A 56,707-nucleotide genomic window follows, 5' to 3' on the forward strand; every position below is an offset into this window, starting at 1 on the left:
TCGACGTCGAGATCAACGATTTCCAGGGCGGCGCCAAGTCGCTGGAAGCGTTGATGGGCGGCAGCGCCGACGTGGTGGCGGGCGCCTACGAGCATACGATCCGCATGCAGCAGCGCGGCCAGGCGATCAAGGGCTTCGCCTTGATCGGGCGCGGCATGCAGCTCGCCATCGGCGTGCGCAACGATCTCGCCGACAAGGTGAAGGGCCCGGGCGACATCAAGGGCATGAAGTTCGGCGTCACCGCACCCGGCTCGCAGACCCAGATGCTGGTCACCTACTGGGCCGCCAAGGGCGGGCTCAAACCAACCGACATCGCGGCGATCGGCGTCGGCGCCGGTGCGTCCGTCGTGGCGGCGATCGAGAACAAGTCGGTCGACGGCATCTCGCAGTCCGATCCGGCGCTGACGATCCTGCAGGAAAAGAAGCTCATAAAGATCATGGTCGATACGCGGACCATGAAGGGCAACCAGGAGCTGTTCGGCGGATCGATGCCGGCCGCCTGCCTCTATGCCCAGCCGGCGCTGCTCACCAAGACGCCCAACACGGCGCAGGCCCTAGCGACAGCCATCGTCCGTGCCGACGAATGGCTGCAGACGGCAGCGCCGGTGGACGTCGCGGCCGCCGTGCCGACCGGTTACCTGCTGGGCGACAAGGCGATCTACGAGCGGGCCTTCGCCAGCGTGCGCGAGACCATCTCGCCCGACGGCGTAATGCCGGCCGATGGTCCGGCCAACTGCCTGAAGTTCCTGGCTGACGGCGATCCCAAGATCGAGCCGGCCAAGATCAAGCTGGCCGAGACCTGGACCAACGAGTTCGCCGAACGCGCCAGGAAGCGCAGCTAGCCGCTTCGAGTTCGCGTCGCCGCCGTGCTACGCGCGCTGCTCCGTCACAGCTGGACGGGGCTACTCACGGCGCGTCAAGCTCCGTGGGCGCGACCTGCCGGCTTCGCACGCCGCGACGGCGGCGCAATGCAGGCGCTCGACCTAGCGAGGACGTTGGAATCGATGATCAGGTCGTCATGAATCCAACCGTTGGCTCGTCGGAGCACGCAGCAAAGGCATCGGTCCTTCCCGCGCCGGCCGACGATTCCCAACCAGTGCTAGCCGTCAGCGGGCCCGTCGCGCCTTGGCCGCTCCGGTGGGTGGGGGCACGCGCTTGGAGCCGCCTGTGGATCGGTGCTTCGCGCTGGGTAGACGCGCTCTGGGGCTACGACGTCTTCATCACGCACCGGCGCGCCGATGCCGCCGCCTATGCCCAGAGCCTGCACGCGCGATTGAAGGCCGAGAACATCTCAAGCTTCATTGATCGCGTGTTCTACGTGCCTGGTAATTCGCTGCTGGTGGCGACCGAACGGCATATCGGCCGGTCGAGCATGCTGCTGCTGCTCGGTTCGCCCGAGCTGATGGTCCGGCGTCAACCGACGGACTGGGTGGAACGGGAAATCGCGGCCTATCTCAAGCGGCACCCCGAGGGTGCCGCGACAGGAGAGGAGTCGACGCCGCTCAGCGCCCCGAACCTGCTAGTAGTGGATTTCGGCAACGTGGTCGCGGCGGCGCGGCCAGGACCAGGCATGCCCGACTTCGTCGAGCGGCTGGCCAATTTCGTGCGGGTGGAGGAACCAGCGTCCGCGCTTGGTGCCCCGCCCTCGGATGACGTCGTGGCCGCGATCCGCGCCAATCTTGGCTCCCGCCGCCGCGACGTCTCGCGATTGCGATTGTTCCAGGGTATCGCACTGGGCCTCTTGTTGTTGCTGGTGATGGCAGGATTGGGCGGCATTTTTGCGCTCACCAACGGCATTTCAGCGGCGCGTGCTGCGGCCTCGTCGGATCTGCGCGCGAGCGTTGAACGCGCAGTCGATCGCCCGGATGAGGCAGCGCTGTTGGCCGCTCGGGCCCTCGGCACGGTGACCGGGCAATGGTTGCTGGCGCCGTTTCTTGGTCGTGATCAGCGGCGGGCGCGCGAAGTGTTGGGCGCCATCCGGCTGCCCGACAGCGAGATTTATTGGACCGGCGGCCGCGTCGCTGCGATGCAACTGTCGCCCGATGGGAAGGATCTCGTCGTATGGACCGAGCGGTCACGACTGATTTGCTTCGACAGTGCGACGATGACGGAACGGTTTTCCCTCGACTTGCCCGGAGTCGGCTCATTGGCGACGCTCGCGGTCCTGGACGGGGCGATAATGCTGTCGGACGGCAATCCTCTGCGTATGTTGGTGTTGGATAGGGCGGGATCGATCCAACTCGACTGGACGTTCGACGAAGAAGAGGACGTCTACCCGGTCTCCGGCGCGACGATGCTGCTGCGGCGCGATCGGGTGACTGGTCTCCAACTGCTAGACCTCGCGGTCGGGACGGTGCGCCGGCTCGCATCCGGCAAGACCGGGAGCCTTCAGAACGCGGAATGGCTGCCGGCACTTGACCGACTAGTCGTGCACACAGCAACGAGTGAGATAGGTGCTTTGGAGGAACGGATATTCAGCGTCTCTTCCGGATCGCTAGTCGGTCCGGTTCGGGTGACACATCCGATCGGTGTGGCCGCCTCCATCGACGCGGTGGGCGCCCGTGTCTACCGGATCACTGCCGAACGGCACGTCGAAGTGATTGACCTCCGATCGGGACAATCAAGAAACGATCTTCCTAGCTCTTACGGGCTGCCGGCGTTGAACGTTTGGCCGTCGCCGAATGGCGTGTGGTTCGTCGTCTCGAGCGGTCTAGGAACGAACGTGATCGAAGCCCGCGATAGCGCGACCAACCGGTTGATCGCCCCGCCGCTCTCGTTTCCCGTCGAGGAGGAACCGGTATTCAGCCCCTCGGGCGATCTGCTTGCGCTGCCCGGCGGCCGGGAGGCGGTGGTGATAGATCGCAGGAGACCGGAGGAGGTTCGTCGGCTGCCACTCGATGCGCCGGGCAAGGCTGTCCGGTTCCTTGATGATCGCACGGTGGCAATCGCCACGACTGAAGGGCGTGTCACCATCTGGGACCTCGAGATGGGGCAGCCACGCGAACGGGGCATCCGGCATCTGGGCGGGTATGTGCTGCTTGCCGCGCTACCGGATGGGCGGCTGGTGACGGCGGGTTGGGACGGAACGGTGCGGGCGACGCGAATTGCGGCCGGTAGTCCTGCCTGGAGTCATGCCTGGCCCACCAGCGCGCCCTCGCAGGCCATCATGGGCTTGGACGCGCATCCGGCCGAGGTCGCTTTCGCCGTCGCCATCAGCGACGGCCGTGGCGCTGTTTGCCGGGTTGGCGAGACGACCTGCACATGGGACCTCGACCTTGGGCATAAACTACTCGACGTAGCTTTCCTCGATGGTGGCCGGAAGGTGCTGTTCAGCCAAGAGGGTGGCGGTTTCAGCGTCCGCGATGCCGCGACCGGAGCAGTGGTAACCTCGGCGGATGTTGGTTTGGCGGTTGGCGATCGCGCGCGGGCGGTCATCGCGCACGCCCGGGACGGCGGACCCCTGGAACTGCGCCGGGTCGATGCGGACCAGCCGGTGCTGTGCGCCTCCAGCCATGCGCTAACGGGCCCTTCCGCCCTCGCAATGTCGGATGACGGCGCGTATGTGCTCGTGGTGACTGCGGGGACCGCCAAGCTGCGCCGTCTGATCGCTTTCGATGCCCGCTCCTGTGTCCAGAGCTGGTCGCGGGACATCGATACCAACGTCAATGTGCTGGCAGCGTCGGCTCGGCTTGGGCTGGTCGCGGCGGGCGGGGAGAGCGGTGCCGCGCTCTATGGCCTGACCGACGGTATGCCGCGCGGCCGCCCGCTCGAGGACCGCAACATGGCCCGGAGCCTGGCATTCCATCCGGAGCAGCCCTTGCTGCTCGTGGCTAACGTTTCGCGCTGGATTGCTGGCTACGACGTCCGGCGGGAGCAACCGCGCTTCTCGCCGTTCGAGGCCGGTGCCATCCCATGGGCCACGGCTTTCAGCCAAGACGGAGAGACATTCGTCGTGGCCTTCATCACCGGCGACCGTGCGGGGCAATTCACCGCTCGGCGATACGACGTTGAGCTTGGTCTGCCCATCGCGCCGCCGATGCTGCATCCGAAGGACGTCATCTGCGTGGCAGCGATGGCGAGCGGCGCCTGGATTGTGACCGGAGGCGCTGACGGGGTTGTCCGCGCCTGGCCGGCCCGATCGGAACGGCGCTCGGCTGCGGACGTCCTGGCCGCCATCGCACGTGTGACGGGTGCGACGATCGACGAAGCCTCGGGCGCAATTCACGCTGCTGCGCCGGCCGATCCCGCCGTGGCGGCACGCTTTCGCTGACAAGGCGTATCGCCGCGGTAACTTCTAGCAACCGCGCCGAATTTGGCCCTACAAGCTAGCAGCGAAGATCAAGCAGACTTTCGACGAGCTCAAGCGCATTGACGGGTCGCCACGTGGTGCGAGAAAACCGCAAGATCACTTGCCGTCATCGTTGGGTTCCGCCTGTTCGACGATCATCATTGGGGTGTGCCGTGGCGTTCGGGCGGTGGAACCAAATTGCTTTGTGAAGCAGAGTTCGGAGTTGGTGGCCCTGGCATCAGATGGTTCGGCGTCTTCGGTCGCAAGGCTCCCGCCGGCGCGGGCTTTCATGTGGGGCGAGCAACTTACCAAGCCATCAACGACTTCATCGGGCCCTACCGCGGGCACGGTGCTCCCTTCGCCTGTGCAAATGCGAATTCAAGAGGTCGCAGTTCAGAAATGCTATCGTTTCTCTTCGCAACTAGACGCTAGACGTGTCCCCCTCCGAAGTACCAGCGCTGGCGCTGGCCGACATCACCTGCCGCTTCGCCTCGCGTGACGGTGGCGGCGAGGCCTACACCGCGGTCGCCAACGCGACGCTCACCGTGGCGCGCGGCGAGTTCGTCTCGGTGGTCGGCCCGACCGGCTGCGGCAAGTCGACCTTGCTGAATGTCGCCGCCGGCCTGCTCGAGCCATCGTCCGGCACGGTCGAGGTATTCGGCGAGCGCCTGAACGTCGCCGACGGCGTCAACCGGCGTGCCGGCTACATGTTCCAGGCCGATGCGCTGATGCCCTGGCGCACCGGCATCGGCAACGTGATGGCCGGGTTGGAATTTCGCGGCATCGCCGCCGGCGAGGCGAGGGCGCGGGGCGAGGAATGGTTGCGCCGGGTCGGGCTGGCCGGTTTCGGTGATCGCTATCCGCACCAGATGTCGGGCGGCATGCGCAAGCGGCTGGCGCTGGCGCAGACGCTGATCCTGAGCCCCGACATCCTTCTGATGGACGAGCCGTTCTCGGCGCTCGACGTGCAGACACGGCAGCTGATGGAGAACGAGCTGCTGGCGCTGTGGGCAGAGGACCGGAAATCGGTGCTGTTCATCACCCACGACCTCGAGGAGGCGATCGCGCTCTCGGATCGCGTCGTCGTGCTGTCGGCCGGCCCGGCGACCCATCCGATCGGCGACTTCAAGGTCGACCTCGCGCGCCCGCGCGACGTCTCGGAGATCCGCATGACGCCGGCCTTCCTCGATCTCCATCGCGAGATCTGGGGAGTCATGAAAGCCGAGGTCCTCAAGGCCTACGAACGAGCCGCAGAAGGTGTTCTGGGTCGTCGTCGACTGGTTCGTGACCGGCGACATCTTCATCCATCTCGGCGTCACGCTGCTCGAGACGGCGCTGGGCTTCGTCATCGGCTCGGCCTTCGGGCTGGGGATCGGCCTGTGGCTGGCGCTCTCGCCCACGGCGTCTGCCGTGATGGATCCCTACATCAAGGGCCTGAACTCGATGCCCAGAGTCGTGCTGGCGCCGATCTTCGCCGTGTGGTTCGGGCTCGGCATCTGGTCGAAGGTGGCGCTGGGCGTCACGCTCGTGTTCTTCGTGGTGTTCTTCAACGTCTACCAGGGCGTGCGCGAGGTCAGCCCCAACCTGATCGCCAATGCGCGCATGCTGGGCGCCTCGCGGCGCCAGCTGCTGCGCTCGATCTACCTGCCGTCGGCGATGAGCTGGGTATTCGCCAGCCTGCACAATGCCGTCGGCCTCGCCTTCGTCGGCGCCGTGGTCGGTGAGTATCTCGGCTCGGCGCGCGGCGTCGGCTACCTGATCCTGCAGGCCGAAGGCACGTTCGACATCAACACCGTGTTCGCCGGCATCCTGGTGCTGACCGCCTTCGCCCTGGTGCTCGATGCCCTGGTCGGGCGCGTCGAGCGCCGCCTGATGACCTGGCAGCCGCGCGCCGGCGAGACCGAGAAGATCTGAGGCTTTCGCTTCTCCTCCCCAGCGAAGCTGGGGAGGAGAAAATGAAGCGCCATCGGAGTGGCGCGCTCCCAGCGCATGAGGCTCTCCGTGCACTACCGTCCCGTGAAGCGCGCGGCGCGCTTCTCGAGGAAGTGGGCGACGCCTTCCTTGAAATCGGCGGTTTGGAACGAGAGCTCCATCTCGTGGTTGGCCTGGGTCGTGGCCTCGGCCAGGCTCTGGAACGCCGCCTCCCAGACCTGCCGCTTCATCACCGCGACCGAACGCGGCGACACCGTGTCGGCCATCAGCCGGGCGTAGGCGCGGGTCTCGGCCATCAGCTTGTCGTCGGGGATGACGCGGCTGACGAGGCCCAGCGAGAGCGCCTCAGGGGCACGGATCTTGCGCGCCGAGCAGAGCAGGTCGAGGGCGGCCGACTGGCCGACCAGGCGGGGCAGCAGCCAGCTCACGCCATGCTCGGCGATCAGGCCGCGCTGAGCGAACGAGGTGGTGAAGACTGCCGATTCGGCCGCGAACCGAAGATCGGTGTAGAGTGGAATGATGAACCCCAGGCCGGCGGCCGGGCCGTTGATCGCAGAGATGATGAATTTCGGGATTGCCGGAAAGTAGGAGTAGGGCATGCGGAACTCGGCCAGCGTGCTGCCGCCCGGCAGGCCGGCCTGGGTCTTGGTCTTGCGGTCCGGGCTGGCGCCGCCGCCGATTGCCTGCAGGCCGCCCATGTCGGCGCCGGCGCAGAAGCCGCGGCCGGCCCCGGTCAGGATGATAACGCGGACGTCCGGATCGGCGCCGGCCTGGTACAGGGCGTCCTTGAGTTCGCTGTGCATTTCGGCGGTCCAGGCATTGAGCCTGTCAGGCCGGTTGAGGGTAAGAGTGCAAATTCCCTCGCCAATGTCACAGAGAACGGTCTGGTTCGCCATTTTGGGGTCTCCACATGTGCATTCTTGTTGATGGCATGATGGTTAAAAGCAGGCGACGATACAAATCGAGTGATCCGCCAAGCTGGGGGTGCCGAATATAGTCTGCAGGAAGACCATTTTTGCGATAAGATTGCAGTCTTAGAGCAGAAACAACACCCCGAGGTAGGAATGGCAAAGCGGGAGTTCGCCCACCCCAACGAGATGCACAAGCACGTGGGCCAGGAAATCGGTGTCAGTGACTGGGTCGAGGTGAGCCAGGACCGCATCAACCAGTTTGCCGACGCGACCGGCGACCACCAGTGGATTCATGTCGACGTCGAGCGCGCGAAGAAGGAGATGCCGGGTGGCAAGACGATCGCCCACGGCTTCCTGACGCTGTCGCTGATCCCCATGCTCAACCAGCAGATCTCGCACATCAACAACGTCAAGCGCGGCATCAACTACGGCTGCAACAAGGTGCGCTTCACCAGCCCGGTTCCGGCCGGCGCCAAGGTGCGGGCGCGCGCCAAGCTGATTGCCGCGGATCCGATGGATGGCGGCGGGGTCCGCCTGACCAACCAGGTCACCGTCGAGATCGAAGGCCAGGAGCGGCCGGCCTGCGTGGCGGAAACCATGTCCATCGTCTACGGCGCCTGAGAGAGGTCCGGCTTTGTTGACACGTGAGGATCTGAGCAGCGAGCGTGTCGACCAGATCGTCGCCGACGCCCGCAAGGCCGGTTACCATTTCTTCCTGTCGGGCGAGCAGCGCGCGGCCAGCCTGAACGAGGCGATGACACGCTACCCGCCAGGCGAGGAAGCGTGGGTCTTCGCCTACGGATCGTTGATGTGGAATCCGGCGATCGAGGTCAGCGAAGCCCAGGCTTGCACGGTCGAGGGATGGCGCCGCTCGTTCTGCTTCTGGATGCCGATGGGGCGCGGCACGCCTGAGCTGCCCGGCCTGATGCTGGCGCTCGAGGAGGGCGGAACCTGCGAAGGCATCGCCTACCGCCTGTCCCCCGACCAAGTGCGCAGCGAGCTCGGCCTGCTGTGGAACCGCGAGATGTTGGCCGGCGTCTACCGGCCGTGCTGGGTGCCGACCAGGCTGCGGGACGGTCGTACCGTCACCGCCGTCACCTTCGCCATCGACACCAGCCATTGCCAGTATTGCGGCGACCTGTCGATGGACCGTACAGCCCATCACATTGCCTATGCCGAAGGCCGGCGCGGCGCCTGCCGCGACTACCTTGCCAACACCGCCGCGCATGCGCGGGCGCTCGGCATCCACGACCCCTACATCGAAGACCTGGTTCGGCGGGTGACCACGTTGCGCAGTGAGTACATCGTGCCGACGGTCCGCCTGAACGGTGACGGAGTCGGCGAAGCCTGATCTTCGCCTCCGCGGACTCATTCCCATCCACAGGCGTGCGGAACTTCACTCGGCATGACATAGTGCCGGGGTGACTTTCTTCGTCGACCGCTGGCTTGCGCTGACGCCAAACCTGCGGGGCATTCTCTGGGTCGCCATATCGGGGGTGCTGTTCGCCCTGCTGAACGTGTTCACGCTGATCCCGGCGGAACACCTCAATTCCTATGTCATGGCGTTCCTGCGCTACCTTTTCGGGGCGCTGTTCCTGCTGCCCATCATCCTGCGCCTGGGCATCTACCGGTCGTTCCATTCGCGGCGCATGCCGCTGCATATCTTCCGCGGTGCCCTGCACACGGCGGGCATGATGCTGTGGTTCATCGGCCTGCCGCTCACCACCCTGGCGGAGATCACCGCGCTCGGCTTCACCGGACCGATCTTCGTCACCATCGGCGCCGCCCTGTTTCTCGGCGAGGACGTCCGCCTGCGCCGCTGGATCGCCGTCGCCGTCGGCTTTGCCGGCGCCATGATCATCATCCGGCCGGGCTTCGGCGAGATCGGCATCGGCGCGCTCTGCGTGCTCGCCAGCACGCCGATCTTCTCGGCCTCCAACCTGATGTCGAAGGCGCTGGCCCGCACTGACTCGGCCAACACGATCGTGATCTGGCAGAACATGGTGATCGTGGTCTGCGCCGCACCCTTCGCCGTCGCCTTCTGGCAGACGCCCCTGTGGACCGATCTGCTGTGGTTCATGGCGGCGGGCCTGTGTGGCACGCTGGGCCACATCTGCCAGCAGCGCGGTTACCAGCTCGCGGACATCACGCTGCTGCAGCCGATCGGCTTCCTGTCGCTGATCTGGAACACCGTGCTGGGCTTCTTCCTGTTCACCCAGAAGCCCGACGTCTGGACCTTCGTCGGCGCCGCGGTGATCTTCAGCAGCGCGATGTACATCTCCCACCGCGAAGCCGTCCGCCGCGCCCAGGCGCGGTCGGCGAAATCGCAGGATGGTCCGTCGTCGTGATTCAGGCTCCTCCCCGGCTTCGCCGGGGAGGCGTCGCGTCATACGCGACGGAGGGGTCATGAGCAGCGGGACTGGGGCCTATGACCCCTCCGTCCGCGATGACCCTTCGGCTTCGCTCAGGGCAGGCGCGGACACCTCGCCAGCGAAGCTGGGGAGGAGAATGAAGGGCGCGCGGCCTCAGCCGCCGGTGACGCTCATGTGGCGCGGCACCGCCGGCTTGCTGTGGCGGCGGTCGATGATGAAATCATGCCCTTTGGGCTTGCGCGCGATCGCCTCGGTAATGGCCTGGTCGAGCACCTCGTCGCTCTCCGAGGCGCGCAGCGGCGCGCGCAGGTCGGCGGCGTCCTCCTGGCCGAGGCACATGTAGAGCGTGCCGGTGCAGGTCAGCCGGACGCGATTGCAGCTTTCACAGAAATTGTGGGTGAGCGGCGTGATGAAGCCCAGGCGTCCACCGGTCTCCTCGACCCGGAAGTAGCGCGCCGGGCCGCCGGTGCGGTAGTCGGTCTCGCTGAGGGTGAAGTGCTTGGCGATGCTGGCGCGCGCCAGCGATAGCGGCAGGTACTGGTCGAGCCGCGCTTCCTCGCCGATCTCGCCCATCGGCATGACCTCGATCAGCACCAGATCCATGCCGCGGCCGTGGCTCCAGCGGATCAGCTCGTCGAACTCCGTGTCGTTGACGCCGCGCAGCGCCACCGCGTTGATCTTGATGTGCAGCCCCGCCCGCTGCGCGGCGTCGAGGCCGCGCATCACCTGGTCGAGATCGCCCCAGCGCGTGAGCTCGCGAAACTTGTTCTTGTCGAGCGTATCCATCGACACGTTGAGGCGGCGCACGCCGATCGCGGCCAGGTCCTGGGCGTACTTGGCGAGCTGGCTGCCGTTGGTCGTGAGCGTGAGCTCGTCGAGCGCGCCGCTGTCGAGATGCCGGCCGAGGCTGCGGATCAGCGTCATCACGTTCTTGCGCACCAGCGGCTCGCCGCCGGTTAGCCGCAGCTTGCGCACGCCACGCCGCACGAAGGCGGTGCACAGCCGCTCCAGCTCCTCGAGCGACAGCACTTCCGCCTTGGGCAGGAACGTCATGTCCTCGGCCATGCAGTACACGCAGCGGAAGTCGCAGCGGTCCGTCACCGAGACGCGTAGGTAGGTGATATGCCTGCCGAACGGATCGATCATGCCCGGTAATCTAGGGCGCCTTGCTCACTTTTTCGACCCCAATCGGGGTCGCAGGGGAGGGGATGACCGTTGAGGGTGTAGGGATATAACGTCCAACAGCTCCCGACTCAGGCGAGTTCCAGCCAGAGCGCCAGGGAGCGCCCAACACGGGCCATGGTTTCGCGATCGAGAGCGCCAATTCTGGCGCCAAGCCGCTCGCGGCGAACGCTGACAATCTTGTCTGTCATGATCTGCGAGATGCTTCGCAGCCCGTTCGCGGCTGATGGCTCCACAGTGATGCGAAAGACGGGCGCAGACATGATCGTGCTCGTGATCGGAAGGACCGAGATCGTCGCGTGTGTATCGTTGAAGGTGTCGGACTGGACGATCACAGCGGGGCGGGGCTTCCCGAAGTCGCCTTGGAGGGCGACTGTTACGACATCACCGCGATTCAAGCCGTCCAACCATCGATTTCGCCGAGGCTTTCATCTAGCAGTCGCTCGAGATCCGCTGTTGCATGCGGCTTCGAAACCAGGAGCGACTGGCGGCGACATTCACGGACAAAAGCCGGGGAACTGCGGTCGTAGACCCACAGGCTGACCTGACGCAGTCCCTCCGATCGCATGCGCTCGCGATAGCGTCGGGCGCTGGCTCGATGGCTGGACGATGCTCCCTTCATCGTAGGCTTCATGTCACTAGTGATATGTTCGGTCACCGACGATTTCAAGGCTCAATGGCTGCTGGCGCCGCCAATTTCAACAGGCTGTCCACCGTGTCGGCCTCGGCAGCGGGCTTGTCGGTGCGGATGCGGTTGATGCGCGGGAAGCGCATCGCCACCCCAGACTTGTGCCGGGTCGAGCGGGCGATGCCGTCGAAGGCGATCTCGAGGACCAGCTCGGGCGAGACCTCGCGGACCGGGCCGAAGCGGTTGGTCGTATGGTCGCGCACCCATTTGTCGAGCCAGCGCAGCTCCTCGTCGGTGAAGCCGAAATAGGCCTTGCCGACCGGCGCCAGCTCGCGCTGCCCCGCGACCTCGCGCCAGCAGCCGAAGGTGAAGTCGGAATAGAACGAGCTGCGCTTGCCGTGGCCGCGCTGGGCGTACATCAGCACGCAGTCGACCAGCATGGGGTCGCGCTTCCATTTGAACCACGGCCCCTTGGGCCGGCCGGCGAGATAGGCGCTGTCGGCCCGCTTCAGCATCAGGCCCTCGATGCCGTCGCTGGTCATGCCCTGGCGCAGCTCGGCGAGATGGGCCCAGTCGCGGAAGGTCACGAGCGGCGAAACGTCGAAGCGCTGACGCGGCTTCAGCGCCATCCAGGCTTCGAGCCGGGCACGGCGCTGGTCGAAGGGCAGGCCGCGCAAATCCACGCCGTCGAGCCACAGCACGTCGTAGAGCCGCACGTGTGCCGGGTGGTCGGCCAGCATGCGGGGCGTCACGGTCTTGCGATTGAGGCGCTGCTGCAGGTCGTTGAACGGCGCCACGGTCTCTTCGCGGCGGACCAGCAGCTCGCCGTCGAACACGCCGTCGAAATCGATTGCCTCGATGATATCGGGAAAGGCGCCCGACACGTCCTCGCCGGCGCGGCTGTAGAGGCGCTTCACGCCGCCCGACGCGGCGACCTGCACGCGGATGCCGTCCCACTTCCATTCGGCGCGGAAATGCGCCGGATCGAGCGCCTCGAGCTCGCTCTGCTCGATCGGGTTGGCCAGCATCGGCGGCAGGAAGGCGCCGCCGGCATTGCTGCTGGGCTTGGGGGCGTCGTGCAGCAGCCAGTCGAATAGCGGCCGGTAGGGCGGCGTGAGGCCGTGCCAGATCTCCTCCACGGCATCGACCGGCTGGTTGCCGATGTTGGCCGCGGCCTGCTTGGCGAGCCGAGCCGACACGCCGACACGCAGCGCGCCGGTCAGGAGCTTGAGCAGGGCCCAGCGGCCGGTCGCGTCCAGCGCGTCGAGCCAGCGCTTCAGGATGCCGGGCGTCTCGCTGCGGCTGGCGTGCTGCAGGGTGTCGACCACCTCGCCGAGGGTCGGCGGCGGCCCGGCCGTGGCGTCGGTCTCCCAGATCAGCGCCAGCGTCTCGGCAAGATCGCCGACATAATCGTAGGAGAGATGGAACAGCTCGGGGCCGATCTTGTCCTCGCCGAAGCCGCGCAGCAGGGCGGGCTTGGCCGCCGGAAAATCGAGCCCGCCGGTCAGCGCCGCCAAGCCCCAGCCGCGGTCGGGATCGGGCACCTCGCGCAGGTAGGTCTCGATCAGGCGGAGCTTGGCGTTGCGCGCCGGCTGGAAGGACAGCGCGTCGAGCAGGGCGGCGAAGGCCTGCACTCAGCCATCCTCCTCGTCGCGGCCGCCGAGATGCAGCGCCTCGGCCTCGATGCCGAGCGAGCGGGCGTGCAAGACGAGCGCTTCCTCGCGGCCATGCGTGACCCAGACCTTGGGCGCGCCGACGTCCTTCAAGGTCCGGCTGAGCTCCGGCCAGTCGGCATGGTCGGAGATCACCAGGGGCAGCTCGGCGCCGCGCTGGCGGGCTCGCGCGCGCACGCCCATCCAGCCCGAGCACACTGCCGAGATCGGCTCGGCGAAGCGCCGCGACCAGCGGTCGGCGATGGCGCCGGGCGGGCACAGCACGATGGCGCCGCGGAACGTCTCGAGGATCGCCTCCGACGCCGGCGCCACGTCGCCGAGATCGACGCCGTGCTCCTGGTAGAGCCTGCACAGGGAGAGGAGCGCGCCGTGCAGCCAGATGCGCTTGTCGTAGCCCGCCGCGCGCAGCAGGCTGATCACGCGCTGGCACTTGCCCAGCGCGTAGACGCCCACCAGATGGGAGCGTTCGGGAAAGGTGGCGACGGAGCGCAGCAGCTTGCCGATCTCGCCTGAATCGGAAGGATGATGGAACACCGGCAACGCAAAGGTCGCCTCGGTGATGAAGACGTCGCACGGCACCGGCTCGAAGGGCGGGCAGGTCGGATCGGCGCGGCGCTTGAAGTCACCTGATACGACGATGCGCTGGCCCCGCCAGGTCAGCACGGCCTGGGCGGAGCCGAGGATGTGGCCGGCCGGGGCGAGCCGCACCTCGACCTCGCCGAGGCGGACCGTCTCGCCGTATCTCAGGGATTGCTGCGCCGTGTCGGGCATGCTCTCGAAGCGGGCGCGCATGATCGCCAGGGTCTCGGGCGTGGCGAGCGCGGCGCGATGGCCGGGCCGGGCATGATCGCCATGGCCATGCGTGATCACCGCGCGGTCGACCGCCACGGCCGGGTCGACATGGAAGCCACCCGGCTCGCAGTAGAGGCCGCGCGGCGTCGGGTAGAGCCAGGATCGGGGGTTCAGGGAGCCGGTTGCCATTGAGCGTGCTGCATCCTACCCGAGGGATATGGGGCTGCCCGGCCCATCGGTTCAATGACTGACAATCCCTTGTGCGCACATGAGCGCTCAGTGGCCCCTCAGGCGCTTGCCGACTTCCGAGGAAGCAGCATCGACCTTTGCAGAGCCTCGGCGGGCGCCGCGTTCGGCCCTCCGATTCGGGCGTGCAACGGCCGGAGCGGCGGTGAGCTTGATGCCCAGCGCCTTCGCGACGCCGAGCAAGGTCGTGAGTTTCGGATCGCCCTCCGGGCCGAGAGCCTTGTAGAGCGCTTCGCGGGTCACGCCGGCCTGCTTGGCGACGGTTGTCATTCCGACGGATCGGGCGATGTCGCCCAGGGCAACGGTGATGAAAGCCGGATCACCCTCCTCAAAGGCGGCGTCGAGATACGCGATGCGTTCCTCGGGCGTCTTCAGGTGGTCGAGTATGTCGAAACGGGTGGTCTTGAGGGGCATGTCAAAACTCCTTTGCCATCTGCTTTGCCAGGGATATGTCGCGATCCTGTGAGGACTTGTCGCCGCCACACAGGAGAACGACCACTGTCCTGCCCTTGGACACGAAGTAGAGGCGGTAGCCCGGACCGTACGCGATCCGCATCTCGCTGACGCCGCCGCCAACCGGCTCTACGTCGCCGGGGTTGCCCAGCTCCATCCTGCGGATACGAGTGGCGATGCGAAGCCGAGCCTGCTGGTCGCGCAAATTTCCCAGCCAGCGGGCGAAGCGGGTAGTTTGGCGGATCTCGACTATGTGTGAACTATGGTTCACGAATGACCGAGCGTCAACCTTGGTTCACAGATAGGCCGACACTCTTGTGTTCAGCAGAGACCCCGGCGTGCAAGACTGATGCTTAGCCCGTAGGTTATCGATTGATCAATGTGGCGCTCGGTGCCAACTCAGTGCCAAAAACGGGCCGAAATGCCCGAAAACACTGGCTCGCACATGGCGCTGCCCGACCTCTTTTCACGCTGGTTCGAAAGCCGGGGCTGGCAGCCGCGGCCGCACCAGCTCGAGCTGGTCGGGCTGGCGCTGCAGGGCAAGAGCGCGCTGCTGATCGCGCCGACCGGCGGCGGCAAGACGCTGGCGGGTTTCCTGCCGTCGCTGATCGAGCTCACGCTGCGCCGCCAGAACGGCGAGGACCTGGCGCACGCGAAGGGCAAGGGCGAGCTGCATACGCTCTACATCTCGCCGCTGAAGGCGCTGGCCACCGACATCCGGCGCAATCTCGAGATACCGATCGCCGAGATGGCCCTGCCGGTGCGGGCGGAGAGCCGCACCGGCGACACGCCGCAAAGCCGCCGCCAGCGCCAGCGCGAGCGGCCACCCGACCTGCTGATGACCACGCCGGAATCGATGGCGCTGCTGCTGAGCTATCCCGACGCCGCGCAGTTCTTCGCGACGCTGAAGTGCGTCATCGTCGACGAGCTGCACGCCTTCGCCACCAGCAAGCGGGGTCATCACCTGGCGCTCTGCCTGGCCCGCGTCGCCACCCTGGCGCCGCACGTGCGCTTCGTCGGGCTGTCGGCCACCGTGGCCGATCCGCCGGTGCTGGCCGAGTTCCTGGCGGTCAAGGACGAGGTCGAGATCGTGCAGGGCGAGCCGGGCGCCGCGCCCGACGTGACGATCATCGACGCCCACGAGCGGCTGCCGTGGGGCGGCCACATGGGCCGGCACGCTCTGCCCGAGATCTACAACATCATCCGCCAGCACAAGACCTCGATCGTGTTCGTCAACACGCGCGCCCAGGCCGAGCTGGCGTTCGACGGCCTGTGGCGCATCAACGAGGACAACCTGGCGATCGGCCTGCATCACGGCTCGCTGGCGGTCGAGCAGCGGCGCAAGGTCGAGGCGGCGATGGCCGCCGGCCGGCTGCGCGCCGTGGTGGCGACCTCCTCGCTCGATCTCGGCATCGACTGGGGCGATGTCGACCTGGTGATCCAGGTCGGCGCACCCAAGGGCGTGAGCCGCCTGATGCAGCGCATCGGCCGCGCCAATCACCGGCTCGACGAGCCGAGCCGCGCCATGATCGCGCCGGCCAACCGCTTCGAGGTGCTGGAATCGCTGGCCGCGCTGGAAGCCGTCGAGGCGCACGAGCTCGACGGCGACCCGCCGCGGCCGGCCTGTCTCGACGTGCTGGCCCAGCACATCGTCGGCACCGCCTGCGCCCAGCCGATCGATCGCGAAGCCTTCTACGAGGAGGTGCGCACCGCACTGCCCTATCGCGACCTGTCGCGCAAGGATTTCGACGACACCTTCGATTTCGTCGCGACCGGCGGCTATGCGCTGGCCGCCTACGATCAGTGGCATCGCCTGAAGCAGCTGCCCGACGGCCGCTGGATGCTGGCCTCGCCGCTGGTGGCGCGGCAGTACCGCATGAATGTCGGCACCATCGTCGAGCTGCCGCTGATCAAGGTGAAGCTGCGGCGCGGCCCGGTGCTGGGCGAGGTCGAGGAGTCGTTCATCCAGGGACTCGTGCCGGGCGACACCTTCGTCTTCGCCGGGCGGCTGCTGCGCTTCGAGGGCGTCAAGGAGCTGGTGGCCCAGTGCTCGTCGGCCAGCGGCGGCGATCCCAAGGTGCCGGCCTATGGCGGCGGTCGCCTGCCGCTCTCGACCTTCCTGGCCGACCGCGTGCGCGGCATCCTGCAGGACCCGTCGCGCCATCCCAAGCTGCCGCACGAGGTGCGCGAATGGCTGCGCCTGCAGCGCATCCGCTCGACCCTGCCGCACGGCGACCGGCTGCTGATCGAGGGCTTCCCGCGCGGCGGCAAGCAGTTCATCGTCGCCTACTGCTTCGAGGGCCGGAACGCCCATCAGACGCTGGGCATGCTGCTGACGCGTCGCATGGAGCGCATGGAGCTGAAACCGCTGGGCTTCGTCGCCACCGACTACGTGCTCGGCCTGTGGGGGCTCAGGCCGCCGACCAGGCGCCAGCTCGAGCTGCTGTTCGACGAGGACATGCTGGGCGACGACCTCGAGGCGTGGATGGACGAATCGACCATGCTGCGGCGCTCGTTCCGCAACGTCGCGGTGATCGCCGGCCTGATAGAGCGGCGCTTTCCCGGCGAGGAGAAATCGCGACGCCAGGTCACCTTCAGCTCCGACCTGATCTACGACACGCTGCGCAAGCACGAGCCCAGCCACATCCTGCTGCGCGCCACGCGCCAGGACGCCGCCTGGCAGCTCGCCGACTTGAAGCGCCTGGGCGACCTGCTGCGCCGCGCCCGCGGCCGCATCGACTACCGCCGCCTCGAGCGCATCTCGCCGCTCGCCGTGCCGGTGCTGCTCGAGATCGGCCGCGAACGCGTGCTCGACGGCACCGCCGTGGACGAGCTGCTCGACATCGCGGCGCAAGAGCTGATCGAGGAAGCGACGTCGCTACCGTAGGGCAGGGCCGGGTTGACTTATTGCCTTTGATCATTAGATCATTACGCATGTCATTATGGAGGGCCCGTGGCCAGAGTCGTGACCATCAATCGCCCCGATGTCGTCGCCCTCATTGAAAAGGCCGCCGACCAGATCACGGGCGGGAACAAGACCGAGTTGGTGGCGACGGCTGTGCGACGTCTTCTCTCCGAAACTGCCCGTAGTGGATCTCTGTTCGGTGCCCATCCCGGCTCTGTTCGCATAAAGCGCGGGGTGGATCTCACAAAACCGATCTTGGAGGATGAAACAGACGCGGAGACTGGGCGCGAGATTGACCGGTGACCGATCTGCTGCTCGATACCCACATCGCGCTGTGGCTGGACAGCGAAGACGATCGTTTGGGAGCGAGCACGCGGCGTACGATCGACAATGCCTGGCAGGATGGTGGCCAGATATTCCTGAGTGCGATCAGTGTCTGGGAAATCGCCGTCCTAGTGGACAGGGGATCGATCGAGTTGGACCTTCCCGTGGAAGATTGGGTGGAACGTTTCGTTAGTCGACCGGGGCTGGAGGCGGTGGCACTTGACCATGCAGCGGCAGCACGTGCCTATCGTTTGCACGGCCTGGAGGATCGCGATCCGGCCGACCGGTTGCTTATCGCCAGCGCCATCGAGCTTGGCTGCCCGCTCGTCACTTACGACGACCGGATTCGAAGATTCGCCAGGACACGCGGGCGACAGCACCGGTTCGTCGTCGCCTGATGGTTCGTCTTCAATGGAAGTCGCGTGAGGCGATCTTGATCCTGGGGCGGTCGAGGGCGATGCGGCTGCGGTCGTAACCCGGCTTGGTCGGCTGGCTCTTGCCGACGCGATGGCGCGTGGCGTTGGCTTCCGGAACGAGCAGGGGCGGACGGAGGCGGCGGTCGCCGGGGTCGGTACGGACCTCGTCGCCGCGACCATGATCGAGATGGAAAGTGTCGATGTCGGAAATCGAATCGAGCTCGGCCGACCAGTCCCACAAGCGTTCGGCGACGAGGTGGATCACCAGCCCCTCGCGTTGCACGCAGCCTTGCACGGCGAGCAGGCGCGATCCCATGACGATGCGGCGATGGGCTTCGAAGACCTTGGGCCAGACCACGAGGTTGGCGATGCCGTGCTCGTCCTCGATGGTGACGAACACCACACCCGAGGCGGTGCCCGGCCGCTGGCGCACCAGCACCAGCCCGGCGAGGGTGAGGAAATCGTCGTTGCTTGAAGTCGCCAGCACGGCGGTGGGTGACACGTCTCGTTCGGAGAATCGGGGACGCAGCAACGCCATCGGATGAGACCGCAGCGACATCGAGAGGGCGGCATAGTCGTCGACCACCTGTTCGCCCAGGGTGAGCGCCGGCAGGCTGACACCCGGTTCGAGGTCGCGCGCTTGCGGCGCGTTGTCGAGCAGCGGCAGGCGCGCATCGGAGAAACCGCGCACCGCCCACAGCACGTCGCGCCGCGACAGGCCGAGCGAAGCGAAGGCGTCGGCGCGGGCCAGGGCCAGGATATGGCGCTTCGACAGTCCCGATCGCCGCCACAGGTCGGCCGGGTCGCGATAGGGCTCGGTGCGATGTTCGATCAACCGCTTGGCCTCGTCCTTGCCAAAACCGGTGACCTGGCGCAGTCCGAGACGCAAGGCGCAGCGGTTCGCAGCCGGTTCGAGCGTGCAATCCCAGTCGCTGACGTTGATGTCGGGCGGCCGCACCTCGACGCCGTGCTCGCGAGCATCGCGCACCAGCTGGGCCGGCGCATAGAAACCCATCGGCTGTGAGTTGAGCAGGGCGGCGGCGAAGACCTCGGGGTAGTGGTGCTTGACCCAGGAGGAGTCGTAGACCAGGAGCGCGAAGCTCGCGGCATGGCTTTCAGGGAAGCCGTATTCGCCGAACCCTTCGATCTGCTTGAAGCAGCTCCGGGCGAAGGCGCGATCGTAGTGCCTTTCGACCATGCCATTGATGAACTCGTCCTTGAGCTTGTGAATCGTGCCGGACCGGCGGAACGTCGCCATGGCGCGGCGCAGCTTGTCGGCCTTGGCAGGCGAGAAGCCCGCGGCATCGATGGCGATCTGCATCGCCTGCTCCTGGAACAGCGGCACGCCGCACGTCCGCTTCAGGATCTTCTCGAGCGTCCCCGGATACTCGATCGTCTCGCCTGCATCTATTTTCCGCCGATTCCTCAGATAGGGATGGACCATGCCGCCCTGGATGGGACCGGGCCGCACGATTGCCACCTCGACGACGAGATCATAGTAGGTTCGGGGCTTGAGCCTCGGCAGCATCGACATCTGCGCCCGGCTTTCGACCTGGAACACGCCGATCGAATCGGCTTTGCCCAGCATGTCGAAAACGGCAGGTTCCTCGGCGATCCTGCCGAGCGTCACTTGCCGGCTGTAATGCTTGTCGATCAAGTCGAAGCTCTTGCGCAGGCAAGTCAGCATGCCGAGCCCCAGCACGTCGACCTTGTAGATCTTCAAGGCATCGAGATCGTCCTTGTCCCATTCGACGACGGTGCGGTCCACCATGGCGGCGTTCTGAATCGGCACCAGCTCGTCGAGACGATCGTCAGTGAGGACGAAGCCGCCGACATGTTGCGACAGATGGCGGGGAAAGCCGCACAGCGTCGCCGACAGCTCGAGCGCCAGCTTCAGGCGCGGATCGGTGGGGTCGAGACCGGCCTCGCGCACGTGATCGATATCGACGCCGCCCGATCCCATGCCCCAGACCGTGTCGGCCATCGCGCCCACCGTGTCGGGTGAGAGGCCAAGCACTTTGCCTACCTCACGGATGGCACTGCGGCTGCGATAGGAGATCACGGTGGCGGCCAGCGCGGCCCGCGAGCGGCCCTTGTTGTTGTAGATCCATTGGATCACCTCCTCGCGACGCTCGTGCTCGAAATCGACGTCGATGTCGGGCGGCTCGTCGCGCTCGTTGGAAAGAAAGCGTTCGAACAGCACTTCCGACTTGTCGACATCCACCGACGTGATGCCGAGGCAGTAGCACACGGCCGAGTTGGCAGCCGAGCCGCGACCCTGGCACAGGATACCCATCGCGCGAGCCCGCTGCACAATCTCGTGTACGGTCAGGAAGTAGGGAGCAATCTTCTTGTTGTCGATCAGCTCGAATTCATTCCGAAGGATGTTGGCCACCTTGTCGGTAATGCCGTCGGGATAACGCCAGGCTGCACCCTCCCAGGTCAGGCGGACGAGCTTGTCCTGCGGAGTCTCGCCGCCCTCGTACATCACCGGGTACTGGTAGGTGAGCTGGTCGAGCGAGAAGCGGCAGCGGCTGGCGATCTCCTGGGTGCGCTCGATGGCGCGCGGATGGCGGCGGAACAGGCGCGCCATTTCCTCAGGGTCCTTGAGATGCCGCTCGGCGCTGGCGAAGCGGCGGAAGCCCAGCTCGTCGACCGTGCAGCCCAGCCGGATGGCGGTCACCACGTCCTGCAGCGCCCGCCGCTCTGGGATGTGATAGTGCACGTCGTTGGTGGCGACCAGGCCGACCCCCGTCTCGGCGGCGAGATTGTCGAGCAGCGCCAGGCTGCGCGCATCGTCGCCGCGGAGCAGCATGGTGGCGGCGAGATAGCAGCGGTCGCCGAACAGCTCGGCGAGCGTGCTCAGGCGAGCGCGAAAGGCCGGATCGTCGGGCTGGCGCGGCGGCAGGACGATGGCCAGCAGGCCTTCGGCATGAGCGGCCAAATCCTCGAAACCGAGATCGCAGGCGCCCTTGGCCGCGCGGCGATTGCCGACCGTCAGCAGGCGCGACAGCTGCTTGTAGGCGTCGAGATCGGTCGGATAGGCGAGCAGTGAATAGCCGTCGCGCGTCTCGAGGCGGGCGCCGACCAGCAGGCGGCAGCGCTCGCCTGCCGGGATGTCGGGGAACTCCTCGTAATATTCCTTGATCGCCGCATAGGCGCGCACCACGCCGGCCAGGGTGTTGCGATCGGCGATGCCGATGGCGCTGTGGCCGAGCGCGATCGCCTGCAACGCCAGCTCGCCCGGATGCGAGCCGCCGCGCAGGAAGCTGTAATTGGTGGTGACTTGCAGCTCGGCGTACATTTTTCATGTCCCTCCCCCGTCAACGGGGGAGGTGCCCCGTCATACGGGGCGGAGGGGTCATGGGCCTCATCGCTGGGACCGCGCCACTCCAGTGGCGCTCTTCTTGTCGATCCCACAAATGATGGGCCACTGGAGTGGCGCGGTCCCAGCAGTATGACTCATGGCCCCTCCGTCCGCGATGACGCGGACACCTCCCCGGCGAAGCCAGGGAGGAAAAGAAATTCCTCACGCGCAAAATCCGTGGAGGTACCAGCGGGCAGTCGGTTGGCCGCTGGCGGGCGGGTTGTAAGGGCCGTCGCGGAACAGCCAGAAGCGGACGCCGTCCTTGTCCTCGACCCGGTAGTAGTCGCGGAACAGGGGCACCGTGTTGGCCGGCGGCCGGCTGCCGTCGGAACGCGGCCGCCACCATTCGTCGGCCAGCCGTTCGGGACCTTCGGACCGCACGATGCGATGGGCATGGCGGCGCCACTGGAAGGTCATCGGCGGATCGTCGGGCACGAACGCCGTGACCTCGATCGGTTCGGGCCGCTGCAGCAGGCGGGTCGGCCGCGCGCCCTTGAGATCGGCGACGCGCCGCCAGGCGCCGGCTGGCGCGGGCCTGACCGAGACGCCGGCGGTTGTCTGCACCCGCTCGGGCAGATGGCTGTCGCGCGGCAGCAACCGCACCACGTTCTCCTCGCCCAGCCGCAAGGCCAGCCGGTCGGCGAGATCGATCGTGCCGTCCTCCAGGAGCGAGGCCGGCAGGACACCCGACTCGGGCAGCGTGTCCTGCGTGCCGGTCCAGGCTTCGATCTCGGGCGCGGCCAGGATCATCAGCTCGACGCCGAACCCGGGATCGAGCTCGCCGAGCTTTTCCTGGAACAGCTTCATCAGCTTGGGATTGTCGCGGTTGGGCCGGCTGGTGCCGATCGAGGTGCGGTCGACCGAGCCGTCGACCCGATAGAGGGCGATCTCGAGCGTGCGCGCGCCGACGCCCGCCTGCTCGAACTGCCCGCACAGGGCGGCGAGCAGGCGGCTGGTCGCGGCGGCGATGTCCTCGGGCCGGCCGATCGGCTCGGCGAAGGCGAGCCGCGTGCGGAAGGCCGGAGGCGGGCGGCGCGGCTCGAGCGGCTCGTCGAGCGCGCCCAGGGCCTGGTCGAGGCGGGCGACCGGCTGCTCGCCGAAGCGCCGCACCAGCGGCGCGCGCGGCAGCGGATAGAGATCGCCGATGCGGCGCAGGCCGAGCTTCAGGAAGGTCTCGAGGATCGGCGTATCGACCCGCAGCCCTTCGACCGGCAACGTCGCCAGGGCGGCGCGCTGGCTGTTGCGCGGGCAGAAGAGATCGGCCTGGCGCTCGGCATAGCGCGCCAAGGCCCAGGCCGCGCCCGCCGTGTCGGCCATCGCCGCCCGGCAGGCGAAGTCGTGATGCGACAGGCGTTCCACCAGGTCGGCCAGCAGGGCCCGTTCGCCGACCTCGTCCGGGCCGAAGAGATGGCCGCAGCCAGTGACGTCGAGCAGCAGGCCGGCATCGCCGCCGAAGCCGCCGGCGCTGCAGGCTTCCATTCCTTCCTCGGCGAGGGCGCCGCCCAGCGGATCGATCGTCACCCACGGCGTGTAGCGCTCGCACCAGCCGGCGATGACCTCGATCAGACGGCGGTCGGCTTGCGGCTCGCCTGCCGTGGTGACCAGGTCAGGCACCAGCGCCCGCGCATCGGCCAGCCGCATGTGCGAGCGCAGGCCGGCGGTGCGGGCGTGCGGATTGACGGCGGCGAGACGCGGACAGCCGTCGCGCCAGACGACGGTGGCCGCCGCCCTAGCCGACCAGTCGCGGGGCGACCAGTCGCGCGGCGTTGGCCAATCGCGTGGCGGCGGCCCATCGCGCGGCGTCGACCTGTCGGCCGACTGCGGCCTGGGGCGGGCCAGCCGATCCGTTGACAGTTTGGGGAACCACAGCGAGACGATGCGTTTCATCGTTCCACTCCACGAGCCAGGAAGGAAATTCGTCGACCGACGGCGTGCCGAAGCGGTTGCGCCGCAGCTCGAGGCGCCAGCGCGCCGCGCCGATATCGTTGAGGCCGGGCGTCGAGCGCGACGGCGCCGAGACGATGCGCCAGCGCGTCGTGCAGACGCTTTGCGGCGGCGCCGGCTGGGGCCGCAGCAACAGGGCGGGCACGCCGCTCTTCTCGGCGGCGAGCGACAGGCGCCGGCCGGCGGTGGGGTCGGCGGCGCGCGTCTCGCCCAGCACGGCGGCGATGCCGGGGCAGCGCAGGCCTTCTTCCATCGCCCAGAACAGATCCTCGTCGCGCCGCGCCGTGACCATCAGCAGGCGGCCCGGATCGAACCAGGTCGCGAGCGCGGCGGCGTAGGGCTGTGCATCGAAGGAAGCGGAGGGCTGGCGGCACCACAGCAGGGTTCCGGGCCCGAAGCGGCCCATCAGATGGGCGGCAAAGCCCAAGGCTGCCCCGTCATGCGGGGCCACCCGGCCGGACGGGGTGGCGCCGGCCTCGATCTCGTGCAGGGCGCCGGTCAGCAGCCCGCCTTCCGGCAGCAGGGCGTCGATCGCCGGGATGCCGAGCGGCACGGCGGCGCGGCCGGCCCGCTGGGCACTGTGGACGCGCTCCAGCCGGCGCACGCGCTCGCGCAGATCCGCCGCGACGGGAGCTGCCGCATCGTTGGCGGCCGGAGAAGTGAAGGCATTCGGGGAAATGACGGGCATCGCCCCCTCGAAATCGTTAATGCGTGGGAGAAATATCTGTTCTCTTTTTGTTCTATTCGTTCTCCACAATGATGTCAATGGAGGGGAGTTTCCTGGGAGCCGGGATGCTTACGAGCCTCATCCGGCACACGGCTTGCGAAGCAGCGCAGGTCGGCCGCATCATGCGGCGCAAAGGAGGTCCGATGACCTTTCGCGTTCCGCTGCTCGCCCTGCTGGCGTCGACCTTCGCCCTGATCACCGGACCTGTTTTGGCGCGCTGCTCGCAGAACCTCGTCGAACGAGCCTGGCCGGAGGTGCAGCTGGCCTCGCTCGACAGCCTGCCGATCGCCGCCGGCAACTCACCGAGCCGCGCCGTCATCTCCTTCCTCGGCCATTCGAGCTACCAGATCGACTCGGCGCAGGGCGCGCGGGCCATCACCGACTACAACGGCGTCAACGGTTTCGGCCGCCGGCCCGACATCGTCACCATGAACAATGCTCATTCGACGCATTTCACCGACGATCCCGAGGAGGGCATCACCTACGTGCTGCGCGGCTGGCCGAGCCGGCCCGGCGAGACCGAGGCCAAGCACGACGTCGCCTTCAAGGACATGAAGGTGTGGAACGTGCCGACCAACGCCCGCGACTGGGGCAGCTCGGCGGCGCGCATCAACGGCAATTCGATCTTCGTCTACGCCATCGCCGACCTCTGCATCGCCCATCTCGGCCATCTGCATCATCGGCTGACCAAGGAGCATCTCGAGGAGCTTGGCCGCATCGACGTGCTGATGGTGCCGATCGACGGTTCCTACACGATGGGCCAGCCGCTGATGGTCGACGTGATCCGGCAGATCCAGCCAAGGATGGTGCTGCCCATGCATTACTGGGGACGTTCCCAGGTCGAGCGCTTCCAGGGCCTGATGCACGAGCTCGACGCCGACTTCGTGTGGCCCGACCGGCGATCCATCGAGGTCGTGCGCGAGGAGCTGCCGGAGAAGCTCACTGTCCTGGTGCTCGGCGGCAACGGCGGCGATTGACGCCCGCCGTCTACTGCGCCCGCTGGAACCTCATCCCTGACGGCGCGGCGATCGCCACGCCGTCCAGCCTGCTGCTGCCGGTGCGCCGCGATGGCGAGCCGGCAATGCTGAAGATCGCGCGGGAGGAGGAAGAGCGTCGTGGCAGTCGCCTTATGGCGTGGTGGCAGGGCGATGGCGCGGCGCGCGTGCTGAGGCACGACGACACGGCGCTTCTCATGGAACGCATCGAGGGGCCGGCCACCCTTTCGGCCATGGTCGTCCAGGGCAAAGACGAGGAAGCCACCCGCATCCTGTGCTCGGTTGCGCATCGCCTCCATGCCGCGCACGGCGAGCTGCCCGCATGGCTCGAACCGCTGGAGCGTTGGTTCGCCGCTCTCGCGCCGGCGGCAACGACACACGGCGGTGTGCTGGCCGAGGCGCACACCGTGGCCCACAGGCTGCTGGCCAGGCAGTGCGAGATCGTTGCCCTGCACGGCGACATCCATCACGGCAACGTGCTCGATGGCGGCAGGCGCGGCTGGCTCGCCATCGACCCCAAGGCGCTGCGCGGCGAGCGGACGTTCGATTACGCCAACATCCTGCGCAATCCCGATGCCGCTACGGCGCTGATGCCCGGTCGCTTCGAGCGTCAACTCGTGATCGTCACGGAGTGCGCCGCGCTCGAGCGCCGCCGGCTGCTCGAATGGACATTGGCTTTCGCTGGCTTGTCAGCGGCGTGGCGCCTGGCGGATGGCACCCCGCCCGTTCTTGACCTCGAGATAGCGCGGCGCGCTGCCGGCATGCTCCGAACCTGAACGATCAGCGACGGCCCGCTTCGAAGCCGGCGAGGAACTGCACGAGATTTTGGCCCAGATCGTCGCTCAGGTAGCCACCCTCCTGCACGAGCACGGTGGGCAGGCCGAGGCTGGCGATCTTGCCGGCCATGGCATGGAAGCCGGCGCCGCTGACCTTAAGCCCCTGCAGCGGATCGCTGGCCGCGGCGTCGAGGCCAAGTGCCACGACCAGCGCCGTCGGCGCGAAGGTCTTGATGCGGGCCAGCGCCTTGTCGCCGGCCTCGAGCCACGGCGCATCGGGCGATCCCAGCGGCAGCGGCAGGTTGAGATTGAATCCGTGACCCTTGCCGGTCCCGGTCTCGTGCGCGTGTCCCCAGAAGTAGGGATAGTAGGTGCTGGGGTCGGCATGGATCGACACCGTCAGCACGTCGTCGCGCTCGAAGAAGATTCCTTGCGTCCCGTTGCCGTGATGGACGTCGACATCGAGCACGGCGACGCGCGCATGATCCCGCCTCAGATGCTGGGCGGCGATGGCGCTGTTGTTCAGGAAGCAGAAGCCGCCGGCCATGTCGGCAAAGGCATGATGGCCCGGCGGGCGACAGAGCGCATAGGCCTCCCGCACGCCTGCCAGCACGAGGTCGGCGGCAGTGACCGCCGTCTCCGAGGCGGCCAGGGCAGCGTCCCAGGTGTGCGGGCCGATCGGACATCCGGTGTCGGCCTGGTGCCAGCCGGCCCGGCCGACCAGCCCCTTGGGATAGGTCGCGGGATAGCGCGCGGGATGCACGTTGGGGACGACTTCCGGTCCGGCGCCCGGCAGCTTGGACCATTCGCGCGCCGCGACCTGCAGGAAATCGAGATACTCGGGCGTATGGATCGCCTGCGCCGGCGCGAGGCCTGACGGCTTTGGCGCCTCGACCGCGTGGCCGGCCGCCTGCGCGGCGGCGAGCAGGCGCAGCGCGCGCTCCGGCTGCTCGGCATTGCGCTGGATGACGCCGCGCACCAGGAAGGTCTGCGGATCGTGCTTCGCGTGACGCTCGGAGTAGACGATCTTCATGGCACACCCATGGCGACCGCCTTGGCATCGCGCAGGGCGGCGATCTCAGCGTCACTGTAGCCGACCTCGCGCATGATCTCGGCCGTGTGCTCGCCGACCATCGGCGACTTGCGACGGGTGTCGACCGGCGCGTCGGAGAGCTTGATCGGATTGGCCGCCGACTTGACCGGGCCGAGGCCCGGATAGCTGATCTCGAGCACGCTGCCGCGTGCCTTGGCGTGGTCGCTCTCCATGACGTCGCTCACCCGGTAGGCGGCCGCGCACGCCATGCCGGCGGGGATCAGCTTGTCGAGCAGCTCCTCGGCCGTGTGCGACGCGAAGTGCGCCTCGATCATCGGCTCGAGGATGGCGCGGTGGGCGATGCGGCTCTCGTTGCTGGCGAATCGCTTGTCGTCGAGCCAGTCCTGCCGGCCGAGCGCGCTGCACAGCAGGCGCCAGAAGGCATCGTTGGTGCCGGCGATGAAGATGCCCCGGGTCTTGGTGTCGAACACGCGCAGTGGGAAGAGCAGGGAGTTCGACGTGCCCATGCGCACCGGGTTCTCTCCCGTCAGGCCGTGATTGGTGATCCAGTGGCTCATCATGTGCATGCCGACGTCGAACAGCGACAGGTCGAGGCGCTGGCCGCGTCCCGTCCTGTGACGGCCGAGCAGGGCGAAGGCGATGCCGGCAGCGCAGAACGAGCCGGTGCAGTAGTCGATCGAGGCTGTGCCGACGCGGCACATCTCGCCGTTCTCCGGCCCGGTCGCGTCCATCAGGCCGATCTCGGCCTGGATGCAGGGATCGTAGCCGGCGCGCGAGGAATAGGGGCCGGTCTGGCCGTAGCCCGAGATCGAGGCATAGACCAGGCGCGGATTTTCCGCCGACACCGTCTCCCAGCCGAAGCCGAGCTTGTCCGTCACGCCGGGAACGAAGGCTTCCATGAAGACGTCCGCCTTGCGGACCAGCCGCATCAGCACGTCGCGCCCGCCGGCGGTGCGCAGGTCGAGCGCGAGCCCGCGCTTGTTGCGGTTCATCGACGGCACCCAGGCGCCGCCGAAATGCGGCCGGAAATGCTCGCCATGGAGCGGCTCGACCTTGATCACGTCGGCGCCCATGTCGCCCAGGATCTGGCCGGCGGTCGGGCCGGCGATGACTTGCGTGAGGTCGAGTACGAGCGTGTCGGACAGGGGAAGCATGATCCCCTGATAGCGTCGCCCGCCCGATTCGGCCAGCCTCCGCCTAGGCGCCCAGCAGGCGTCTGGCCAGCAACGCCCGCATATCGCGCCGGCCGTCGGCGATGAGCATGATCACGACCTCGCGCTCGTGGACGCGATAAACGATCCGATAGGGCTTGCAGGGCACTTCCCGGAAAGAGCGATTGCCGAATTCCATGAGCTCGTGGGGATGCGATCCGCGGTTGGGCGAGTCCGCCAGCGAGAGAGATATCTGCTCGATGCGTTGGGCAACCTGTTCCGCCTGTACCGGTGAGTCACGACGGGCGATGTCGTCGGCGATGTCTTCCAGGTCTACAAGCGCCTGTCTGTCCAGGCGGAGCTCGTGGCGCCTCATTTGCCGGGCTGCTTCGCTCTGATGCGTTCGCGGACTCGTCGCATTGCCTCGGCAAGAGGAACGGTCTTGCCTTCGGCGATGTTGCGGTCGCTCAAGGCCAAGATCTTGAGCAGGGCCAAGGTTTCCCGGGTCTTCTCGTAGGAGACGATATCCTGGATGACGGCCTTGGCCTCGCCGTTCTGGGTGATGATCATGGGCTCGCCGACCTCGCCCAGCTCCTGGATGATCTCCGCGGCGTGGGCCTTGACGTAACTGATCGGCTTGATCCGGGAGGCGCGCACCATGGTAGGCTCCGTGGGTCCAGGAACGAATTTAGTCCATTAATGGTCCGACGACAAATGGAGTGCACGCGATGGCCATCGGCGACCGTCCTAACTTGCGCATCGACTCCGACCGGCTGTGGTCGAGCCTGATGGAGCTGGCGCGCATCGGCGCCACCGACAAGGGCGGCGTGTGCCGCATCGCGCTGACCGATCTCGACCGCCAGGGGCGCGACCTGTTCGTGCGCTGGGCGAAGGAGGCGGGCTGCTCGATCCGGGTCGACAAGGTGGGCAACGTCTTCGCCCGGCGCGAAGGCCGCGATCCGGCGAAGCTGCCGGTGATGACCGGCTCGCATCTCGACACCCAGCCGACCGGCGGCAAGTTCGACGGCGCCTATGGCGTGATGGCCGGCCTCGAGGTCGTGCGCGCCCTGAACGATTCCGGTTACGTCACCGAGGCGCCGATCGAGGTCGCCGTGTGGACCAACGAGGAGGGTTGCCGCTTCGCGCCGGCGATGGTGGCGTCGGGCGTGTTCGGCGGCGCCTTCGAGCTCGACTATGCGCTGTCGCGCACCGACCGCGACGGCGTGAGCTTCGGCGATGCCCTGAAGGCGATCGGCTATGACGGCAGCGAACCGGTCGGCGGACGAAAGGTCGGTGCGTTCTTCGAGGCGCATATCGAGCAGGGCCCGATCCTCGAGCGCGAATCAAGGACCATTGGGGTCGTCACCGGCGCGCAGGGCCAGCGCTGGTACGAGATTTCCTGGACCGGCATGGAGAGCCATGCCGGCACGACGCCGATGGAAGGCCGCCGCGACGCGCTGGTGGGCGCGGCCGAGCTGATCGTTGCGCTGCGCCGCATCGGCGAGCGGCCGAATGGGCGTTCGACGGTGGGCGTCCTCGAAAGCCAGCCGCAATCGCGCAACACCATTCCGGGCCGCGTGTTCATGACCGTCGACCTGCGTCATCCTGACAACGACGAGCTTGACCGGATGGATGCCGAGCTGCGCGCTGCCGCCGCCGACATCGCCAGGCGCCATCGGCTGGAGGCCGCGATCGACCAGATCTGGCACTTTCCGGCATCGCCCTTCGCGAAGGAGCTGGTCGAGTCGGTGCGGCGCGGCGCGCTGCAGGCCGGCTACGCGCACATGGATATCGTGAGCGGCGCCGGCCACGACGCCTGCTACGTCTCGCGCGTCGCGCCGACGGCCATGATCTTCGTGCCGTGCAAGGACGGCATCAGCCACAACGAGATCGAGGACGCCACCCAGCAGGATGCCGCCGCCGGCTGCCAGATCCTGCTGCATGCCATGGTCGAACGCGCCGATGCCTGAGATGCCGGCGTGAAGTCGGGTTGGGTATCGCTCGCGAGCGCGGCGCTGGTGGCGACGGTCGCGGGCGTCGGCGGCACCTTGCCGGTGATCTTGGCGGCGGCGCAGGCGGTCGGCGCGACGCCGGCCGAGGCCAGCTCCTGGGTGTCCGGTCTCGCGCTGGCGACGGCGGTGGGCGCCCTGGTCCTCAGCCTGCGCTATCGCATGCCGATCATCACGGCGTGGTCGACGCCTGGCGCCGCCCTGATCGCCTCGACCACGGGCGTGCCCGGCATTCGCGCCGCCGTCGGCGCGTTCGTGGTGGCGGCCGCGCTGATCCTGCTGACGGCCGCGCTGCGACCCCTCGGCCGGCTGATCGAGCGCATCCCGGCCAGCATCGCTGCCGCCATGCTGGCCGGCATCCTGCTGCGCCTGGTGGTGGCGATGATCGACCACGTGCCGGGCGCCGCGCCGCTCGTGCTGCCGCTGATCGTCCTGTTCCTGGTCGCTCGCCGGCTGGTGCCGACGCTCGCCTCGCTGATCGTCCTGGCGGCGGGCGGATTGCTTGCCTGGTCGCTGGGCCTGGTGAAGCCGTTGCCGCCGATCGCGCTGTCCAACCTCGAGCTGCTGACGCCGGCGTGGGATGTCGCGACCCTGATCGGTCTTGGCGTGCCGCTCTATCTCGTGACCATGGCGTCGCAGAACCTGCCCGGCTTCGCCGTGCTGCGCGCCTCGGGCTACCATCCGCCGACCCAGCCGGTGCTCGCCGTCACCGGCGCCTTGTCGTTCGTGACGGCATTCGTCGGCGCGCACACCTCCAACCTGGCGGCCATCTCCGCGGCGCTGTGCACCGGGCCGGATGCCCATTCCGATCCGGCGCAGCGTTGGAAGACCGGGCCGCTCTATGCCCTGTGGTGGGCGATCATCGGCCTGTTCGGGGCCTCGCTGGTCGGATTGTTCGCCGCTCTGCCGCCGGCGCTGTTGGCCACCGTCGCCGGCACGGCGCTGCTCGGGTCGATGGCCGGCGCGATGGGCACGGCGCTCACCAGCGATCGCGATCGTTTCGCCGCGGCCGGCACACTCGCCGTCACCGCGTCGGGCGTGACGCTGCTCGGTGTCGGTTCGGCCTTCTGGGGATTGTGCTTCGGCCTGATCGTGGTCGCTCTCGACCGGCTGCTCGAACGCCCGGGCCGCTGAGCGTGGTGGCGCGTCCGAGCATCATCGTGATCGGCGCCGGCATCTCGGCGCCTCGATCGCCTGGCATCTGGCGCGGCTCGGCGCCGCCGTCGCCGTGATCGAGGCCGGCGAGCCCGGTGGCGTTGCGACCCGCGATTCCTGGGCGTGGATCAATGCCAGCATGAGCCAGTCGGAGGCCTATTTCCGCTTGCGCGCGAAGGCCATGACCGAATGGCGCCGGCTTGAGCAGCAGATACCGTCATTGCAGGTCGATTGGAGCGGCAGCTTGAACTGGGAGCTGCCGGCCGACCGCCTTCAGGCGTTGGCCAGCCGGCTGTCCGGCTGGGGCTACGCCATCAGCTGCGTCGACGCCGAGCAAGCGCGGCGCATCGAGCCCAACCTGCAACGGCTTCCCGAAACAGCGCTTCACGCCAGCGGGGAAGGGTCGGTGGAGCCTGTCGACGCGACGCTCCTGCTCCTTGCGGCAGCCCGCGACCTCCGTAGCAGCGAAGACGCTGGGGAGGAGGAAGACGATCAATCGTGCGCCATCGGAAAGCGCGCGCCGTAGCTCTCCAGCGGCAATTCCAGCCCGACGCAGAGGAAGCTGATCGTGTGGTAGTAGCCGACCAGCGCGATCGCTTCGAGGATCTGGGCGTCGTCGAAGTGAGCCGTGAGGCCCACCCATGTCGCGTTGGCGATGGCTCGTCGGTCGACCAGATCGTCGACCAGGCTCATCAGCGCCTGCTCGTCCGGCGTCCAGCAGCCGGCGTCGGCCGCACCGGCGACGGTCGACGCGACCTGCCCGGCAGAGAGGCCGGCACGCTCGGCAAAGAAGGCGACATGGACGCCCCATTCGTACTCGCAGCCGAGCCGCGCCGTGGTGCGGTCGATGACGATCTCGCGCTGGCGCAGGCTGAGCGGCCCTTTGTCGAGCAGCCCGCCGGCGAACATCCTGGCGAACACGCGCGGGCTCTTTGCCATCGTACGGAACAGCACCAATGGCGGCACGCCGGGCGGCATGATGCGCGTGAGTTCGGCGGCAATCGACGGCTCGTAAGGGACTTCGGCAGGAACGATGCGGGCCATGGGCGGGGTTCTCCGTGGACGCTACAATTTCCGTAGCGCCTTGGACTGACCTCCGCTACAGAAAATGTAGTAACGGAGTGAAATAGATGGTGAAGCGCGTTCGCGGGTCGCGGACCGGCCGGCCGATCATGGCGCTGCTCGATCTGCTGGGCCGGCGGTGGACGCTGCGTATCGTGTGGGAGCTGCGCGAGGGTTCGCTGCGCTTTCGCGAGCTGCAGGACCTGATCGGCGCCAGCCCGACCATCATCAACACGCGGCTCGCCGAATTGCGGGAGGCCCGGCTCGTCGAGCTCGACGAGGCGACTGGCTATCGCCTCACCGGCTTGGGCAGGGAGTTGCTGCAGCTCTTCCTGCCCCTGCACCTCTGGTCGGAGAAGTGGGCGAAGTCTATTTGAGGAACGGATTGTCGGCGCCGCGGCCGCGCCGGCGCGGCGGGAACTGCTCGCTGAGATAGTCGAGGATCTCCGCTCGCTCGGCCGCCTTGACCGGCGGCATGCGGTGCTTCTCCAGCATCAGGTCGAACGTCGAATCCCAGAGGTCGCGTGTCAGACCCTGCGCCTTGATCAATGCCACGCCATGGCAAGCCGTGCACGTGTAGAACGTGACCTCGCGGCCCTTGCCGTCGGGGAGGTTTTCGATCTTGTCGTTGTGTGGCGGCGGCTTGCCCTTTTCGCTGTCCACCACGGCGGATGCGGCCGCCGTTGCCGCCGGCTTGGCGAGCGGGACATAGGGCGGCTGCCGGCGGCCCAGCTCGCCCGAGCGGTCGAGCGCGAGCAGCAGGAAGGTCGCCGCCAGGGTGATGAAGACGACCGGCGTGACGGTGAGCTGGCTCAAGACTCGACGAGGACGCGGATGCGATTGAGCGGATTGGCGCCGTAGCCCTGCGGGTTCCAGTTGGCGGCGGTGAAGGGCTGGGTCATGCCCTTGCTGTCGGTCGCCTTGGCCCACACCTCGTAGTAGCCCGCGCTCGGCAGGTCGATCGCGGCCGCGAAGCGCTGCCAGGCGAACTTGTTGGCTGGCGGACTGACCTTGGCGCTCTTCCAGGTGACGCCGTAGTCGGTCGAGATGTCGACCGTCTTGATGTCCCAGTCGCCCGCCCAGGCGTGGCCGCGCAGGTCGAGCTTGCGGGTGCCGGCCGCGAGCCTGGTGCCGTCGGCCGGAAAGGTGATGACTGAGCGCACCGGCATCGATTCCAGGATCGCCATGTCCTTGTCGTCGCCCTTGCTGCCGGGAACGATCGGCTTCCTGGGCGTGCGATAGGAGAAGCCGCCCATGCCCGGGCCATCGTGCTCCTTGTCGCGCACCCAGATGCGCGACAGCCACTTGGTCGACAGCGAACCCGCCCATCCGGGCACGACGAGCCGCACCGGTGCGCCGTGGATCAGCGGCAGGTCCTTGCCGTTGATCTTGAAGGCGATCAGCGTGTGCTCCTCCATCGCCTTGGCGATCGGCATGCCGCGCGAGATGGTTGGCTTGTTGGTCTCGCCGGCCAGCGTCGGATCGGTGCCGTAGTGGCCGGTGTAGATGGCGGAAGATTTCAGGCCGGCCGCCTTCAGCACGTCGGCCAGGCGGACGCCGGTCCATTGCGGGCAGCCGGCGCCGCCGTTGGTCCACTGGTTGCCGCGGGCTTCCGGCGTGAAGAACGAGCGGCCGTTGCCGCCGCATTCGAGCATGAGCTGGTAGGTGACGTTGGGGAAGCGGCTCGTCAGGTCGCCGAGCGTGATCTCGATTGGCGTGTTGACCTCGCCGTCGACCTTGATCTTCCAGGCCTTGGGATCGGCGGTGAGCTCGGGGACCTGGCCGTTGTTGCGCACGAACAGCTTGTCGGTCGGCGTGACGTCGTCGTCCATCAGCTCGGCCTGGGTCTCGGCGACCAGCGGCTTGTCGCCCAGGACCGCGAGCTTCGCCTTGCCTTCCATCTCGAGCAGCTTGGGTCCTTTGGCGGCGGGTGCGCCTTGAGCAAGCGCCTCTCCGCCCAGCGGCAGCGCGGCGCCGATGGTCGCCATTCCGACTCCCATCAGCACGCTACGGCGCGACGTATCGTTGGTTCCCGAGCTTTTCATTGGTGCCTCCCTTTGATTGGACTCTTAGCTCAAGCTTTGCGTCGCGTCAGCCAGCCCGACACGGCGAGCAGGCTCGCGGCCAGGGCGACGATGATGGTTGCGAGGACATTGATCTGCGGATCGACGCCCAGGCGGACGCTGGAATAGACCCGCATGGGCAGGGTCTGCGACTGCGCTCCGGCCACGAACTGGGTGAGGATCAAGTCGTCGAGCGACAAGGTGAAGGCGAGCAGCCAGCCCGAGCCGACCGCTGGTGCGATCAGCGGCAGGGTGACGGTGAGGAAAGTGACCCAGGGCGTCGCGCCGAGATCCATCGCCGCCTCCTCGAGCGAGCGGTCGAAATCGGCGAGGCGCGCCTGCACGACGATGGCGACGAAGGCGATCGAGAAGGTGGTATGGGCGATGGCGATGGTCAGGAAGCCGCGCTCGGGCCCGCCGAGCAGCCGATCGCTGCCGACGAACAGCAGCAGCATGGAGATGCCCATCACCACTTCGGGCATGACCATGGGGCCGATGACCAGGCTGCCGAACAGGGTTCGTCCGGGAAAGGTCGGCGCGCGCGCCAGCACGTAGCCGGCCGCGAGCCCGATCAGCGCCGCCGCCGTGGCGCTGACGACGGCGATCCGGAGCGACAGCCAGGCGGCGGACAGCATCGCCTCGTTGGCGAACAGCGCACCCCACCATTTCAACGAAAAGCCGCCCCACACGGTGACCAGGCGCGACTCGTTGAACGAGTAGAGGATGACCACGCCGATCGGCAGGTAGAGGAAGGCGTAGCCAAAGGCCAGGGCGGTGAGGGCGAAGCGTCCGCGTCCGATCATGGGCGGCGTTCCAGGCTGCGGGCCTGCTGACGCTGGAACAGCGCGATCGGGCCGACCAGCAGCACCAGCAGGCAGGTTGCCACGGCCGAGGCGAGCGGCCAGTCGGAATTGGTGAAGAACTCGTCCCACAGCACCTTGCCGATCATCAGCGTCTCGGTGCCGCCGAGCAGGTCGGGAATCACGAACTCACCGACCGCCGGAATGAACACCAGGAGGCATCCGGCGACGATGCCGGGCAACGACAGGGGCAGGGTGATGGTGAGGAAGGCCTGGATCGGCCGTGCCCCCAGGTCGGCCGCCGCCTCGAGCAGGCCGAGATCGAGCTTCTCGAGCGCCGCATAGAGCGGCAGCACCATGAAGGGCAGGTAGGCGTAGACGATGCCGATCTGCACCGCCCATTCGGTGCCGAGGATCGTGACGGGCGTGCTGGACAGGCCGGTCCACTGCAGCATCTGGTCGAGCGGGCCATTGCCGGCCAGCAGCCCCATCCAGGCATAGACGCGGATCAGGAACGAGGTCCAGAACGGCAGCACCACCAGCATCAGCAGCAGAGGACGCCGCCGTGGCTCCGCGCGGGCGATGGCATAGGCCATCGGATAGCCGAGCAGCAGCGTTATCACCGTGGCGGTCGCGGCGATGCGCAGCGACGACAGCCAGGCCGCGACATAGAGATCGTCGGTGAAGAGCAGCGCGAAGTTCTTCAGGCTGAAACCGAGCGCGACCGGCGGCGCCGAATCTGGATCGTGGGTGCCGAGCGCGATCGCCAGCACCAGCCCGAACGGCAGCAGGAAGAAGACGGCCAGCCAAGCGTAGGGCAGGGCGATGACGAGGCGCATGAGCTTGGGCCGTGTCTAGCAGGAGTGACGGCGCGGGCGCTACGGGGATACGGAGCGCACCGCCAGGGTATGGTCGGTGACGATCATTCTCCTCCCCAACTTCGTTGGGGAGGTGTCGCCGTCATCGGCGACGGAGGGGTCATGAGTCGTGGGAGAGGGTTTAGCCTGAGGCTCATGACCCCTCCGCCCCGCATGACGGGGCACCTCCCCAGCGAAGCTGGGGAGGAGAATGTGAAGAGGATGCGCTGCAGCCCGCCGTCAAACCATCTCGCAGATGTCGAGGATGGTCAGCATGTAGATGCGCACCATGTCGAGATAGTCGGCGATGTCGACGCGCTCGTCGGGCATGGTGTTGTAGCGCCCGCCCGGCCCGCAGACGACGCCCTCCATGCCGAGCTCGCGATGGAAGTGGCCGGCGTCGGTGCCGTAGAAGCAGGGCGGCGCGATGGCGCCGGTCGGCTGCGCCTCGCCGCGCACCTGCTGGTAGGCGGCGTTCAGGGTGCGCACGATGCGGGCGTCGCGCGCCACCTCGAACGACGGCATGACCGGCCGACCCTCGGTGCGCTCCGACGTCACCGTCGCCTTGAGGCCGGGGAAGCGCTTCTCGTGTGCGTCGAGCTCGCGGCGCAGGTCGGCGAAGGCCTGCTGCTCGGTCTGACCGGGCGCGTAGCGCACCGAGCCCTTGAGCCGGGCGACGTCGGCAACCTGCGGTGGCCGCCATTCCGCCAGCTCGCGGCCTAGGGCTGCATGAACGACGCCGACATGGCAGCGGTTGATCGAGCGATGCTCCTCGCTCCGGGCGCCGCTGAAGGTCATTGCGTTCAGCCGCGGGACGAGATCGCAGGCCGCCACCAGCGCATCGACCGCCTGCTCGCGCTTGGACAGATGGCGGGTGTCGCCGACCAGCTCGATGATGAAGGTCGCCGCCTCGGCATGCATGGTGAGCGCCTGCAGGTCGGTCGGCTCGCTGTTGATGAAGTAGTCCGCCCTCACGCCCTGACGGATCGCCGCCAGGGTGCCGACGCCGCCCTGCAGCTCGCCGACCACGAAGGTCAGCACGACGTCGCCCTTCAGCCGCACGCCGGCCTCTCGCAGCGTCTTCACCGCGCAGTAGTAGGCCGCATCGCCCGACTTCATGTTGGAGACGCCGATGCCGTAGATGAACCTGTCGTCGACCAGCCCGGCCCACGGATCGACCGTCCAGCCTTCCGTCACCGGATTGGTGTCGAGATGGCCGTTGAACAGCAGGCTCTTGCCGCCGCCCGCGCCCTTCCAGCGGCCGATCGCATTGACGCGCGTGCCTTCGACCGTCTGCAGCTCGGCCTCCAGGCCCAGCTTGCGCATGCTGTCGGCCATGAACTCGGCCAGCTTCCGCTCGCCGTCGGTCTGCGAGTAGCTCTTGTGCTGCACCATGGTCGACAGGAATTTCAGGCACGCCTGCTCGTCGATGCGAGCGAGGAGGGTGGTGCGGTCGATACTGGTCATGCGGCGTACTCCCGGGGTGGTGTGACGGCGTCCATCAGCGAACGCGTATAGGCATGGCGCGGACCGTTGCAGGCGAGATCGTCGATGCCGATCAGCTCGACCAGCTCGCCGCGATACATCACGGCGATGCGATGGGCGAGCTGGCGCACCAGGTTGAGATCGTGGGTGATGAACAGGTAGGCCGTGCCGTTGCGCCGCTGCAGGTCGACCAGCAGCTCGACCACTGCGGCCTGCACCGACACGTCGAGCGACGAGGTGATCTCGTCGCAGATCACCAGCCGTGGCCGGCTGGCGAAGGCGCGCGCGATGGCGACGCGCTGCTTCTCGCCGCCCGAGAGCTGGTGCGGGAAGCGGTCCGCGAAACTTGCCGGCAGGCGGACCTGCTCCAGCAGCGCCTCGATGCGTTCCTCGCCGCCATAGAGCGTGATCGGCCGTGACAGGATCTCGCGTACGCGCTGGCGCGGATTGAGCGAGGAGTCGGGGTGCTGGAAGATGATCTGCACGTCGCGCCGGTAGGGCCGGTCCATGTCGCTTGAGTCGGCGATGCGCCGGCCGTCGAAGTGCACCGTGCCGTCGAAGCGGTTGAGGCCGGTCAGGGCGCGCGCCAGCGTCGACTTGCCCGAGCCCGATTCGCCCACGATGCCCAGGATCTCGCCGGGCTGGACCGCCAAACTGACCTCGCGGTTGCCGGCGACCTGCTGGGCCTTGCGGCCAGTCAGCGCCGCCAATAGGCCGGTCCGTCCGTAATGCACGCTGAGTTTCTCGACCTCGACCAGCGGCCGCGCGTCGGATGACGGCGCGCCGGTCACCAGCCGTCGCTCCGGGCGCGGCACGGCGGAGAGCAGGCGGCGCGTGTAGTCGTCGCGCGGGGCGTCGAACACCGTGTCGACCGTACCCTTCTCGACCAGGCGGCCGCGATGCAGGACGGCCACGTGATCGGCGACGCGCGAGACCAGGGCCAGATCGTGCGAGATATAGAGGGAGGCGACTGCCGTCTCGGCTTGCAGGTCGGCGAACAGGTCGAGGATCTGGCGCGCCGTGATGACGTCGAGCGCCGTGGTCGGCTCGTCGAACAGGATGCACTCGGGCTGGCAGGCGAAGGCGGTGGCGATGACGACGCGCTGCTTCTCGCCGCCCGACGCCTCGTGCGGATAGCGCTGCATCATCGCCGCCGGCTGCTTCAGGCCGACACGTCCCAGCATGACCTCGCCCTCGGTCCAGGCCTGACGCCGGGAAAGACCGTGATGGCGCGCCAGCACCTCGCTGATCTGCTGGCCCAGCGTCAGGGTCGGATTGAGTGACGTGCTGGGGTCCTGGAAGACCATGCCGATGCGCCGGCCGCGCATGGCGCCGATCTCGGCCTCGCTTGCGTCCATCAGCGACCGGCCGGCCAAGCTGATCGCGCCCGCTTCGCGCGCGCTCGCCGGCAGATGGCGCATGATCGCCCAGGCGAGCGAGGTCTTGCCCGAGCCCGATTCACCCACCAGGCCCAGCACCTCGCCGCGCTCGATCGCGAGATCGATGGAATCGAGCGCGCGCACGAAGCCCGTCGGCGTGGCGTAGTCGAGGGTGTAGCCCTTGATGTCGAGGACCGTCATCGCTTCAGGTCCTGGGATTGAGGGCGTCACGCAGCCCGTCGCCCAGCAGGTTGAAGCCGATCGCGACCAGCGCCACGGCAAGCGCGGGCCACAGGATCATCCAGGGGCTGAGATGCATGAAGCGGCGCGCCTCGGCCACCATCAGACCCCACTCGGAGGCCGGAGGCTGCGCGCCCAGCCCGAGAAAGCTCAGGGTCGCGAACAGCATGACGGCAAAGGCGACGCGGATGGTCATCTCGACCACGATCGGGGCGATGACATTGGGCAGCATCTCGCGCAGCACGATGTAGACACCGCGCTCGCCGCGCGCGATTGCGGCGTTGATGTAATCCTGCTTGCGCACCGCCAGCGCCACGCTGCGGGTCACCCGCGCCATGCCCGGCGTGAAGGCGATGCCGATCGCCATCACGGCGCTGAAGCTGCTCTTGCCCAGGAGATTGACGATCAGCAGGGCGAACAGCAGCGATGGGATCGACATGATGGCGTCGATGGTGCGCATGATCGCCTCGTCGGCGCGGCCGCCGAGAAAGGCCGAGGTCGTGCCAATCACCGCGCCGGCCATCGTGCCGAGGCCGGTCGCCAGGCAGGCCAGGGTCACCGTGGCGCGCGCGCCGTGGAGCAGGCGGCTCAGGATGTCGCGGCCGTACTGGTCGGTGCCGAGCAGGAACTCGGCGCTCGGGCCGCGATAGCGCAGGCGCGGCGCCATGGTGTCGGGCCCGTAGGGCGCAAGCCACGGACCGCACGCCACGATCAGGAGGATGAGAGCGACGATGGCGAGCCCCAGCGCGCCCTGGGGCGAGCGCATGAGGCGGCGCATCAGGTCAGCCATACTGGATCCTCTTGTCGATCCAGGCGTAGGCGAGGTCGGCCAGGAAGTTCACCACCGAGTAGGTCGCCGCCATGATCAGCGCGCCGGCCTGGATCGACGGCAGGTCGCGCGCCTGGATGGCGACGATCAGGTGGCGGCCGATGCCGGGCAGGGCGAAGATCTCCTCGACCACGATGATGCCGCCCAGCAGGTAGCCGACATCGAGCGCCACGATGGTGATGGTGGGCAGCAGCGCGTTGGGCAGTGCATGGCGAAACAGCACCGTGCGCCGCGACAGGCCTTTTAGTCGCGCCGCGCGCACGTAGTCGGTGTGCATGACATCGACCAGCTCGGAGCGCACCATGCGCGAGACATGGGCGATCAGGATCACCGACACGGTCAGCATCGGCAGCACCAGATGGGCGAGCCCGTCCCAGAAATTCTCGGTCAACGGCACATAGCCTGTTGCGGGCAGCAGCTTCAGCCAGTCGGCGAGCAGCAACACGATCATCGTGGCGGTCACGAACTCAGGCAGCGACACGCCGACATAGGACACGATGCTGACCACGAGGTCGGCCAGCCGCCCGCGGCGGATGGCGGCCAGGATGCCGAGCGGCACGGCCAGCATCAGCATCAGGCCGATCGACAGCAGGGCCAGCAGCAGCGAGCGGCTCAACGCCTCGAGCATGACCGGCGCCACCGGCTGGCCGGTGCGCAGCGAGACGCCGAGATCGCCCTGCACCACGCCGCCCAGCCAGCGCGCATATTGCTGCCACACCGGCTGGTCGAGCCCGAGCTTGTCGCGGATCGCCGCCAGCGCATCGGGCGTCGCGTTCTCGCCCAGCAGCATGACGGCGGCGTCGGCCGGCAGCACCTGCGTGATGGCAAACACGACCAGCGACACCACGAACAGCGTGTAGACGATCAGCGCCAGGCGCTTGGCGAGGTAGCCGGGGGACATTCAGGGGGCGCTCAATTCAAGCCTCCTCCCCAAGCTCCGCTTGGGGAGGTGTCGCTGTCTTACGGCGACGGAGGGGGCATGAGTCCCATGACTCATGACCCCTCCGTCCGCGAAGACGCGGACACCTCCCCAACGTCGTTGGGGAGGAGAAGAGACAACCTCACCCACGCCGCGGGGCACCGTCGCCGAGCGAGACGGTGTCGAGGCGGAAGACGGCGCCGCGTGGGTGGAGATGGTAGCCCTCGACCCATTTGCGCTGGGCCGCCAGGAGATCGAAGAACACCGGGATGATCGAGGGCACGTCCAGGTTCATCAGGCGCTGCGCCTCGGCGTAGAGCTCGCGGCGCCTGCCCTCGTCGATCGTGATGCGCGCCTCGCCCACGACCTTGTCGAAGGCGGCATTGTTCCAGCGCGTCTCGTTCCACGCCGCGTTAGAGGTGTAGAGCAGGCTGAAGATCGCGTCGGCGGTCGGCTGCATGTTGTAGAAGCCGACATAGAACGGACCCTTCTTCCACACTTGGTCGAGATAGGTCGCATGCGGCATGGTCTGGACGTCGATGGTGAAGCCGGCGGGCTTGGCCATCTCGCGCAGCGCCACCGCGAGCTGGGTACGGGTGGCCGGCCGGTCCGAGGCGATCATGGTCGCGGTCAGTCCCTTAGGGTATCCCGCCTCGGCGAGCAGCGTTTTGGCCTTGGCGATGTCGGGCTTCTTCAACGGCAGCTCGCTGTAGAAGCGATAGGCCGGATTGAGAGGCGAGTCGTTGCCCGGTGTGCCGTAGCCCTCGGCGATCAGGTCGACCATCGCCAGCCGGTCGACGCACAGCGCCAGCGCCTGGCGCACGCGCACGTCGTTGAACGGCTTCTGATCACAGCCCATGTTGACGTTGCAAAATTGGCCCGACGGCACGCGCAGCGCCTGCACGCCGTTGGCCTTGGCGAGGCGCGCGTACTCGGTCGGCTGCACCGATGCCTGGAGGTCGTTGTCGCCGGCGATCAGTGCCGAACCTTCCGACGTCGGGTCGGGATAGACCCTGACCTCGACACGGTTGAGATAGGGGCGTTCCTTGTCGTAGTAGGCGTCGTTGCGCGTCACCACGATCAGTCGCTCGGGCTCGAATGATACCAGCTTGAAGGGGCCGGTGCCGACCGCCTCGCGATCGAGCCGCGTCAGGCCGCCATTGACGATGGTCGCCGGCACGATCTTGGCGCAGGTGTTGGCCAGCATCACCGGCATGTCGGCGTACGGCGCCGACAGGGAGAACGCGACGGTCGTGTCGTCCTTCGCCGACACCTTGGCGATCGGCCCGATATATTGCCGGGCAGGCGACGCCGTCTTGGGATCGAGGATGGCGGTAAAGGTGGCGACGACGTCGTTCGCCGTGCACGGGCTGCCGTCGTGGAACACGACGCCCTTGCGCAGCACGAAGGTCCATTCGGTGAGGTCGGGCGAGCTGGTCCATGATTCGGCGAGATCGGGCTCAGCGGACATGTCGAGCTTGAGCCGGGTCAGGGCGGAGTAGAGCAGCTCGGCAACGAGGTATTCCGGATTGACCCGTGTCAACAGCGGATTGAGCTTGGACACCGCCTGGTCGACGCTGACTCGCAAGGTGCCGCCGCGTCTGGGCGGATTGGCGGCCCGGGCCGCCGGGCCGAACAGCGTGGGAGCGCCCAGCGCGAGGCCGCCTGTTGCGCCCAGAAGCAGCCGGCGAGTCAGTTGGGTCATGCGAGCCTCCATGATTTGGATTCTGCCTTGTCGGGATTGAGATCGGCGGCAAAATCGGCCGCAAGATACGCAAGCACGCTTCGCGCCAGCGCCACGATATCGTCGACCGTGGTGTGCTCGTCCGGCCCGTGGATATTGCGCTCGGGCCGCGCCAGACCGCCCAGCAACACCTCGCGCATGCCGGTGCGCTGGACATAGCCGAAATCCGAGCAGCTCGCCGCGCCCCATTTGCGGAAGTCGCCGGGCGCGTATCCGAAGCCCAGCGCCAGGGCCTGCTGCCAGCGCGGCCAGTGCGGCCCGGTCGGATCCTCGGTCGGGATCAGGTGGCCGATCACGCTGGTCTCGAGCGACAGGCCGCTGGCCGCCGGCAGTGCGGCGCGCACCGTATCCTCGATCTCGGCCAAGGCATCCTCGAAGCGCTCCTCCGGCGGATAGCGCCGGTTGACGACGATCTCGAACAGGGCCGGGATCTGCCCGCCGCTGCCGCCGCCATGGGCGCTGGCGATGGTGAGCTGGGCGGCGAGCGGTCCTGACGCGTGCGGTGGCGGTGGCAGGCCGGAGTGTCGCCGCGCGACAACGGGCTTCAGGTCACGCAAGGCGCCGAGCAGCGGCAGGGCCTGCTCGATGGCGTTGACGCCGGCGCCCGCGCGATTGCCCTCGCCAGCATGGACGGCCTCGCCCCTGAGGCGGATCAGGAGATTGAACAGGCCGAAGCAGCCCGCCCAGATGCGCGGTGCGGCGCTGCCGTTGAAATTGATGACGTGGCCCTCGATCAGGCCTTGTTCCGCCAGGTAGCGGACACCGGGATAGAGGCCGCCTTCCTCGTCGGTGCAGAACAGCAGCATGGGATCGTAGGCCAGCGCGACGCCACAAGTCTCGGCGGCGCGCAACGCCAGCAGGACTGCGGCGATCGTTCCCTTCATGTCGGCCGCGCCGAGTCCGTAGAGCCGCTGGCCCTCGCGGGCGAGATGGAACGGGTCGCGCGACCAGCCCGGAGCCGCCGGCACCGTGTCGACATGGAAATAGAGGCCGCACACCGGCCTGCCGGTGCGGCGCGTGGCCAGAAGGTTGACGCGTGCGCCGCCTGCCGGGGCACCGGGTGCGCACCAAAGCGCTTCGGGCACCTCGATGCGGCGATGGTCGAAGCCCAGCGGCGCGGTGAGGGCCTCTGCAAGGTCGGCGAAGGCGGCGTAGCCGTTGCCCGGCGGAAACGACGTGTCGATGGCGATCAGGCGCGCCAGCTCGCCCGCGGCGCTGTCGGCATCCCGCGCGATCGCCGCCACCGCCCGCACCATCGCTGCGCCGGCCGTATCGTCATCAGCCTGGAGCAAGGCCTTTGTCTCGCGGATCTTTTCCTATAAACTTTATAGTAATAGAAGAAGTCCGAAGCGTGCGAGTCAACGGCAAAACACAGAAAGCGCCGGTCGTGCCCGCCGGCCCGTCCTTCGCCCGGCTCGGCGAGATGACGGGTGCGCCGCTGCACGAGGCGGTGAAGCGGCGCGTGTCGGAGGCGATCCTGGTCGGTGAATGGCCGCCCGGGACGGTCCTGCCGAGCGAGGTGGCGCTGGCGGCGATGTTCGGCGTCGCCGTCGGCACGGCGCGGCGGGCGCTCACCGACCTCACGGCCGAGGGCATGCTGAGCCGACGGCGCAAGACCGGCACCGTGGTCACCGGCCGCACGCCGCACCACAGCCTGCGCTTCTTCTTTCAGTATTTCCGCCTGCACGACCGTGACGGCGGCCTGGTGCGCTCGACCGCCAGGGTGCTGTCGGTCGGCGTGGCGGCGGCAAACGAGGCTGAAGGCGCGCGCCTGCAGCTCGGCCCGGGAGCCAAGGTCGTGCGAGTCGACCGTCTCCGGCTGGTCGCCGGCAGGCCGATCATGCGCGATTGCCTCTCGCTGCCGGCAGGCCTCGTGCCGGATTTCCCCAACACGCCCGCGCGGGTGCCGGAATTGCTGTTCCTGCATCTCGTCGAGCGCTACGGCATTCGCATCTCGGCGGTGCGCGAGCAGCTCGCCGCTGCCTTGGCCGATTCCAAGGACCTGCGCCTGCTAAGACTTCGCCGGCCCGCCGCTCTGCTGGTGATCGACGAGGTGGCGTACGACCAGTCGGGCGCGCCTGTCCTGCTCGGCATCCATCGCGCCGTCACTCGGGAGCATTGCTACGTCAACGAGGTGCGGTAGTCCTTTGACGCATTGATGAGTGGGCTCCCGGCTTCTCGCGGGATGAGAGCGAGACGCACCGCGGCGCTTGCCGCGCCGGATGATCCGGCCGAGCATCCGGCCCATTGAGAACGGAGGAGAAGTGAGTCTCTACCGCGACTTCCACAGCCAGGAAGAGATCGATGCCAACTACCGCACCGATATCGGCCTCGATCTGCCGGGCATCATGCGGCATTTCGCAGCCGAGAGTGCCCGCGTCCGCAAGCAGCTGCCGTGCCGGCTCGGCCTGAAGTACGGGCCGACCCGCGCCGAAAGCCTCGATCTATTCCCTGGTCGCCCCGGAGAGCCGGTCCTGGTGTTCATCCATGGCGGCTATTGGCGGCTCGGGGCGGCGGGCGATTTCAGCGTGCTGGCGGCCGGTCCCGCGGCGCACGGCGTCGCCGTCGCCGTGATCGACTACGCCCTGTGCCCAGCCGTGACGATCGACGAGATCACCCGCCAGAGCCGGGCAGCCGTCGCGTGGCTATGGCACAACGCCGGTGATCTCGGGATCGACCGCGAACGCATCGTCATCGCCGGGCATTCAGCGGGCGGCCAGCAGGTCGGCATGCTGCTGGCGACCGATTGGCCGGGGCAGTACGGGCTGCCCGCTGACGTGGTGAAGGGAGCGCTCGCGATCAGCGGCGTGTTCGATCTGCGGCCGCTGCGCCATAGCTGGCTGCAGCCCAAGCTGCAGCTCACCGCCGAGACGATCGAACGCCAGAGCCCGCTCTTCCACGTGCCCGCCAAGGCGCCGCCGCTGGTCGTCTCGTGCGGCAGCGCCGAGCCGGCGGAGTTCATTCGCCAGAGCCATGACTATCTTGCCGCCTGGCAGCAGGCCGGCCTCGCCGGCCGCTTCGTCGACCAGCCCGGCGCCAATCATTTCGTCGCGGTCGAGAGCCTCGGTGATCCCGAGGGGCTGCTGACGAAGGTGACGCGAGAGCTGATCGGCGAGGCCGGCTGACCTTCATCGCCGGGAGAGCGCCACGGAGAGCTTGTGAATTTACCGCGCGGAAGCGCATCTCTGATGTCATCCCGAGCGCAGCGAAGGATCTCATCGCCAGAAGTCTCAACGGGCACTCGTAGCAAGCGGCGATGAGGTCCTTCGCTGCGCTCAGGACGACAAGAATGCGCCACGGAGCGGCGCGCCCCCTTAAGCGGCGCGCTCCCAGCGCATGACAGCCACGACGTAGCGCTGCCGAATCGAGAATGCGCGCGTGGGCGGTAGATGTTGCGAAGGTGACAAGGACGCCCTGACCTACGCCTCCAGCTCGTGGCCGGCATCGATCGCCCAACCCAGCCAGACCTCCTGGCCACGCTGCAGGGTCTCGACCGATCGGTCGATGTTGGCGGCCGACACCAGAAGGACGGCGTCTTCGCGGGTGGCGACCCGGTAGAGAGAACGGTCGCCCTCGTAGGCGATGTCGATGATCTTGCCGGCCGTGGCGTGCGCCGTCTCGGGCCGATCCAGCGACAGCCGGATCTTCTCGGGCCGCAACGCCAGCCAGCGCCGGCCGTCGGCGATCGGCAGGATGTTGGCGATGCCGATGAAGTCCGCGACGAAGCGCGTCGAGGGCCGTTCGTAGACGTCGTGCGGCGCGCCAACCTGGACGATCCGGCCGAGATTCATCACCGCCAGGCGGCTCGCCATCGACATCGCCTCTTCCTGGTCGTGCGTCACCATGACGAAGGTAAGGCCGAGCTGTTCCTGCAAGCGCACCAACTCGAAGCGCGTGCCCTCGCGCAGCTTGCGGTCGAGCGCGGCGAGCGGCTCGTCGAGCAGCAGGAGTTTGGGCCGCTTGATGAGCGCGCGCGCCAGCGCGACGCGCTGGCGCTGGCCGCCGGAGAGCTGCGCCGGCCGGCGGGTGGCGAGATCCGAAAGCTGCACCAGCGCCAGCGCCTCGGCGACGCGCGACGCGATCTCCGGCTTGGGCAGGCCCTCGCGGCGCAGGCCGTAGCCGACGTTCGTCGCCACGTCCATGTGCGGGAACAGGGCATAGGACTGGAACATCATGTTGACCGGCCGGCGGTGCGGCGGTACGCCGGCCATGTCCTGTCCGTCGATCAGCACGCGCCCACTGTCGGGTGTCTCGAACCCGGCGAGCATGCGCAGCAAGGTGGTCTTGCCGCAGCCCGAGCCGCCCAGCAGGGCGAACAGCTCGCCGCGCTCGATATCGAGATCGACGCCGGCAACCGCCGTGATGGCGCCGAAGCGCTTGGCGACGCCCTCGATCCGGACGATTGGCGTATTGCCGCTGCCATCAGTCATGACGCCCTGGCCCTACCGCACGCGCGCCAACAGGCGACCGGGCTCTGCCATCCAGTCGCCAGTCCAGTAAATAGTGACAACGATGCCGATGACGTTGGCTGTCGGAATATACCCGACTTCCTTCATGAAGCGGCTGTCCACACTGTTGTCTCGATTGTCTCCCAGAGCGAAGAAGGTATCCGGTGGCACCTTGAACTCATCGGTCGTCGGCGGTGTTTCACCCGTGTTCTGCAGGATCCGGTAGGCGCACCCATTGGGCAGCGTCTCGCGATACTCCGCGAAAGTCGAGCCACTGAATTCGCTGGGGAAAGACATGGCAGGCCTCAACGCCTCGCGCGGGACCGGCTTGCCATTCAGATAGAGCACGCCTTTGCGCAACTGCACGAGATCGCCGGGCAAACCCACGACGCGTTTGATGCTTACGAGCTTGGGATTGCGCGGATGGCGAAAGGCGGTGACGTCGCCGTAGTCGGGCAGCGCCCCCGGGCGGCGGGCATCGGCGAGCATATAATCTGTCGATAATAGAGTCGGCAGGTTGGATGCCGATGCCATGTGGAAGCTTCGCCAACCGGGCGAGTAAACGGCGTCGGGTTGCATGCCGAAAGCGATGGCGATGAGGACGACGGCGGCAAGCCAGGTCGACCGATACCATGGTCGCCGGCCCGCGACCCATCGCGAGCGAATACGGCGAACGGCATCGACGGTGACGACGAGACGGGGAAGAACGACCGCACCGATGAGGGCGACGACGGCGTCAGGTCGCGGGGGCACAAGCCATGTCAGGCCGAAAACCAGCAGGTCGAGCACCGTGAAGCCCACGAACAAGGTGATCCCCAGCCACCACCAGCCGGCATAGATCTGCCCAAGTCCCGGCCACAGCAGCGACAGCAGGCCGCCCCACATCGCGCGCAGCCAGCCAACGGGTGCCGCCGCAGCTCTGTCGCTCATCGACCCGTCTTGATCGTGGTCCACAGCCGCGTGCGCTCACGCACCTGGTCGGCAGTTCCGGCGGTGATGGTGTAGAAGCGCGCCCTTACCGACGCGGGTGGGTAGATCAGCGGGTTGCCCGAGATGTCCTTGGGCAGCAGCGCCGTCGCTGCCGTGTTGGCATTGGCGTAGCCGGTCAGCTCGCTCGACGCCGCCGCGACCTTCGGCTCGAGCATGAAATCGAGAAAGCGCAGCGCTTCGTTCGGATCGGGCGCGTCCTTGGGGATGGCCGCCACGTCGATCCACAGCAGCGAGCCTTCCTTGGGAATGGCGTAGGCGATCTCCTGCTTGTCCTTTGCCTTCGCCGCCCGGTCTTGTGCCTGGAAGATGTCGCCGGAGAAGCCCAGCACCAGGCAGACGCTCCCGCCGGCCAAGGCGTTGATGTACTCGGACGAATGGAACTTGCGGACGAACGGCCGAACCGCCTTCACGATATCGGCCGCCTTGGCGAGGTCCTCGGGCTTCTTCGAATCGGGATCGAGGCCGAGATAGTTGAGCGCCGCCGGCAGCACGTCGGTGGCGCTGTCGAGCATCATGACGCCGCAATCCTTGAACTTCGAGACGATCGCCGGATCGAAGATCATCTTCAGCGAATCGACGGGCGCGTCGGGCATGCGCTTCTTGATCTCACCGACATTGTAGCCGATGCCCGTGGTGCCCCACATCCAGGGGATCGCGTGGGCGTTGCCGGGATCGTACCTGGCCAGCGCTGCCATGATCTCGGGATCGAGATTGCCCCAGTTCTTGAGCTTCGACTTGTCGATCGGGAGGAACAGGCCGGCCGCAAGCTGGCGCACGAAGAACGGCGAGGCCGTGGGCACCACGACGTCGTAGCCCGATCGGCCGGTCTTCAGCTTGGCGTCGAGGATTTCGTTGGAATCGTAGGTCGTGTAGTTGACCTTGATGCCGGTGTCTTTCTCGAAGATCTTCAGCTGGTCTTCAGCGATGTAATCCGACCAGTTGTAGACGTTGACCTTGCCCTGGCCGAGCACGGGGCCTGCCATCAGGACCAGGGCAGGGACGAGGGCGGCGAACAGGCGCATCGGCGGCTCCGAAAGATCAGACGCCAAGATACCGGTGCTGCAGGGCGCTGTCGCTGGCCAGGGCTTGCGAGGTGCCGGTCCAAACGACGCGGCCTTTCTCGACGATATAATGGCGGTCGGCCAGCCCGACCAGCGCCGCCACGTTCTTGTCGATCACCAGGATGGCCTGGCCCTCGCGCTTCAGACGGTCGAGGCAGCTCCAGATCTCCTGGCGGATCAGCGGCGCCAGCCCCTCGGTCGCCTCGTCGAGGATCAGGAGCTTGGGATTGGTCATGAGCGCGCGCCCGATCGCCAGCATCTGCTGCTCGCCGCCCGACAGCTGGTTGCCCATGTTGCGCTGCCGCTCCCCGAGCCGCGGGAAGAAGTCGAAGACGCGGGCCAGGGTCCACGGATTCTGGCGCGCCGTACGGTTGGCAGCCGCCGCCACCAGGTTCTCGCGCACCGACAGGTTGGGAAAAATCTGGCGGCCTTCGGGCACCAGACCGAGGCCGAGCCGGGCGATACGGAACGCGGGCAGGGCGTCGACGCGGCTGCCCTCGAACTCCACCGAGCCGCTGCGCGCACCCAGCAGGCCCATGACCGAGTTCACTGTCGTGGTCTTTCCCATGCCGTTGCGGCCCATCAGGGTCACGACCTCGCCCGCGTTGACGGCGAACTCCATGCCGAACAGCGCCTGGCTCGCGCCGTAGAAGGCGACCAGCTCCTTGACCCGCAGCATCACGCCGCCTCTTCGCCGAGATAGGCCTGGCGCACATCCAGATTGGCGCGGATCTCGGCCGGCGTGCCGCTTGCAATGGCGCGGCCATAGACCAGCACGGTGATGCGGTCGGCGAGCTGGAACACCGCGTCCATGTCGTGCTCGATCAGCAGCATCGCCCGCCGGCCCCTGAGGCCTTGCAGGAAGCCGATCATGCGCTGCGATTCCTCGACGCCCATGCCGGCCATCGGCTCGTCGAGCAGCAGCAGGCGCGGATCTCCGGCGAGCGCCATGGCAATCTCGAGCTGGCGCTGCTCGCCGTGGCTCAGGATGGCGGCCGGCGTGTCGGCGCGATCGGCGAGCCCGACGTCCGCCAGACCCTGCCGCGCCGGGCCGAGCAAGCTTTCGTCGCGCCGGGCATTGGTCAGGAAGCGGAACGAATGCCCAGCATGCGCCTGGACAGCCAGCGCCACGTTGTCAAGCGCGGTGAACTCGCGCAGCACCGAGGTGATCTGGAACGAGCGTGCGAGCCCCAGGCGTACCCGGGCGTGCATAGGCAGGCGCGTGACGTCGCGGCCGGCAAAGCGGATCGTGCCGGAGTCGGGCCGCAGGTTGCCGGTGAGCTGGCTGATAAGGGTGGTCTTGCCGGCGCCATTGGGGCCGATCAGGGCGTGAAATTCGCCTGGCCGGACATCGATCGAGACCGTGTCGGTGGCGACCAGGCCGCCGAAGCGCTTGATCAGTCGATCGGTCGAGAGCAGCGCTTCAGCCACGGCTGCGCCCCATCAGCGAATCGATGCCGCCGCGGGCATAGAGCGCGATCAGCACCAGCATCGGTCCGAAGACGATCTGCCAGTACTCGCCCCAGCCTTTGTGCGCGAGGTCGAGCACGGGCTTCAGCGATTCCTCCAGCACGAAGAAAGCGATGGTGCCGTAAAGCGGGCCGAACAGGGTGCCCATGCCGCCTAGCACGACGATGACGATCAGGTCGCCCGATTTCACCCACGACATCATCGCCGGCGAGATGTAGGCGCCGTCGTTGGCCATCAGGATGCCGGAGAGGCCGCCGAAGGCACCCGACAGGGTGAAGGCGGCGAGGCGGTAGCGGAAAACCGGGAAGCCGAGCGCCGCCATGCGCAGCTCGTTCGACTTGGCGCCGCGGATCACCAAGCCGAAGCGCGAGTTGGCGAAGCGGCTGCAGAACCACAGGGCGGCACACAGCAGGGCGAAACACAGCCAATAGAACGCGGCCTTGTCGCGCAGGTCGATCAGGCCAGTGAAGCGGCTGCGGCTGATGTTGAGTCCGTCGTCGGCGCCATAAGCCTCCAAGCCGACGCCGACATAGTAGACCAGCTGGGCGAACGCCAACGTGATCATGATGAAGTAAAGGCCGCGGGTGCGCAGCGACAGCGCACCGATCAGCAGCGCCCACAGGGCCGACGCGGCGATCGCGACCGGCCATTGGATCCAGCCGCTGGCGATGCCGTGATGCGCCAGGATGCCGATCGCATAGCCGCCGGTGCCAAAGAACACCGCATGGCCGAAGCTCACCATGCCGCCATAGCCCAGGATCAGGTTGAGGCTGACGGCAGCGATCGCCCAGATCAGCACGCGGGTGCCGACCGACAGCAGATAGCGCTGGTCGAACGCCTGGGTGAGCAGTGGCAGGACCGCGAGCAGCACCAACAGGAGCAGGGTGACGATCCCGCGTGGCGTGCGCAGCGCGGCGACGACGTCGCTCATGGGCCGGCGCGGATCGAGTTCAACCTCATCCTGAGGAGCCGCGCGAAGCGCGGCGTCTCGAAGGATGGGCCACAGTATCGTCGTGTCCCACCCTTCGAGACGCGCTCCTGCGGGCCGCTCCTCAGGGTGAGGTTTTCTTCGTTGCGCTCCACAGTCACGTCCGCTGCCCGAACAGGCCGGTCGGCCGCCACACCAGGACGCCAGCCATAACGACATAGATAAGGACCTGCGAGATCGCCGGCGCGGCGCTCGAGGCGGCCGCCGAGCTCAGGAAGGTCTTCAGCAGGTCGGGCAGGAACGCGCGGCCGACGATGTCGATCTGGCCGACCACCATGGCGGCGACGAAGGCGCCCTTGATCGAGCCGATACCGCCGATGACGATGATGACGAAGGCGAGGATGAGAATGTCGTCGCCCATGCCGATCTTCACCGAAGTGATCGGCGCCGCCATCAGGCCGGCCAGACCGGCAAACACCGCGCCGAGGCCGAATACCAGGGTGAACAGCAGCTCGATGTCGACGCCGAGCGCACCGATCATGCGCCGGTTGGACGCGCCGGCGCGGATCAGCATGCCGAGCCGCGTGCGCGCCACCAGCCACGCCAGCAGCACCGCCACGATGGCGCCGACGACGATGATGGCGAAGCGATAGGCGGGGTAGGGAACGCCCGGCAGGATCTCGACGGTGCGGTTGAGGAAGGCCGGGACCGCCAGGCTCTTGCCGCCCGGACCCCAGATCACGCGGACCAGCTCGTTGAAGAACAGGATCAGGCCGAACGTGGCCAGCACCTGGTCGAGATGGTCCCGGGCGTAAAGGCGCCGAGCCACCACGATCTCGACCACGACGCCCAGCAGGAACGTCGCCGGCAGGGCGAGCAGGGCTCCGAGCACGAACGAGTCGGTCCAGCCGACCAGCGTCCAGGCGATGTAGGCGCCCATCATGTAGAGCGAGCCGTGCGCCAGGTTGACCAGGTCCATGATGCCGAAGGTCAGCGTCAGGCCAGCGGCGAGCAGGAACATCAGCAGGCCGAGCTGCACGCCGTTCAGCACCTGGAGCAGCAGATAGTCCATCTTCCCCGTCGCGCCCCCACAGCTTCGGCAAAATAAACGGGAGCGCGTCGCCGCGCTCCCGTCGATCGTCAGGCCGAAGGCCTCACTTCATCGGACACTTCTCGTAGTACGGGTCCTTGCCGTCCTTCACGGCGGTGGCGATGGTCTTCACCGTCATCACACCTTCGGGGTCCTTGACCGCTTCCTGGATGTAGAAATTCTGGATCGGGAACTGGTTGGTGTTGTACTTGAAGTCGCCGCGCAGCGACTTGAAGTTCGCCTTCTTCATCTCGGCGCGCACCTTTTCCTTGCTCGACACGTCGCCCTTCAGCGCCTCGGCTGCCGAGGCGATCAGCATGATCGAATCGTAGCTCTGGGCGCCGTAGTAGGATGGATAGACGCCGTGCTTCTTCTTGAAGTCGGCGACGTAGCGCTTGTTCTGCTCGTTCGGCAGGTCGTTGACCCATTCCTGGGCGCCAAGCGTGCCGAGCGCCAGCTCCTTCTGCTGCGGCAGGGTGATCGCATCGATCGAGAACACCTGGTAGAGCGGGATCTGGCTCTTCAGCCCGGCCTGGGCGTACTGGGTGAGGAACTGAACGCCGTGCGCGCCGGGATAGAAGATGAAGATGCCGTCCGGCTTGGCGGCGCGGATCTTGGCGAGCTCGGCCGAGAAGTCGAGCTGGTCAGGCCACTTGGTGAGGTCCTCGCCGATGATCTGCCCCTTGAAGGTGCGTTTGACGCCGGCCAGCATGTCCTTGCCCGCCGCGTAGTTGCCGGCCATCAGGTACAGGCTCTTGACGCCCTTGGTGTTGAGGTAGTCGCCCATTGCCATCGGCGTCTGGTCGTTCTGCCACGAGGTCGAGAAGAAGTTCTTGTTGCAGAGCTCGCCCGCGATCTGCGACGGGCCGGCATTGCTTGAGATCAGGATCGTGTCGCCCTCGTCGGTCACGGCCTTCAGCGAAGCGAGCAGCACGTTCGACCAGATGTAGCCGGCGATGAAATTGACCTTGTCCTGCTGGACGAGCTTCTCCGACCGTTGCTTGCCGACATCCGGCTTGAACTGGTCGTCCTCGTAGATGATCTCGAACGGCCGGCCGCCCATCTTGCCACCGAGATGCTCCTTGGCGAGCTCGACCGACCGGCGCATGTCCTCGCCGATGGCCGCCTGCGGGCCGGAAAAGGTGCTGACGAAACCGATCTTGATCGGCGCCTGGGCCATGGCTGGCTGCAGGCCGAACGCCATCGCCGCGATTGTTGCGGCCCCAAACAAATTGGCTTTCACGTAACGCCTCCCTGTCTTGTTCCCCGTCCCTGATCGGGCGCTATAACAGCCGAATATTCCGGCGGCAACAATGGGCAACCGCGTTGCTGGACACCGCCGAATCGGCGTCTATGCCCGCAGCTTGAAGCGCTGGATCTTGCCGGTCGCCGTCTTGGGCAGCTCGGTCACGTACTCGACCCAACGCGGGTATTTGTAGGGCGCCAGCGACGTGCGGCAGAGCGTCATGAGCTCCTCGGTCAGGGCCGGATCCCCGGTGCCATCGTGCTTGAGCACCACGAAGGCTTTGGGTTTGGTCAGTCCGTGCTCGTCGGCATGGCCGACGATGGCGGCCTCCAGGACGGCGCCATGGCCGATCAGGCAGCTCTCGATCTCGACCGGCGAGCACCAGATGCCGCCGACCTTGAGCATGTCGTCGCTGCGGCCGTCATAGATGAGATAACCCTCGTCGTCCTGGCGGTAGGTGTCGCCGGTGTTGAGCCAGCCATCGACCATGGTTTCGGCCGTCCTCTCCGGCTTGTTCCAGTAGTACTTGGCGGCCGACTCGCCGCGGATCCACAGTCGGCCGCTGGCCCCTGGCGGTACCGCCTTGCCTGTCTCGTCGAGGATGCGCACGTCGTAGCCCGGCACAGGTCGGCCGCTGGTGCCCGGCTTGTAGTCGTCGAGCCGGTTGGCGATGAAGATGTGCAGCGCCTCGGTCGAACCGATGCCGTCGAGGATGATCGTGCCCGTCCGCTCCTTCCAGCGCCGGAAGATCTCGGCCGGCAGCGCCTCGCCGGCCGAGACGCAAGCTCGCACCGACGACAGATCACGGCCGCCCTTCTCCAGCGCCGCGAGCTGGGCGGCATAGAGCGCCGGCACGCCATAATAGAGCGTAGGCCCGAACCGCTCGATCATCTCGAAGGTCGAATCCGGCGTCGGCCGGCGATCGTCGAGGATTGCGGTGCTGCCAGTCCATAGCGGGAAAGTCATGCCGTTGCCGAGGCCGTAGGCGAAGAACAGCTTGGCGGCGGAGAACGAGACGTCGGACTCGGTCACCCCGAGCACGCGCACGCCGTAGAGCTCGCTGCTCACCACCATGTCGCGCTGCCGGTGCACGGCTCCTTTGGGCCGCCCCGTAGACCCGGACGAATAGAGCCAGAAGCAGTCGTCTTCGGGTGCGGCCAGACGCGCCTCCAGCGCGGCCGACGCCTTTGCCATCTCGCCCAGGAAGGCATCGACCGTCAGCGCCTCGACGGGCGCCTGTGCCAGCGCCGGCTCGATCTCGCTGGCGAACTCGCTCGAATAGACCACGAGCTTGCAGCCCGAATCCTCGAACATGTAGGCGTAGTCGGGCATCCGCAGCAGGGTGTTGGGCGGGATCGGCACGATGCCCGCCTTGATGGCTCCCCAGAAGAGAAAGAAGAAAGCCGGACAATCCTTGACCACCATCAGCAGGCGGTCGCCCGGCACCAGCCCCTTCGCCAGCAGCGTGTTGCCGGCGCGATTCACGCGCTCGACGAGCTCGGCATAGGTGACATCCTCGCTCGTCGTCCGGATGGCGAGCTTGGCGCCGCGGCCTTCCGCCAAGTGCCGGTCGACGAACGGCACGGCAACGTTGAAGCGGGATGACAATCTCACTTTGAGGTCCGACCCGAATTCAATGCCCTTCATCTTGCCGCCCCATCCCTCCAGCGCTACGGTTTTGGGCATTTCTTATTGCGTAATTTGGTGCTGGAATACTTATTTCATCTGTTTGTCGCAAGCACCTTCTTGGCCGTCCGGCCGGGCTCACAACAACGAAAGCGGCACTGTCGCCATGCGCACAAGTCTGCAGCCGTGCTTGCGCGCGTTCCCGCTACCCTCAGTTGAGCTTCGCACCGGAGGCTTTCACGGGCGCCTGGAAGGCTTGCACCTGATTGGCGACGAACGCGGTGAACTCGGCAGTGCTCATCGGCCTGGTGACGAAACCGAGATCGCCCAACCGCTCGACGATCTTGGGATCGGCCAGCACCTCGGCCGCCGCCTTGTGCAGCCTGGCCTGGGCGTCGACCGGCATGCCGGCAGGCCCCGAGAGGCCGACGAAGTTCTCTGCCACCAGCTTCGGGTAGCCAAGCTCTGTCACCAACGGCACGTCGGGCGCCGACGGCGCCTTCTGCGTCGAGGTGAGCGCGATCATGCGCAGCTTGCCATCCCTGGCGAGCGGCAGAACCTCGGTGAGCGTGACGACGGCAAAATCGAGCTGGCCCGCCATCATGTCCTGGAACATCGGCGCGGCGCCGCGGTAGCCGATATGCTCCATGTTGAGACCGAGCTCGGCCTTGAACATCTCGCCGATGATGTGGCCGATCGAGCCCTGTCCACCGGAGCCGAAGGGCACCGGCTTGCCCTGACCCTTGATCCAGGCGATCAGCTCCTTCATGTCCTTGGCGGGCACGGCCGGTCGCACGACGAAGGCGTTGGCGACGGAGCCGATATAGGCAATGTGGGCAAAATCTCTCAGCGGATCGTAAGGCGGCTTGTCGAACAGGTAGGGCGCGATCGAGATCGGCGCTGAATTCGACAGCATCAGGGTATGGAAGTCGTCCTTGGCCTGAAGCACGAAGTTGGCGCCGATCGTGGTGCCGCCGCCCGGCTTGTTGTCGACGATCACGGTCTGGCCGAGCTTCTCCTGCAGTGGTCCCGAGATGACACGCGCGGCGGCATCGGAAGCGCCGCCGGGTGGGAAGGTGACGATGATCTTGACTGCGCGCGACGGCCAAGCCTGCTGCGCTTTTGCGGTGCCGGCGAACGCCAGCGCGGTGGCCGAGCCGAGAATTGTCC

Annotated in this window: 51 protein-coding genes and 2 pseudogenes (1 of these 53 cut by a window edge); 18 read left to right on the forward strand and 35 right to left on the reverse strand. The window is 67.3% G+C overall.

Annotation, left to right across the window (positions count from 1 at the left end; genetic code table 11):
- The 4 genes and pseudogenes from ACILR9_RS22060 to ACILR9_RS22075 all read left to right on the forward strand — a co-directional run.
- The coding region (locus tag ACILR9_RS22060) for an ABC transporter substrate-binding protein (protein ID WP_395712115.1) at positions 1–842 on the forward strand (842 nt) is incomplete at its 5' end.
- Positions 843–1,018: 176 nt separating this feature from the next.
- Entirely contained in the window at positions 1,019–4,270 is a 3,252-nt protein-coding gene (locus ACILR9_RS22065) for a TIR domain-containing protein (protein ID WP_395712116.1), read from the forward strand.
- Between the two features lie 452 nt (positions 4,271–4,722).
- Positions 4,723–5,541 (forward strand): annotated as a pseudogene (locus ACILR9_RS22070) (ABC transporter ATP-binding protein); the annotation flags it as partial.
- A 25-nt stretch (positions 5,542–5,566) separates the two neighbouring features.
- Positions 5,567–6,202: pseudogene (locus ACILR9_RS22075) on the forward strand (ABC transporter permease); the annotation flags it as partial.
- A 92-nt stretch (positions 6,203–6,294) separates the two neighbouring features.
- Here the strand turns inward: ACILR9_RS22075 and ACILR9_RS22080 are convergent.
- Entirely contained in the window at positions 6,295–7,116 is an 822-nt protein-coding gene (locus ACILR9_RS22080) for an enoyl-CoA hydratase (protein ID WP_395712117.1), read from the reverse strand.
- A gap of 168 nt (positions 7,117–7,284) precedes the next feature.
- Between ACILR9_RS22080 and ACILR9_RS22085 the strand changes: the two genes are divergently transcribed.
- From ACILR9_RS22085 to ACILR9_RS22095, 3 genes are all read left to right on the forward strand, one after another.
- Complete coding sequence (locus tag ACILR9_RS22085; RefSeq protein WP_395712118.1) at positions 7,285–7,752, forward strand: MaoC family dehydratase; 468 nt, start codon at positions 7,285–7,287, stop codon at positions 7,750–7,752.
- Between the two features lie 16 nt (positions 7,753–7,768).
- Positions 7,769–8,482 carry a gamma-glutamylcyclotransferase gene (locus tag ACILR9_RS22090; RefSeq protein ID WP_395712119.1) on the forward strand — a complete coding sequence of 238 codons (714 nt, stop codon included), beginning with the start codon at positions 7,769–7,771 and terminating at the stop codon, positions 8,480–8,482.
- Between the two features lie 70 nt (positions 8,483–8,552).
- Positions 8,553–9,479: a DMT family transporter gene (locus ACILR9_RS22095; protein WP_395712120.1), complete on the forward strand. Its 927-nt coding sequence runs from the start codon at positions 8,553–8,555 to the stop codon at positions 9,477–9,479.
- Between the two features lie 177 nt (positions 9,480–9,656).
- Here ACILR9_RS22095 and moaA read toward each other — a convergent pair whose 3' ends face one another.
- The 7 genes from moaA to ACILR9_RS22130 all read right to left on the reverse strand — a co-directional run bounded on the left by moaA (position 9,657) and on the right by ACILR9_RS22130 (position 14,730).
- The gene (gene moaA, locus ACILR9_RS22100) at positions 9,657–10,649 is read right to left on the reverse strand and encodes a GTP 3',8-cyclase MoaA (protein ID WP_395712121.1); all 993 of its coding nucleotides are present in this window, start codon (positions 10,647–10,649) and stop codon (positions 9,657–9,659) included.
- Between the two features lie 107 nt (positions 10,650–10,756).
- A complete protein-coding gene (locus ACILR9_RS22105; protein ID WP_395712122.1) occupies positions 10,757–11,092 on the reverse strand; it encodes a type II toxin-antitoxin system PemK/MazF family toxin in 336 nt (111 codons plus the stop codon).
- On the reverse strand, positions 11,080–11,319 hold the full coding sequence (locus ACILR9_RS22110) for an antitoxin MazE family protein (protein ID WP_395712207.1): 240 nt from the start codon (positions 11,317–11,319) through the stop codon (positions 11,080–11,082). The genes ACILR9_RS22105 and ACILR9_RS22110 overlap by 13 nt, the downstream gene beginning before the upstream one ends.
- A 32-nt stretch (positions 11,320–11,351) precedes the next feature.
- Positions 11,352–12,947 (reverse strand): cisplatin damage response ATP-dependent DNA ligase, encoded by a 1,596-nt coding sequence (locus ACILR9_RS22115; RefSeq protein ID WP_395712123.1) that lies wholly within the window; start codon positions 12,945–12,947, stop codon positions 11,352–11,354.
- Positions 12,948–13,967: a ligase-associated DNA damage response exonuclease gene (locus ACILR9_RS22120; RefSeq protein WP_395712124.1), complete on the reverse strand. Its 1,020-nt coding sequence runs from the start codon at positions 13,965–13,967 to the stop codon at positions 12,948–12,950. It abuts the gene before it with no gap.
- 87 nt (positions 13,968–14,054) lie between these two features.
- Positions 14,055–14,438: an addiction module antidote protein gene (locus ACILR9_RS22125; RefSeq protein WP_395712125.1), complete on the reverse strand. Its 384-nt coding sequence runs from the start codon at positions 14,436–14,438 to the stop codon at positions 14,055–14,057.
- Between the two features lies 1 nt (position 14,439).
- Entirely contained in the window at positions 14,440–14,730 is a 291-nt protein-coding gene (locus ACILR9_RS22130) for a type II toxin-antitoxin system RelE/ParE family toxin (RefSeq protein WP_395712208.1), read from the reverse strand.
- A gap of 168 nt (positions 14,731–14,898) precedes the next feature.
- On the opposite strand from ACILR9_RS22130, the gene ACILR9_RS22135 reads away from it, so the two are divergent.
- From ACILR9_RS22135 to ACILR9_RS22145, 3 genes are all read left to right on the forward strand, one after another.
- Positions 14,899–17,364: a ligase-associated DNA damage response DEXH box helicase gene (locus ACILR9_RS22135; RefSeq protein ID WP_395712126.1), complete on the forward strand. Its 2,466-nt coding sequence runs from the start codon at positions 14,899–14,901 to the stop codon at positions 17,362–17,364.
- Between the two features lie 66 nt (positions 17,365–17,430).
- On the forward strand, positions 17,431–17,685 hold the full coding sequence (locus ACILR9_RS22140) for a hypothetical protein (protein ID WP_395712127.1): 255 nt from the start codon (positions 17,431–17,433) through the stop codon (positions 17,683–17,685).
- The gene (locus ACILR9_RS22145) at positions 17,682–18,104 is read left to right on the forward strand and encodes a type II toxin-antitoxin system VapC family toxin (RefSeq protein ID WP_395712128.1); all 423 of its coding nucleotides are present in this window, start codon (positions 17,682–17,684) and stop codon (positions 18,102–18,104) included. Before ACILR9_RS22140 ends, ACILR9_RS22145 begins: the two co-directional genes overlap by 4 nt.
- Before the next feature lie 10 nt (positions 18,105–18,114).
- Here ACILR9_RS22145 and ACILR9_RS22150 read toward each other — a convergent pair whose 3' ends face one another.
- Together ACILR9_RS22150 and ACILR9_RS22155 are read right to left on the reverse strand one after the other, a co-directional pair.
- Complete coding sequence (locus ACILR9_RS22150) at positions 18,115–21,426, reverse strand: error-prone DNA polymerase (protein ID WP_395712129.1); 3,312 nt, start codon at positions 21,424–21,426, stop codon at positions 18,115–18,117.
- 225 nt (positions 21,427–21,651) lie between these two features.
- Entirely contained in the window at positions 21,652–23,376 is a 1,725-nt protein-coding gene (locus ACILR9_RS22155) for a DNA polymerase Y family protein (RefSeq protein ID WP_395712130.1), read from the reverse strand.
- Positions 23,377–24,303: 927 nt separating this feature from the next.
- Between ACILR9_RS22155 and ACILR9_RS22160 the strand changes: the two genes are divergently transcribed.
- A complete protein-coding gene (locus ACILR9_RS22160; protein WP_395712131.1) occupies positions 24,304–25,137 on the forward strand; it encodes an MBL fold metallo-hydrolase in 834 nt (277 codons plus the stop codon).
- Positions 25,134–25,931: an aminoglycoside phosphotransferase family protein gene (locus ACILR9_RS22165; protein WP_395712132.1), complete on the forward strand. Its 798-nt coding sequence runs from the start codon at positions 25,134–25,136 to the stop codon at positions 25,929–25,931. Before ACILR9_RS22160 ends, ACILR9_RS22165 begins: the two co-directional genes overlap by 4 nt.
- A 4-nt stretch (positions 25,932–25,935) precedes the next feature.
- On the opposite strand, the gene ACILR9_RS22170 is transcribed toward ACILR9_RS22165, so the two are convergent.
- From ACILR9_RS22170 to ACILR9_RS22185, 4 genes are read right to left on the reverse strand one after another with little or no spacing between them, the layout of a single operon-like run.
- The gene (locus tag ACILR9_RS22170) at positions 25,936–26,964 is read right to left on the reverse strand and encodes a histone deacetylase family protein (protein WP_395712133.1); all 1,029 of its coding nucleotides are present in this window, start codon (positions 26,962–26,964) and stop codon (positions 25,936–25,938) included.
- Entirely contained in the window at positions 26,961–28,139 is a 1,179-nt protein-coding gene (locus ACILR9_RS22175) for a CaiB/BaiF CoA transferase family protein (RefSeq protein ID WP_395712134.1), read from the reverse strand. Before ACILR9_RS22175 ends, ACILR9_RS22170 begins: the two co-directional genes overlap by 4 nt.
- A 43-nt stretch (positions 28,140–28,182) precedes the next feature.
- The gene (locus ACILR9_RS22180; RefSeq protein WP_395712135.1) at positions 28,183–28,512 is read right to left on the reverse strand and encodes a type II toxin-antitoxin system RelE/ParE family toxin; all 330 of its coding nucleotides are present in this window, start codon (positions 28,510–28,512) and stop codon (positions 28,183–28,185) included.
- Positions 28,509–28,796: a type II toxin-antitoxin system Phd/YefM family antitoxin gene (locus tag ACILR9_RS22185; protein ID WP_395712136.1), complete on the reverse strand. Its 288-nt coding sequence runs from the start codon at positions 28,794–28,796 to the stop codon at positions 28,509–28,511. Before ACILR9_RS22185 ends, ACILR9_RS22180 begins: the two co-directional genes overlap by 4 nt.
- 68 nt (positions 28,797–28,864) lie before the next feature.
- Between ACILR9_RS22185 and ACILR9_RS22190 the strand changes: the two genes are divergently transcribed.
- From ACILR9_RS22190 to ACILR9_RS22200, 3 genes are read left to right on the forward strand one after another with little or no spacing between them, the layout of a single operon-like run.
- Positions 28,865–30,106 carry a Zn-dependent hydrolase gene (locus tag ACILR9_RS22190; protein ID WP_395712137.1) on the forward strand — a complete coding sequence of 414 codons (1,242 nt, stop codon included), beginning with the start codon at positions 28,865–28,867 and terminating at the stop codon, positions 30,104–30,106.
- Between the two features lie 9 nt (positions 30,107–30,115).
- Entirely contained in the window at positions 30,116–31,279 is a 1,164-nt protein-coding gene (locus ACILR9_RS22195; protein ID WP_395712138.1) for a benzoate/H(+) symporter BenE family transporter, read from the forward strand.
- A 55-nt stretch (positions 31,280–31,334) separates the two neighbouring features.
- On the forward strand, positions 31,335–31,826 hold the full coding sequence (locus ACILR9_RS22200) for an NAD(P)/FAD-dependent oxidoreductase (protein ID WP_395712209.1): 492 nt from the start codon (positions 31,335–31,337) through the stop codon (positions 31,824–31,826).
- Here ACILR9_RS22200 and ACILR9_RS22205 read toward each other — a convergent pair.
- Positions 31,793–32,344, reverse strand: coding sequence for a carboxymuconolactone decarboxylase family protein (locus ACILR9_RS22205; RefSeq protein WP_395712139.1), 552 nt, complete (start codon positions 32,342–32,344; stop codon positions 31,793–31,795). The two genes, ACILR9_RS22200 and ACILR9_RS22205, sit on opposite strands and share 34 nt — an antisense overlap.
- A gap of 86 nt (positions 32,345–32,430) precedes the next feature.
- Between ACILR9_RS22205 and ACILR9_RS22210 the strand changes: the two genes are divergently transcribed.
- Positions 32,431–32,739, forward strand: a complete 309-nt coding sequence (locus ACILR9_RS22210; protein ID WP_395712140.1) for a winged helix-turn-helix transcriptional regulator — start codon at positions 32,431–32,433, stop codon at positions 32,737–32,739.
- Here ACILR9_RS22210 and ACILR9_RS22215 read toward each other — a convergent pair.
- From ACILR9_RS22215 to ACILR9_RS22260, 10 genes are all read right to left on the reverse strand, one after another.
- On the reverse strand, positions 32,732–33,178 hold the full coding sequence (locus ACILR9_RS22215; RefSeq protein ID WP_395712141.1) for a hypothetical protein: 447 nt from the start codon (positions 33,176–33,178) through the stop codon (positions 32,732–32,734). The genes ACILR9_RS22210 and ACILR9_RS22215 overlap by 8 nt on opposite strands.
- Positions 33,175–34,407, reverse strand: a complete 1,233-nt coding sequence (locus ACILR9_RS22220) for a sulfite oxidase (RefSeq protein ID WP_395712142.1) — start codon at positions 34,405–34,407, stop codon at positions 33,175–33,177. Before ACILR9_RS22220 ends, ACILR9_RS22215 begins: the two co-directional genes overlap by 4 nt.
- 29 nt (positions 34,408–34,436) lie before the next feature.
- Complete coding sequence (locus ACILR9_RS22225) at positions 34,437–35,228, reverse strand: ABC transporter permease (RefSeq protein ID WP_395712143.1); 792 nt, start codon at positions 35,226–35,228, stop codon at positions 34,437–34,439.
- Positions 35,225–36,064 (reverse strand): ABC transporter permease, encoded by an 840-nt coding sequence (locus ACILR9_RS22230; RefSeq protein WP_395712144.1) that lies wholly within the window; start codon positions 36,062–36,064, stop codon positions 35,225–35,227. Before ACILR9_RS22230 ends, ACILR9_RS22225 begins: the two co-directional genes overlap by 4 nt.
- 258 nt (positions 36,065–36,322) lie before the next feature.
- A complete protein-coding gene (locus tag ACILR9_RS22235) occupies positions 36,323–37,540 on the reverse strand; it encodes a M20 family metallopeptidase (protein WP_395712210.1) in 1,218 nt (405 codons plus the stop codon).
- A gap of 5 nt (positions 37,541–37,545) precedes the next feature.
- On the reverse strand, positions 37,546–39,147 hold the full coding sequence (locus tag ACILR9_RS22240; RefSeq protein ID WP_395712145.1) for a dipeptide ABC transporter ATP-binding protein: 1,602 nt from the start codon (positions 39,145–39,147) through the stop codon (positions 37,546–37,548).
- 4 nt (positions 39,148–39,151) lie between these two features.
- On the reverse strand, positions 39,152–39,976 hold the full coding sequence (locus ACILR9_RS22245; RefSeq protein ID WP_395712146.1) for an ABC transporter permease: 825 nt from the start codon (positions 39,974–39,976) through the stop codon (positions 39,152–39,154).
- Positions 39,969–40,916 (reverse strand): ABC transporter permease, encoded by a 948-nt coding sequence (locus ACILR9_RS22250; RefSeq protein WP_395712147.1) that lies wholly within the window; start codon positions 40,914–40,916, stop codon positions 39,969–39,971. Before ACILR9_RS22250 ends, ACILR9_RS22245 begins: the two co-directional genes overlap by 8 nt.
- A gap of 160 nt (positions 40,917–41,076) precedes the next feature.
- The gene (locus tag ACILR9_RS22255) at positions 41,077–42,639 is read right to left on the reverse strand and encodes an ABC transporter substrate-binding protein (RefSeq protein WP_395712148.1); all 1,563 of its coding nucleotides are present in this window, start codon (positions 42,637–42,639) and stop codon (positions 41,077–41,079) included.
- Entirely contained in the window at positions 42,636–43,934 is a 1,299-nt protein-coding gene (locus ACILR9_RS22260; protein ID WP_395712211.1) for a M20 family metallopeptidase, read from the reverse strand. The genes ACILR9_RS22255 and ACILR9_RS22260 overlap by 4 nt, the downstream gene beginning before the upstream one ends.
- Before the next feature lie 167 nt (positions 43,935–44,101).
- Here ACILR9_RS22260 and ACILR9_RS22265 point away from each other — a divergent pair, with 167 nt between their 5' ends.
- Together ACILR9_RS22265 and ACILR9_RS22270 are read left to right on the forward strand one after the other, a co-directional pair.
- Entirely contained in the window at positions 44,102–44,821 is a 720-nt protein-coding gene (locus tag ACILR9_RS22265) for a GntR family transcriptional regulator (RefSeq protein ID WP_395712212.1), read from the forward strand.
- A 121-nt stretch (positions 44,822–44,942) separates the two neighbouring features.
- Positions 44,943–45,803 carry an alpha/beta hydrolase gene (locus tag ACILR9_RS22270; RefSeq protein ID WP_395712149.1) on the forward strand — a complete coding sequence of 287 codons (861 nt, stop codon included), beginning with the start codon at positions 44,943–44,945 and terminating at the stop codon, positions 45,801–45,803.
- A gap of 294 nt (positions 45,804–46,097) precedes the next feature.
- Here the strand turns inward: ACILR9_RS22270 and ACILR9_RS22275 are convergent, their stop codons facing one another.
- From ACILR9_RS22275 to ACILR9_RS22320, 10 genes are all read right to left on the reverse strand, one after another.
- Positions 46,098–47,108, reverse strand: coding sequence for an ABC transporter ATP-binding protein (locus ACILR9_RS22275; RefSeq protein WP_395712150.1), 1,011 nt, complete (start codon positions 47,106–47,108; stop codon positions 46,098–46,100).
- Between the two features lie 12 nt (positions 47,109–47,120).
- The gene (gene lepB, locus ACILR9_RS22280) at positions 47,121–48,056 is read right to left on the reverse strand and encodes a signal peptidase I (protein ID WP_395712151.1); all 936 of its coding nucleotides are present in this window, start codon (positions 48,054–48,056) and stop codon (positions 47,121–47,123) included.
- A complete protein-coding gene (locus ACILR9_RS22285) occupies positions 48,053–49,138 on the reverse strand; it encodes a polyamine ABC transporter substrate-binding protein (protein WP_395712152.1) in 1,086 nt (361 codons plus the stop codon). The genes lepB and ACILR9_RS22285 overlap by 4 nt, the downstream gene beginning before the upstream one ends.
- Before the next feature lie 16 nt (positions 49,139–49,154).
- A complete protein-coding gene (locus ACILR9_RS22290) occupies positions 49,155–49,856 on the reverse strand; it encodes an ABC transporter ATP-binding protein (protein WP_395712153.1) in 702 nt (233 codons plus the stop codon).
- Positions 49,856–50,608 carry an ABC transporter ATP-binding protein gene (locus ACILR9_RS22295; RefSeq protein ID WP_395712154.1) on the reverse strand — a complete coding sequence of 251 codons (753 nt, stop codon included), beginning with the start codon at positions 50,606–50,608 and terminating at the stop codon, positions 49,856–49,858. Before ACILR9_RS22295 ends, ACILR9_RS22290 begins: the two co-directional genes overlap by 1 nt.
- On the reverse strand, positions 50,601–51,578 hold the full coding sequence (locus tag ACILR9_RS22300; protein WP_395712155.1) for a branched-chain amino acid ABC transporter permease: 978 nt from the start codon (positions 51,576–51,578) through the stop codon (positions 50,601–50,603). Before ACILR9_RS22300 ends, ACILR9_RS22295 begins: the two co-directional genes overlap by 8 nt.
- A 154-nt stretch (positions 51,579–51,732) precedes the next feature.
- Positions 51,733–52,647 (reverse strand): branched-chain amino acid ABC transporter permease, encoded by a 915-nt coding sequence (locus ACILR9_RS22305; RefSeq protein ID WP_395712156.1) that lies wholly within the window; start codon positions 52,645–52,647, stop codon positions 51,733–51,735.
- Positions 52,648–52,729: 82 nt separating this feature from the next.
- Positions 52,730–53,869 carry an ABC transporter substrate-binding protein gene (locus ACILR9_RS22310; RefSeq protein ID WP_395712213.1) on the reverse strand — a complete coding sequence of 380 codons (1,140 nt, stop codon included), beginning with the start codon at positions 53,867–53,869 and terminating at the stop codon, positions 52,730–52,732.
- Between the two features lie 147 nt (positions 53,870–54,016).
- Complete coding sequence (locus ACILR9_RS22315) at positions 54,017–55,525, reverse strand: benzoate-CoA ligase family protein (protein WP_395712157.1); 1,509 nt, start codon at positions 55,523–55,525, stop codon at positions 54,017–54,019.
- 223 nt (positions 55,526–55,748) lie between these two features.
- Positions 55,749–56,707: the 3' portion of a Bug family tripartite tricarboxylate transporter substrate binding protein gene (locus ACILR9_RS22320; protein ID WP_395712158.1), read on the reverse strand. It continues 13 nt past the right edge of the window; only the last 959 of its 972 coding nucleotides appear in the window; the start codon falls outside the window, past its right edge — the gene reads right to left on this strand; its stop codon occupies positions 55,749–55,751.

This window comes from Reyranella sp., from assembly GCF_044224635.1.
In the GTDB taxonomy this organism is placed as follows: Bacteria; Pseudomonadota; Alphaproteobacteria; order Reyranellales; family Reyranellaceae; genus Reyranella.

Excerpts from the sequence above, each read along its gene's own strand:
- ACILR9_RS22285 (WP_395712152.1), bottom strand. The coding sequence starts at position 49,138 with ATGCGCCTGTTCGCCGCCCTCGTCCCTGCCCTGGTCCTGATGGCAGGC.
- ACILR9_RS22265 (WP_395712212.1), top strand. The coding sequence starts at position 44,102 with ATGACGGGTGCGCCGCTGCACGAGGCGGTGAAGCGGCGCGTGTCGGAG.
- ACILR9_RS22160 (WP_395712131.1), top strand. The coding sequence starts at position 24,304 with ATGACCTTTCGCGTTCCGCTGCTCGCCCTGCTGGCGTCGACCTTCGCC.
- ACILR9_RS22310 (WP_395712213.1), bottom strand. The coding sequence starts at position 53,869 with ATGGCGTTCGGCCTGCAGCCAGCCATGGCCCAGGCGCCGATCAAGATC.
- ACILR9_RS22065 (WP_395712116.1), top strand. The coding sequence starts at position 1,019 with ATGAATCCAACCGTTGGCTCGTCGGAGCACGCAGCAAAGGCATCGGTC.
- ACILR9_RS22110 (WP_395712207.1), bottom strand. The coding sequence starts at position 11,319 with ATGAAGCCTACGATGAAGGGAGCATCGTCCAGCCATCGAGCCAGCGCC.
- ACILR9_RS22185 (WP_395712136.1), bottom strand. The coding sequence starts at position 28,796 with ATGGTGCGCGCCTCCCGGATCAAGCCGATCAGTTACGTCAAGGCCCAC.
- ACILR9_RS22205 (WP_395712139.1), bottom strand. The coding sequence starts at position 32,344 with ATGGCCCGCATCGTTCCTGCCGAAGTCCCTTACGAGCCGTCGATTGCC.
- ACILR9_RS22135 (WP_395712126.1), top strand. The coding sequence starts at position 14,899 with ATGCCCGAAAACACTGGCTCGCACATGGCGCTGCCCGACCTCTTTTCA.
- ACILR9_RS22175 (WP_395712134.1), bottom strand. The coding sequence starts at position 28,139 with ATGCTTCCCCTGTCCGACACGCTCGTACTCGACCTCACGCAAGTCATC.
- ACILR9_RS22260 (WP_395712211.1), bottom strand. The coding sequence starts at position 43,934 with ATGGTGCGGGCGGTGGCGGCGATCGCGCGGGATGCCGACAGCGCCGCG.
- ACILR9_RS22085 (WP_395712118.1), top strand. The coding sequence starts at position 7,285 with ATGGCAAAGCGGGAGTTCGCCCACCCCAACGAGATGCACAAGCACGTG.
- lepB (WP_395712151.1), bottom strand. The coding sequence starts at position 48,056 with ATGAGCGACAGAGCTGCGGCGGCACCCGTTGGCTGGCTGCGCGCGATG.
- ACILR9_RS22255 (WP_395712148.1), bottom strand. The coding sequence starts at position 42,639 with ATGACCCAACTGACTCGCCGGCTGCTTCTGGGCGCAACAGGCGGCCTC.
- ACILR9_RS22290 (WP_395712153.1), bottom strand. The coding sequence starts at position 49,856 with ATGCTGCGGGTCAAGGAGCTGGTCGCCTTCTACGGCGCGAGCCAGGCG.
- ACILR9_RS22305 (WP_395712156.1), bottom strand. The coding sequence starts at position 52,647 with ATGGACTATCTGCTGCTCCAGGTGCTGAACGGCGTGCAGCTCGGCCTG.
- ACILR9_RS22155 (WP_395712130.1), bottom strand. The coding sequence starts at position 23,376 with ATGAAACGCATCGTCTCGCTGTGGTTCCCCAAACTGTCAACGGATCGG.
- ACILR9_RS22180 (WP_395712135.1), bottom strand. The coding sequence starts at position 28,512 with ATGAGGCGCCACGAGCTCCGCCTGGACAGACAGGCGCTTGTAGACCTG.
- ACILR9_RS22125 (WP_395712125.1), bottom strand. The coding sequence starts at position 14,438 with ATGCCCCTCAAGACCACCCGTTTCGACATACTCGACCACCTGAAGACG.
- moaA (WP_395712121.1), bottom strand. The coding sequence starts at position 10,649 with ATGATCGATCCGTTCGGCAGGCATATCACCTACCTACGCGTCTCGGTG.
- ACILR9_RS22150 (WP_395712129.1), bottom strand. The coding sequence starts at position 21,426 with ATGTACGCCGAGCTGCAAGTCACCACCAATTACAGCTTCCTGCGCGGC.
- ACILR9_RS22240 (WP_395712145.1), bottom strand. The coding sequence starts at position 39,147 with ATGACGGTCCTCGACATCAAGGGCTACACCCTCGACTACGCCACGCCG.
- ACILR9_RS22170 (WP_395712133.1), bottom strand. The coding sequence starts at position 26,964 with ATGAAGATCGTCTACTCCGAGCGTCACGCGAAGCACGATCCGCAGACC.
- ACILR9_RS22120 (WP_395712124.1), bottom strand. The coding sequence starts at position 13,967 with ATGGCAACCGGCTCCCTGAACCCCCGATCCTGGCTCTACCCGACGCCG.
- ACILR9_RS22275 (WP_395712150.1), bottom strand. The coding sequence starts at position 47,108 with ATGACTGATGGCAGCGGCAATACGCCAATCGTCCGGATCGAGGGCGTC.
- ACILR9_RS22245 (WP_395712146.1), bottom strand. The coding sequence starts at position 39,976 with ATGGCTGACCTGATGCGCCGCCTCATGCGCTCGCCCCAGGGCGCGCTG.
- ACILR9_RS22080 (WP_395712117.1), bottom strand. The coding sequence starts at position 7,116 with ATGGCGAACCAGACCGTTCTCTGTGACATTGGCGAGGGAATTTGCACT.
- ACILR9_RS22300 (WP_395712155.1), bottom strand. The coding sequence starts at position 51,578 with ATGAGCGACGTCGTCGCCGCGCTGCGCACGCCACGCGGGATCGTCACC.
- ACILR9_RS22210 (WP_395712140.1), top strand. The coding sequence starts at position 32,431 with ATGGTGAAGCGCGTTCGCGGGTCGCGGACCGGCCGGCCGATCATGGCG.
- ACILR9_RS22190 (WP_395712137.1), top strand. The coding sequence starts at position 28,865 with ATGGCCATCGGCGACCGTCCTAACTTGCGCATCGACTCCGACCGGCTG.
- ACILR9_RS22230 (WP_395712144.1), bottom strand. The coding sequence starts at position 36,064 with ATGCGCCTCGTCATCGCCCTGCCCTACGCTTGGCTGGCCGTCTTCTTC.
- ACILR9_RS22225 (WP_395712143.1), bottom strand. The coding sequence starts at position 35,228 with ATGATCGGACGCGGACGCTTCGCCCTCACCGCCCTGGCCTTTGGCTAC.
- ACILR9_RS22250 (WP_395712147.1), bottom strand. The coding sequence starts at position 40,916 with ATGTCCCCCGGCTACCTCGCCAAGCGCCTGGCGCTGATCGTCTACACG.
- ACILR9_RS22220 (WP_395712142.1), bottom strand. The coding sequence starts at position 34,407 with ATGAAAAGCTCGGGAACCAACGATACGTCGCGCCGTAGCGTGCTGATG.